51 protein-coding genes (2 of these 51 only partly in view) are annotated in these 57,671 nt (G+C 61.8%); 21 read left to right on the plus strand and 30 right to left on the minus strand.

Features of this window, described 5'->3' with window-relative positions:
- Positions 1 to 2,731: the 3' portion of a hypothetical protein gene (locus AB8B02_RS16840; RefSeq protein WP_439064505.1), read on the plus strand. 2,684 nt of this gene lie to the left of the window's left edge; only the last 2,731 of its 5,415 coding nucleotides appear in the window; the start codon falls outside the window, past its left edge; the stop codon is at positions 2,729 to 2,731.
- Here the strand turns inward: AB8B02_RS16840 and AB8B02_RS16845 are convergent.
- The 5 genes from AB8B02_RS16845 to AB8B02_RS16865 are packed head-to-tail and all read right to left on the minus strand — an operon-like array spanning position 2,728 to position 7,101.
- Positions 2,728 to 3,243, minus strand: a complete 516-nt coding sequence (locus AB8B02_RS16845; RefSeq protein WP_439064506.1) for a GFA family protein — start codon at positions 3,241 to 3,243, stop codon at positions 2,728 to 2,730. The genes AB8B02_RS16840 and AB8B02_RS16845 overlap by 4 nt on opposite strands.
- A gap of 53 nt (positions 3,244 to 3,296) precedes the next feature.
- A complete protein-coding gene (locus AB8B02_RS16850) occupies positions 3,297 to 4,172 on the minus strand; it encodes an aldose 1-epimerase family protein (protein WP_439064507.1) in 876 nt (291 codons plus the stop codon).
- A gap of 31 nt (positions 4,173 to 4,203) precedes the next feature.
- A complete protein-coding gene (locus tag AB8B02_RS16855) occupies positions 4,204 to 5,133 on the minus strand; it encodes an MlaD family protein (RefSeq protein WP_315843093.1) in 930 nt (309 codons plus the stop codon).
- Positions 5,134 to 5,152: 19 nt separating this feature from the next.
- On the minus strand, positions 5,153 to 5,947 hold the full coding sequence (locus AB8B02_RS16860) for an ABC transporter ATP-binding protein (RefSeq protein ID WP_439064667.1): 795 nt from the start codon (positions 5,945 to 5,947) through the stop codon (positions 5,153 to 5,155).
- 23 nt (positions 5,948 to 5,970) lie between these two features.
- Positions 5,971 to 7,101 (minus strand): ABC transporter permease, encoded by a 1,131-nt coding sequence (locus AB8B02_RS16865; RefSeq protein WP_089265213.1) that lies wholly within the window; start codon positions 7,099 to 7,101, stop codon positions 5,971 to 5,973.
- Between the two features lie 253 nt (positions 7,102 to 7,354).
- Here AB8B02_RS16865 and dgcA point away from each other — a divergent pair, with 253 nt between their 5' ends.
- Complete coding sequence (dgcA, locus tag AB8B02_RS16870) at positions 7,355 to 8,326, plus strand: N-acetyl-D-Glu racemase DgcA (protein ID WP_439064668.1); 972 nt, start codon at positions 7,355 to 7,357, stop codon at positions 8,324 to 8,326.
- On the opposite strand, the gene AB8B02_RS16875 is transcribed toward dgcA, so the two are convergent.
- Positions 8,296 to 9,513 carry an MFS transporter gene (locus AB8B02_RS16875; RefSeq protein ID WP_439064508.1) on the minus strand — a complete coding sequence of 406 codons (1,218 nt, stop codon included), beginning with the start codon at positions 9,511 to 9,513 and terminating at the stop codon, positions 8,296 to 8,298. The genes dgcA and AB8B02_RS16875 overlap by 31 nt on opposite strands.
- A gap of 76 nt (positions 9,514 to 9,589) precedes the next feature.
- On the opposite strand from AB8B02_RS16875, the gene AB8B02_RS16880 reads away from it, so the two are divergent.
- Positions 9,590 to 10,843: a hypothetical protein gene (locus tag AB8B02_RS16880; RefSeq protein ID WP_439064509.1), complete on the plus strand. Its 1,254-nt coding sequence runs from the start codon at positions 9,590 to 9,592 to the stop codon at positions 10,841 to 10,843.
- Between the two features lie 10 nt (positions 10,844 to 10,853).
- Here the strand turns inward: AB8B02_RS16880 and AB8B02_RS16885 are convergent, their stop codons facing one another.
- The 4 genes from AB8B02_RS16885 to AB8B02_RS16900 are packed head-to-tail and all read right to left on the minus strand — an operon-like array spanning position 10,854 to position 14,471.
- Positions 10,854 to 11,840 carry a threonine ammonia-lyase gene (locus AB8B02_RS16885; RefSeq protein WP_439064510.1) on the minus strand — a complete coding sequence of 329 codons (987 nt, stop codon included), beginning with the start codon at positions 11,838 to 11,840 and terminating at the stop codon, positions 10,854 to 10,856.
- Between the two features lie 53 nt (positions 11,841 to 11,893).
- Positions 11,894 to 12,943 (minus strand): glycosyltransferase family 4 protein, encoded by a 1,050-nt coding sequence (locus tag AB8B02_RS16890; RefSeq protein WP_439064511.1) that lies wholly within the window; start codon positions 12,941 to 12,943, stop codon positions 11,894 to 11,896.
- Between the two features lie 14 nt (positions 12,944 to 12,957).
- Entirely contained in the window at positions 12,958 to 13,755 is a 798-nt protein-coding gene (locus AB8B02_RS16895) for a UDP-2,3-diacylglucosamine diphosphatase (protein ID WP_374725715.1), read from the minus strand.
- 56 nt (positions 13,756 to 13,811) lie between these two features.
- Positions 13,812 to 14,471 carry a class I SAM-dependent methyltransferase gene (locus tag AB8B02_RS16900; RefSeq protein ID WP_439064512.1) on the minus strand — a complete coding sequence of 220 codons (660 nt, stop codon included), beginning with the start codon at positions 14,469 to 14,471 and terminating at the stop codon, positions 13,812 to 13,814.
- Between the two features lie 303 nt (positions 14,472 to 14,774).
- On the opposite strand from AB8B02_RS16900, the gene AB8B02_RS16905 reads away from it, so the two are divergent.
- The 4 genes from AB8B02_RS16905 (at position 14,775) to AB8B02_RS16920 (ending at position 18,331) form a co-directional block, all read left to right on the plus strand.
- The gene (locus tag AB8B02_RS16905) at positions 14,775 to 15,848 is read left to right on the plus strand and encodes an acyltransferase family protein (protein ID WP_439064513.1); all 1,074 of its coding nucleotides are present in this window, start codon (positions 14,775 to 14,777) and stop codon (positions 15,846 to 15,848) included.
- Between the two features lie 369 nt (positions 15,849 to 16,217).
- On the plus strand, positions 16,218 to 16,442 hold the full coding sequence (locus tag AB8B02_RS16910; protein WP_141137110.1) for a DUF1127 domain-containing protein: 225 nt from the start codon (positions 16,218 to 16,220) through the stop codon (positions 16,440 to 16,442).
- A 335-nt stretch (positions 16,443 to 16,777) separates the two neighbouring features.
- On the plus strand, positions 16,778 to 17,728 hold the full coding sequence (locus AB8B02_RS16915) for a hypothetical protein (RefSeq protein ID WP_439064514.1): 951 nt from the start codon (positions 16,778 to 16,780) through the stop codon (positions 17,726 to 17,728).
- Positions 17,729 to 17,863: 135 nt separating this feature from the next.
- Positions 17,864 to 18,331 (plus strand): MAPEG family protein, encoded by a 468-nt coding sequence (locus AB8B02_RS16920; RefSeq protein ID WP_439064515.1) that lies wholly within the window; start codon positions 17,864 to 17,866, stop codon positions 18,329 to 18,331.
- Positions 18,332 to 18,334: 3 nt separating this feature from the next.
- On the opposite strand, the gene AB8B02_RS16925 is transcribed toward AB8B02_RS16920, so the two are convergent.
- Positions 18,335 to 20,317, minus strand: coding sequence for a BTAD domain-containing putative transcriptional regulator (locus AB8B02_RS16925; protein WP_439064516.1), 1,983 nt, complete (start codon positions 20,315 to 20,317; stop codon positions 18,335 to 18,337).
- A 753-nt stretch (positions 20,318 to 21,070) separates the two neighbouring features.
- On the opposite strand from AB8B02_RS16925, the gene AB8B02_RS16930 reads away from it, so the two are divergent.
- The 3 genes from AB8B02_RS16930 (at position 21,071) to AB8B02_RS16940 (ending at position 22,129) form a co-directional block, all read left to right on the plus strand.
- Positions 21,071 to 21,430, plus strand: a complete 360-nt coding sequence (locus AB8B02_RS16930) for a hypothetical protein (RefSeq protein WP_439064517.1) — start codon at positions 21,071 to 21,073, stop codon at positions 21,428 to 21,430.
- A gap of 58 nt (positions 21,431 to 21,488) precedes the next feature.
- Positions 21,489 to 21,641 (plus strand): hypothetical protein, encoded by a 153-nt coding sequence (locus tag AB8B02_RS16935; protein ID WP_439064518.1) that lies wholly within the window; start codon positions 21,489 to 21,491, stop codon positions 21,639 to 21,641.
- Positions 21,642 to 21,709: 68 nt separating this feature from the next.
- Positions 21,710 to 22,129 (plus strand): DUF6647 family protein, encoded by a 420-nt coding sequence (locus AB8B02_RS16940; protein WP_439064519.1) that lies wholly within the window; start codon positions 21,710 to 21,712, stop codon positions 22,127 to 22,129.
- A 113-nt stretch (positions 22,130 to 22,242) separates the two neighbouring features.
- Here the strand turns inward: AB8B02_RS16940 and thiD are convergent, their stop codons facing one another.
- Positions 22,243 to 23,043 (minus strand): bifunctional hydroxymethylpyrimidine kinase/phosphomethylpyrimidine kinase, encoded by an 801-nt coding sequence (thiD, locus tag AB8B02_RS16945; RefSeq protein ID WP_439064520.1) that lies wholly within the window; start codon positions 23,041 to 23,043, stop codon positions 22,243 to 22,245.
- Between the two features lie 153 nt (positions 23,044 to 23,196).
- Between thiD and AB8B02_RS16950 the strand changes: the two genes are divergently transcribed.
- A complete protein-coding gene (locus AB8B02_RS16950; protein ID WP_068735543.1) occupies positions 23,197 to 23,433 on the plus strand; it encodes an Lrp/AsnC ligand binding domain-containing protein in 237 nt (78 codons plus the stop codon).
- 213 nt (positions 23,434 to 23,646) lie between these two features.
- On the opposite strand, the gene AB8B02_RS16955 is transcribed toward AB8B02_RS16950, so the two are convergent.
- Positions 23,647 to 26,031 (minus strand): transketolase, encoded by a 2,385-nt coding sequence (locus AB8B02_RS16955; RefSeq protein ID WP_439064521.1) that lies wholly within the window; start codon positions 26,029 to 26,031, stop codon positions 23,647 to 23,649.
- A gap of 152 nt (positions 26,032 to 26,183) precedes the next feature.
- On the opposite strand from AB8B02_RS16955, the gene AB8B02_RS16960 reads away from it, so the two are divergent.
- Positions 26,184 to 26,645 carry an Lrp/AsnC family transcriptional regulator gene (locus AB8B02_RS16960; protein WP_175366591.1) on the plus strand — a complete coding sequence of 154 codons (462 nt, stop codon included), beginning with the start codon at positions 26,184 to 26,186 and terminating at the stop codon, positions 26,643 to 26,645.
- Positions 26,646 to 26,655: 10 nt separating this feature from the next.
- Here AB8B02_RS16960 and AB8B02_RS16965 read toward each other — a convergent pair whose 3' ends face one another.
- From AB8B02_RS16965 to urtA, 10 genes are all read right to left on the minus strand, one after another.
- A complete protein-coding gene (locus AB8B02_RS16965; RefSeq protein ID WP_439064522.1) occupies positions 26,656 to 29,073 on the minus strand; it encodes a bifunctional diguanylate cyclase/phosphodiesterase in 2,418 nt (805 codons plus the stop codon).
- A gap of 248 nt (positions 29,074 to 29,321) precedes the next feature.
- Positions 29,322 to 30,275, minus strand: a complete 954-nt coding sequence (locus AB8B02_RS16970; RefSeq protein ID WP_374725716.1) for a DMT family transporter — start codon at positions 30,273 to 30,275, stop codon at positions 29,322 to 29,324.
- A gap of 186 nt (positions 30,276 to 30,461) precedes the next feature.
- Positions 30,462 to 31,301 carry an aldo/keto reductase gene (locus AB8B02_RS16975; protein WP_439064523.1) on the minus strand — a complete coding sequence of 280 codons (840 nt, stop codon included), beginning with the start codon at positions 31,299 to 31,301 and terminating at the stop codon, positions 30,462 to 30,464.
- Between the two features lie 68 nt (positions 31,302 to 31,369).
- Complete coding sequence (locus tag AB8B02_RS16980) at positions 31,370 to 31,711, minus strand: FmdB family zinc ribbon protein (RefSeq protein WP_120291885.1); 342 nt, start codon at positions 31,709 to 31,711, stop codon at positions 31,370 to 31,372.
- Positions 31,712 to 31,789: 78 nt separating this feature from the next.
- The gene (fmdA, locus tag AB8B02_RS16985; RefSeq protein ID WP_439064524.1) at positions 31,790 to 33,019 is read right to left on the minus strand and encodes a formamidase; all 1,230 of its coding nucleotides are present in this window, start codon (positions 33,017 to 33,019) and stop codon (positions 31,790 to 31,792) included.
- 49 nt (positions 33,020 to 33,068) lie between these two features.
- Positions 33,069 to 33,758, minus strand: a complete 690-nt coding sequence (urtE, locus tag AB8B02_RS16990) for an urea ABC transporter ATP-binding subunit UrtE (protein ID WP_439064525.1) — start codon at positions 33,756 to 33,758, stop codon at positions 33,069 to 33,071.
- 10 nt (positions 33,759 to 33,768) lie between these two features.
- Positions 33,769 to 34,524 (minus strand): urea ABC transporter ATP-binding protein UrtD, encoded by a 756-nt coding sequence (gene urtD / locus AB8B02_RS16995; protein ID WP_068735525.1) that lies wholly within the window; start codon positions 34,522 to 34,524, stop codon positions 33,769 to 33,771.
- Positions 34,525 to 34,533: 9 nt separating this feature from the next.
- Complete coding sequence (gene urtC, locus AB8B02_RS17000) at positions 34,534 to 35,679, minus strand: urea ABC transporter permease subunit UrtC (RefSeq protein WP_439064526.1); 1,146 nt, start codon at positions 35,677 to 35,679, stop codon at positions 34,534 to 34,536.
- Between the two features lie 36 nt (positions 35,680 to 35,715).
- Complete coding sequence (gene urtB, locus AB8B02_RS17005) at positions 35,716 to 36,642, minus strand: urea ABC transporter permease subunit UrtB (protein WP_089265233.1); 927 nt, start codon at positions 36,640 to 36,642, stop codon at positions 35,716 to 35,718.
- A 133-nt stretch (positions 36,643 to 36,775) separates the two neighbouring features.
- Positions 36,776 to 38,035 carry an urea ABC transporter substrate-binding protein gene (urtA, locus tag AB8B02_RS17010; protein WP_439064527.1) on the minus strand — a complete coding sequence of 420 codons (1,260 nt, stop codon included), beginning with the start codon at positions 38,033 to 38,035 and terminating at the stop codon, positions 36,776 to 36,778.
- Between the two features lie 161 nt (positions 38,036 to 38,196).
- On the opposite strand from urtA, the gene AB8B02_RS17015 reads away from it, so the two are divergent.
- The 9 genes from AB8B02_RS17015 to AB8B02_RS17055 all read left to right on the plus strand — a co-directional run bounded on the left by AB8B02_RS17015 (position 38,197) and on the right by AB8B02_RS17055 (position 50,466).
- On the plus strand, positions 38,197 to 41,571 hold the full coding sequence (locus tag AB8B02_RS17015) for a hybrid sensor histidine kinase/response regulator (RefSeq protein WP_439064528.1): 3,375 nt from the start codon (positions 38,197 to 38,199) through the stop codon (positions 41,569 to 41,571).
- Positions 41,561 to 42,484, plus strand: a complete 924-nt coding sequence (locus AB8B02_RS17020; protein ID WP_092146310.1) for a response regulator — start codon at positions 41,561 to 41,563, stop codon at positions 42,482 to 42,484. Before AB8B02_RS17015 ends, AB8B02_RS17020 begins: the two co-directional genes overlap by 11 nt.
- A gap of 196 nt (positions 42,485 to 42,680) precedes the next feature.
- Complete coding sequence (locus tag AB8B02_RS17025) at positions 42,681 to 43,886, plus strand: ABC transporter substrate-binding protein (RefSeq protein ID WP_439064529.1); 1,206 nt, start codon at positions 42,681 to 42,683, stop codon at positions 43,884 to 43,886.
- A gap of 6 nt (positions 43,887 to 43,892) precedes the next feature.
- Positions 43,893 to 45,620 carry an FAD-dependent oxidoreductase gene (locus AB8B02_RS17030; protein WP_439064530.1) on the plus strand — a complete coding sequence of 576 codons (1,728 nt, stop codon included), beginning with the start codon at positions 43,893 to 43,895 and terminating at the stop codon, positions 45,618 to 45,620.
- Positions 45,620 to 46,387 carry an SDR family NAD(P)-dependent oxidoreductase gene (locus tag AB8B02_RS17035; RefSeq protein WP_439064531.1) on the plus strand — a complete coding sequence of 256 codons (768 nt, stop codon included), beginning with the start codon at positions 45,620 to 45,622 and terminating at the stop codon, positions 46,385 to 46,387. The genes AB8B02_RS17030 and AB8B02_RS17035 overlap by 1 nt, the downstream gene beginning before the upstream one ends.
- Positions 46,388 to 46,414: 27 nt before the next feature.
- Entirely contained in the window at positions 46,415 to 47,200 is a 786-nt protein-coding gene (locus tag AB8B02_RS17040) for an IclR family transcriptional regulator (RefSeq protein ID WP_120291451.1), read from the plus strand.
- 172 nt (positions 47,201 to 47,372) lie between these two features.
- Complete coding sequence (locus tag AB8B02_RS17045; protein ID WP_439059389.1) at positions 47,373 to 48,695, plus strand: ABC transporter substrate-binding protein; 1,323 nt, start codon at positions 47,373 to 47,375, stop codon at positions 48,693 to 48,695.
- Positions 48,692 to 49,651 (plus strand): carbohydrate ABC transporter permease, encoded by a 960-nt coding sequence (locus tag AB8B02_RS17050; protein ID WP_439059390.1) that lies wholly within the window; start codon positions 48,692 to 48,694, stop codon positions 49,649 to 49,651. The genes AB8B02_RS17045 and AB8B02_RS17050 overlap by 4 nt, the downstream gene beginning before the upstream one ends.
- Positions 49,652 to 49,653: 2 nt before the next feature.
- Complete coding sequence (locus AB8B02_RS17055) at positions 49,654 to 50,466, plus strand: carbohydrate ABC transporter permease (RefSeq protein ID WP_068735498.1); 813 nt, start codon at positions 49,654 to 49,656, stop codon at positions 50,464 to 50,466.
- Positions 50,467 to 50,588: 122 nt separating this feature from the next.
- Here the strand turns inward: AB8B02_RS17055 and AB8B02_RS17060 are convergent, their stop codons facing one another.
- From AB8B02_RS17060 to AB8B02_RS17090, 7 genes are all read right to left on the minus strand, one after another.
- Entirely contained in the window at positions 50,589 to 53,297 is a 2,709-nt protein-coding gene (locus AB8B02_RS17060; RefSeq protein WP_439064532.1) for a molybdopterin-dependent oxidoreductase, read from the minus strand.
- Entirely contained in the window at positions 53,297 to 54,514 is a 1,218-nt protein-coding gene (locus AB8B02_RS17065) for an NAD(P)/FAD-dependent oxidoreductase (RefSeq protein ID WP_439064533.1), read from the minus strand. The genes AB8B02_RS17060 and AB8B02_RS17065 overlap by 1 nt, the downstream gene beginning before the upstream one ends.
- Before the next feature lie 9 nt (positions 54,515 to 54,523).
- On the minus strand, positions 54,524 to 54,949 hold the full coding sequence (locus tag AB8B02_RS17070; RefSeq protein ID WP_439064534.1) for a globin family protein: 426 nt from the start codon (positions 54,947 to 54,949) through the stop codon (positions 54,524 to 54,526).
- An 85-nt stretch (positions 54,950 to 55,034) separates the two neighbouring features.
- Complete coding sequence (locus AB8B02_RS17075) at positions 55,035 to 55,460, minus strand: globin family protein (RefSeq protein WP_089265244.1); 426 nt, start codon at positions 55,458 to 55,460, stop codon at positions 55,035 to 55,037.
- A 74-nt stretch (positions 55,461 to 55,534) separates the two neighbouring features.
- Positions 55,535 to 56,329: an ABC transporter ATP-binding protein gene (locus AB8B02_RS17080; protein ID WP_089265245.1), complete on the minus strand. Its 795-nt coding sequence runs from the start codon at positions 56,327 to 56,329 to the stop codon at positions 55,535 to 55,537.
- A 27-nt stretch (positions 56,330 to 56,356) separates the two neighbouring features.
- On the minus strand, positions 56,357 to 57,250 hold the full coding sequence (gene ntrB / locus AB8B02_RS17085) for a nitrate ABC transporter permease (protein WP_093756668.1): 894 nt from the start codon (positions 57,248 to 57,250) through the stop codon (positions 56,357 to 56,359).
- Between the two features lie 51 nt (positions 57,251 to 57,301).
- Positions 57,302 to 57,671, minus strand: partial view of a CmpA/NrtA family ABC transporter substrate-binding protein gene (locus AB8B02_RS17090; RefSeq protein ID WP_089265247.1) — the final stretch only. 947 nt of this gene lie beyond the right edge of the window; only the last 370 of its 1,317 coding nucleotides appear in the window; the start codon falls outside the window, past its right edge; its stop codon occupies positions 57,302 to 57,304.

The raw sequence follows: 57,671 nt of genomic DNA on the forward strand, positions 1-57,671 counted from the left end.
CGAACGCACCCTCACCGCGGCCGGCTCCGCCACGGCGGCCTCGATGCTCTCAGGTGCCCGCGACGCCCAGTCGACCCTGGTCGCCACCTCTTCGGAAGTCGCCACCCAGATCCAGTCGCTCTCGGCTGATATCGAACGCACGCTCACTGCCGCCGGCACGGCGACGGCCGACTCGGTCCTGTCTGGCGCCCGCGCCGCGCAGAGCACGCTGGTCGCCGCGTCGACCGACGCCTCGCAGCAGGTCCGCACCCTTGCGGCCGATGTGGAGCGCACGCTGATCGCCGCCGGCACCGCCAGCGCGGACTCGATCCTGGCCAGCACGCGCAACGTCCAGTCCTCGCTGATCGACGCCTCGACCGAAGCGTCGAACCACGTCCGCAACCTCGCGGCCGACATGGAGCGCAGCCTGACCACCGCCGGCACCGCAACTGCCGAGTCGATCGTCGCCGGCGCCCGCGAAGCCCAGAGCACGCTGGTCACAGCGTCTTCCGAGGCATCAAGCCACGTGAAGTCGCTCTCGATCGACGTGCAGCGCACACTCACCGCGGTCGGCGCCGACACGGCGGCTGCGATTCTCTCGAGTGCCCGCGAAGTGCAGACCTCGCTGGCAACCTCCTCGGCGGATGCCGCGAACCAGATCAAGGTGATTTCCGCCGACATCGAGCGTTCGCTCTCGAACGTCACCGCCAACACCACCGACAACATCCAGACCAGTGCGCAGAATGCGCACAACTCGCTGGTCGCCGCCTCGAACGAGATCACCACCAAGATCAAGACCACCTCGTCGGAGATCGAGCGGTCGGTGTTCGCCGCTTCGGGCAGCTTCGGCACCACGATGACCGGCAAGACGGACGAAATCGTCACCTATGTGCAGCAGCAGACCGACCGTCTGTCGCAGATGGTCGACGCCAAGCGCGGTTCGCTGGTCGATGCGCTGGGCGCCAAGGCCAATCAGCTCACGGTCGATATCGATCGCGTCACCGCCGACGCGCTCAAGGCGATCGAGAGCCGCGGCCAGACCTTCTCGCAGACCATGGTCACCAACAGCACGGACGTGGCCCGCGCGATCACCACGGCTGGCGAACTCGCCACCGGTGCGGTCAACAAGTCGCTGAAGGATCTCGAGCAGAGCTCGCGCACCGCCATCGAGCAGTCGCGTCAGGTCTCGATCACTGCGGTCACGGAGATGCAGGAAACCAGCAAGATCCTGCGCACCGATACCGTGGCGCTGTTCGAACGCCTGCGTGAAGGCAACATCCTGCTGCAGGAAGTCCTCACCGGCGCCCACGACAATCTCAACTCGCTGGAGCGCGCTCTGGTCACCCGCGTGGCGGACTTCGTGTCCACCATGAACGACGTGACGTCGCGCAACGGCCTGGCTACCCAGACGCTGGAAGAACAGCTCACCGTGTTCACCTCCAAGACCTCCAAGGCCCTGGAAGATCTCGGCTCACTCTCGGGCCAGTTCGAAACCCATGGCCATGCCCTCGTGGATGCCGCGGCTCTGGTCGAACAGAGCAACCGCACCACGATGTCGTCGGTCGGCGAACGCAAGGCGGCGCTGGAATCGCTGGTCACCACCATCGATCTGCGCACCACCGATCTCGATCAGCGCCTCACCCGCTTCACCGGCCTGCTCGATGAATCGCTGGCAGCCGCCGAAGAGCGTGCCCGAGACATCGCCCGCGTCGTCGCGGAGACCGCAGGTCAGGGCTCGGCAGCGATCAGCCGGCAGTTCGAAGCCGTTCGCACCGCCGCGGAAGAAGAACGCCGCGCGACAACGCAAGCCATGAGCGAAATCTACCAGCAGGGCACGCAGGAAGCCGATGCCATGTTCAAGCAGTCGGCCGACAAGTTCTCGTCGATGGTCGCCAGCATGAAGCAGATGGCTGCCGAAATGCACAACGAGCTCGAGAGCACCCGCACCGAACTGCGCCGTGGCGTTCTCGACATGCCGCAGGAAGCCGCCGAGAGCACTGCGCAGATGCGCAAGGTGATCGTCGACCAGATCGAGGCGCTCGCCGAGCTCAACCGCATCGTTGCCCGTCATGGCCGCGGCCTCGACGTGGTCTCGACCAGCCGCACCACCAGCGTGCAGCGTGACGAGGAGCCGGCGATGGCGATCGCCAGCAGCCGTAGTGAAGCGCGCCACGAGGCTCCGCGTACGGCCCCGCGCCGCGAGGAGCCGCCTGCCCGTAGCGCAACGAACTTGCCGATGCCCGATATCGGTGGCCCAGCGCCGCGTCGCACCGAAGCGCCGTCGGTCGCTCCGGCCAACGCCGACCAGGGCCGTGACGGCTGGTTGTCGGATCTGCTCGGCCGCGCCGATCACGTCGAAGAAGATCGCACGCCGCCGCGCCGCGCACCGGCTCCGCAGCAGCCTGTAGCCTCGGCCAATCCGCTGGAGTCGCTGTCGCTCGATATCGGCCGCCTGATGGATCGGACACTGGCTGCCGAAATGTGGGATCGCTATCAGCGCGGCGAGAGCAAGGCCTTCAGCAAGCGGCTCTATACGCCCGCCGGCCAGAAGGCTTTCGATGAAGTCGCCCGCAAGTATCGGTCGGACCGCAACTTCAAGGGCACGGTGGATCGCTACATCACCGAGTTCGAACGCCTGCTTGACGAAGTCGCCCGCGATGAACGCGGTCCGGCAGCGCTGCGCAGCCATCTGACCTCGGAAACGGGCCTGGTCTACACCCTGCTTGCGCATGCAGCAGGTCGGCTGGGCTAAGCAAGATTAAATACGAACGCGAAAAGCGGAGGCAGCGATGCCTCCGCTTTTTTGTTGAGCCTGCTGTTGTGCCGGAGCGCTAGACGCGGGGCCAGGCCGGTGCCGTCATCACGCGGGATCCTTGTCGTGAATGTTGACGCCGAACGGCAAGGACACCCAGGCATGCCGCCGACAATGATAGACGGAGATCTCCGGAGGCGGAAAATCCGGATCAGCAAGCAGCCGACCGCCACAGCTACGGAACGCGCTTCATATCCTTCTTCGGTGTGGAAGAGATTGGTGCCACAGACGGGACAGAACCGGAATCGGAAGCGCGCGCCCTGATCCCCCGTGCGGACATACTCGGTCGCGATGCCGCTCACATTGTAACTTGGCCCGAAGCCCGCGAGCGCGGCAAAGACGCTGCCGGTCCGGCGCTGGCAGGCGAAACAGTGGCATATACCGACGCCCCTCGGCTCGCCTTCGAGCACGATGGACAGCTGACCGCACGAACAGGACGCAGTTCTCGACATGACGGACCTCCTCGATGCAGCGGTCTGCTGGATCACGGGCCGCGACAGTTACCTTATGCGAACCCGATGCGTTGGGTGAAGCTGCGTGTCTCGCCCACCGCGATATGCATCACGCCCGGCTTGTCGGCGAACTCGCCGTCAAAATCCACCGGGCTGGCATAGCCGTACCACGGTTCGATGCAGAGGAATGCAGCGCCGGATGGTTTCGACCAGATACCAAGTTCGCGAAAGCCTTCCCAGGCGAAGGTGATCGTCGGTCCGCCAGGCGCGCTATAGCTCAGCGACCTGCTGGCGAGATGATCGAAGATCATAGCATCCTTGACGAACAGCGATTCCGACAGCGCCAGTGCGCCGCCCTGCACCGGCGACGGTTCCGCCTCCCTCAGCAACAGTCCACCCTCGAGCCGTCTGATCGGCGCCGGTTCAGCATCGGAGAAGATGATCGTATGCGTGCGCTTGTCGGCGCCGTCCGTCAGCGGCCAGTGAAATGCCGGATGCGCGCCGATCGAGGCCGGTAGCATCTCGTCGCCAGTGTTGGTGACGGCATAACCGATCACCAGTTCATCGCCCTCGATCACATAGGTGACGTCAAGCCGAAACGCGAACGGATATTTCGCCCGGCTGGCGTCATTGTCCGCCAGCGACAGCGCACAGGACGCAGGTCCCTGCCCTGTCCAGCTGAAGCGCTGGTCGCGCGCAAAACCGTGTTGGGTCATTGCATACACCTGGCCGCGATGGCGCAGCACATCGTCCTTTAGCTTACCGACAATCGGAAACAGCAGCGGCGCGTGGCGAGGCCATTCCTCGCCGGCCTGCCAGAGCACCTCATGCCCATGCGCATCCTTCAATGAGCAGAGTTCGGCACCAGCGGCCTTGATCGTCGCCGTGACGCGGCCATTGCTGATGGTGAAGCTATCTTGGGTCTCCATCAGCGCTCTCCATGTATATCGGGACTGGTGTCTATTGAGCCTGCTGGCGACGACGCGGCGGAGCAGCGGGTGCCGGCGGCGCGGCCGGAGCAGGTGCAGCCGCGGGTGTGCCGCTGCTGGCGCCAAACAACAGACGCGTCGGGTTGCGGTCAAGATTGTTCACGGCACGGCTGATATCCGCGAGGGTACGACGGCCATCGAGCATCAATGCACCGGAACGCTTGTCGAGGTTCTCGGTCAGTTCATGGAACGACTTCACGGCCGCAGTCAGCTCACCGCCGTCCTTGCCCCCCGCGAGCGCATCCAGGCCGAGCAGGATGTTGTCGGTCCGCGCGACAACGCTGTCAGCCTTGCCCATGACACCGTCGGCCTTGCCCATCACGCTGTCGATCTTCAGCATGATGCCGTCGATCACTTCGGAATTTTTCGCCAGCGTCGCCGTGAAGGTTTCGACATTCTTCATGGCACCCTTGAGAGTATCCTGATTATCGGCGACCAGACGATTGACGTTGTTCAGCGTTGCCCGGATCGATTCAGAGATATCCCGCAGCAGCTCCGGATCGGCCGTCAGCACCGGCACGCCGTCGGTATCCAGCGGGACCGCGGGCGCAGCTTCATCGCCGCCCTTCAGCGCGATCGCAGCTACACCGGTGAGCCCCTGAAATTCCAGGCCGACCTGCGTGTCCTTGCGAATGGGCGCGATATTCTCGACCATCGCCAGCGCAACGACGCGCTTGGGATTGTCGAGCTTCACCGAGACGACTTCACCGACCCGGATACCATTGAAGTTGACGTTGCCGCCGTTGCGCAACCCGGACGCCGCGCCTTCGAAGATGATGCGCAGCGGCGTGCGCTGCGTGGTCGAATGCAGATTCTGGAACCACAACACGAAGCCGAACGCTGCGGCGATCACCGCCAGCGTGAAAATTCCGATCAGGACGAAGTTCGCCCGCGTTTCCATCAAACCAACTCCAGTACAACTAGCCGATAACAGCGCGTGCGCGCTTGCCGTGGAAATATTCCCGAAGCCAGGGATGCTGCGAGGCCAGCATGTCGGCCATCGTTCCCTGCGCGATGATCTTGCCATTACCGAGAACGGCGATCCGGTCGCAGGCTGTATGCAGGCTGTCGAGATCATGAGTTACCATGAAAACGGTCAGCCCCAAAGTTCGCTGCAGCGTGCGCACCAATTCGTCGAAATCGCCAGCGCCGATCGGATCGAGACCCGACGTCGGCTCGTCCAGGAACACGATCTCCGGATCGAGCGCGAGCGCCCGCGCCAGCGCCACGCGCTTGATCATGCCGCCCGAGAGTTCCGACGGATAGCGATCGGCGACCTCCGGCTTGAGACCGACCATGGTAAGCTTGGCCATGGTGATCTCGTCGAGCAGACGTTCCGAGACCTTGAGATATTCGCGCACCGGAAACTGGATGTTCTGTCGCACGTTGAGCGACGAGAACAGCGCCCCGTGTTGAAACAGGATACCCCAACGCCGCTCGACTTCGCGGCGTTCCTTGTCGCCGCTGTCGAGATCGGTGCCGAACACTTCGATCGTGCCGGAGACCTTTGGCACGAGGCCAATGATCGTGCGCATCAGCACGGACTTGCCGGCGCCGGACGCGCCGACGAAACCGAGGATCTCACCGCGGGTGACATTGAGATTGAGGCCGTCGAGCACCCGACGGCTGCCGAATGCCACGGTAAGATCGCGCACGCTGATGATCGCATCGGCAGAGGTGGAGGCGGCAGCCGTCGGCGTCTCAGTAATGGGCATCGCAGTCGTCGAGGTCATGGCCGTCAGATCCCGATCGTTGCGAAGAAGATCGCGAATACGCCATCCATCACGATCACAAAGAAGATCCCCTTCACCACTGACGAGGTGGTGTGCTGCCCCAGCGACTCCGCGCTGCCCTGCACGGCAAGGCCTTCGACGCAGGCCACGATGCCGATCACCATGGCCATCACAGGCGCTTTCACCATGCCGACGATGAAGTGGTTGATCGAAATCGCCTCGCGCAGCCGCGACAGGAATGACGATGGATCGACGCCCCCATAGAGCCAAGCGACCAGACCGCCGCCATAGAGCGCAGCCATAGCGCCGAGAAATGCGAGAATAGGCAGCGCCAGTACCAGCGCCACCATGCGTGGCAAGATCAGAACTTCGATGGCATCGAAGCCCATGGTGCGAAGCGCATCGATCTCCTCGCGCATCTTCATGGAACCAAGCTCGGCGGTATAGGCGCTGCCAGAACGACCGGCGACCATGATCGCCACCAGCAGCACGCCAAGCTCGCGCAGCACCAGCACGCCGAGCATGTCGACCACGAAGACGTCGGCACCGAAGCGGCGAAAATGGAACAGACCCTGCTGGGCAACGATACAGCCGATCAGGAAGGTAATCAGGACCACGATCGGTACTGCGTTCCAGCACACCTGCTCCAGGTGATGCACCACCGAGGTGAGCCGGAATTTCGACGGATGCCGCCAGACGCGGAACCAGGCCGCGATCACGGCACCAATCATATCGACCAGCGCGACGAGGGTTTCCCCGATGCCATAGATATTGCGGCCGATGCCATCGAGCACGGCAGTCAGAGCGCTACCGCTTGCCGGTAACGGGACCGCAGGCTTCACGCGGCGGACCTCGTCGACCAGGGTCGCGTAATTCGCCGACAGGCCCGCGATCTGCGCCTCGTGGCCGCCATTGGTCAGCGCCCGACGCAACCGCTCGATCAGCCAGGCGCCGAATGTATCCAGCTTGGAGACCTGCGACACGTCGATGAAGATGTTGGGGCGGCTACCGGTCAGCTTCTCGGCCTCACCGACAAGTTTTTCGAGCGCGGGGGCAAAACGCGCCGTCCACGACCCAGCCGCGCACAGCGCCAAGCCGTCGCCTTTCGCGATCTGTTCCAAGGTCGGGCCGCTCAAAACAGGCTCCCGCGGGCGTTCAGTCTGTGCATGAACAAAGTATTAACACGCCCAAATACGTTTCTGAGAAGCCAAGTGAAGCCAACACGTTGCTATGGTTAATATAGCCTTAATCCGCCCTGTCAGACACCGGCATTGCGTCGCAAACAAGTTCACGGCGATCACGTAAACTTATAGACACGTCATTACCCGCCGTTGCCGGCACAGCCCGAAAGACGCCGCATTGTCCGCATCCGACGCTGCCCCCGCCCTAATGACCGCCCGGATCGAGCAATGGCCGATCGCTGGCGCCTTCACCATCAGCCGCGGCGCCAAGACCGAGGCCGTCGTCGTGGTAGCCGAAATCCACCGCGGCGGTTTGACCGGCCGTGGCGAGTGCGTCCCCTATGCGCGCTATGGCGAGACCCCGGAGGCCACGCTGGCCGCCATCCTGGCGATGCAGGACCGATTTGCCGCGGGCCTCGACCGAAACGCCTTGCAATCGGCCATGCCCGCCGGTGCCGCCCGCAACGCGGTGGATTGCGCTCTGCTAGACCTCGAAGCCAAGAGCCAGGGCCAGCGCGTCTGGGACATGCTGCAGCGGCCGGCACCGCGCGCCTGCACCACCGCCTATACGATCTCGCTTGGTACACCCGAGGCGATGGCCTCCGCCACCGCAAAGGCCGCCTACCGGCCGCTGCTGAAGATCAAGCTCGGCAGTGACGACGACATCAGCCGCATCAAGGCCGTGCGCCAGGCCGCACCGGAATCCGAGTTGATCGTCGATGCCAATGAGGCGTGGACGCCGGGCAACCTGAAAGCCAATCTCGATGCCTGCCATAACGCCGGCGTCACGCTAATTGAGCAGCCGCTGCCGGCAGGCAAGGATGATGCGCTGATGCATGTGCATCGGCCGATCATGGTCTGCGCCGACGAGAGCGTGCATGGCCTCGCTTCGCTCGAGGCGCTGCGCGGGCGCTATGATGCGATCAATATTAAGCTCGACAAGGCCGGCGGCCTGACCGAAGCGCTGGCGATGGCCGATGCCGCGCGCGCCATGAATCTCGACATCATGGTCGGTTGCATGGTGGCGACGTCGCTGGCGATGGCGCCCGCGATGCTGATTGCGCAATATGCACGCTTCGTCGACCTTGATGGCCCGCTATTGCTCACCGGAGATCGCGACGGCGGTCTGCGCTATGACGAAAGCACGGTCTATCCGCCCGACGCGGCGCTCTGGGGCTGATCGCCCGCAACGTCCGGCGGCTGCCCGGCGCGATGCCGGCCGAACCATATGACGGTCGCGCCGGCAAGGCCAAGCACGGCCATCACGTAGTAAACGCCCTCGCCGTAACGCGCATAGATCGCGCCTGACAGAACCGCCATGCTGCTCATCACAAGGCCTGTGCAGGCGGTGACATAACCCTGCGCGCGCGCCATGACGTGCGGCGGCACGTGATGCAGCAACAGGCCCATTGTGCCGAGTTGCGTCAGACCGTAGGTCGCGCCGTGCAGCAATTGCACAACCACGAGAATCGGGAGCGGAAGCGTTTGCGCGGTCAGCGTCCAGCGCAGCAATGCGCCAAGGCCACCAAGGATGACCATGGTTGCAGGTGACAAAGTCAGGCGTGGCGACACTGCGAACAGGATGATTTCGGCGAGCACGCCGAGCGTCCACAGACCCGCGATAGTGAGGCCGTCGAGGCCGGACGCCTGCCAGGTGATCGACGCGAAGGTGTAGTAGCCGGCATGGCTGCCCTGGATCAGCGCGGCGGAGATCGCTATGGCGAGGAAGCCGGGGTCGCGTAGCAGTGCGCTTGCCTTCGACAGCACCGTGCCTTCGCCTGTCGGCGCGCCAAGTGGCTGCAGACCAAGGCTGACGACAGCCGACAGCACCATCGCTGCAACAATCACCCAGATCAGATGCTCACCGTCGAGCCAGTTGACCACCAGACCGCAGGCAAGCGCGCCAACCACGAAAGCCGCCGAGCCCCACAGCCGCAGCGGACCGTAACTGAAGCCGAAGCGCACCACGCCTTTTAGCGCATAGCCATCGGTCAACGCCGTGAGCGGCGTCCAGACCACTGCCGTCAGCGCGAACACCAGGAGCACGGCGAGCGGTTCGCGTAGCGTGCCTACTGTCGCAAAGCCGATCATGGTGAGAAAGGCACAGACAATCATCGTCTGGCGCAGCGCATGACGGCGCTCTGCGAAAGCGGTGATAAAGGGCAGCGTGGTGAAGCGCGTCATCGACGGCACAGCCAGGATGGCGCCGATCCAGGTCGGGTCGATCCCAATAGCCTTCAGCCAGACGGGGAAGAACGGCAGATAGAAGCCGCTGGAGCCGAACACCGTCCCGTAGAACATCGCCAGCCGCTGCGCGAATTTGCGGCGGATTTGCGGGGCGCTATGGGGGGCAGATTCGGCTATCATGAGGTGAACTGCGATTCGCCACGGGATCGTGGAGATGGTTACATACCGCGCATCCCTGTGCGCGCCACGAGTTATCATGATGGCCGAAGAAGCATTTGCCCTGTCGCCGATCTCCGCCCGGCCCACCCTGCCGGGCGAGGCAGACTATGATGCGATCCGCGAGGCCTTCATGGAGACCGCGCGCGGCCGCTGGTTTCTCGCCGAATATGCCAAGCGCAACCGCACCGCCGATACCAGCCTGGTGCTCGAAGCCGTCACGCGGCTGGAAGCCAATCTCGCCGCCCAGAAGCAGGCGCCGGCGCTCAGCCTGATCGCCGCGCTCGGCGCGATCCGTTCCGCCGTCCGTCAGGCCAAGGCCAGCGCCATAGAGGCGATGCCGCGCGTCGACGCCGACGAGGTTTTGACCGGCGCCCGTAACGGCACCCGCATCATCCGCGAGATCGCCTGGACGCTGCGTGAATGCGGCGCCGACACGCGGATCTGCGATCTGCTCGACACGCAGGTCAAGGCTATCGAGGCCGGCCAGCAGGCGCTGAATGGCAATGGCCGTGAGGATGTGCTGGCGAGCTACGACTTGCTGATGCAGCGCATCGAGCAGATGGTCGATGGCAGCGCGGCGACAACTGCGCAGGCCGAACCGACTCCGGTTGCCGAGAAGGCTGAGCACGTTGTCGCAGAAGCGCGCGAAGCATCCGTGACGCCGCTGTTCAAGTCACAGGCGAGCGAAGTGTTGGCTGAGACGGTCACGATCTCAAGCGTCGAACCGCCGCGCGCCGCTGTACAGCCGGCCCTCGCAGAGACGGTCATCGTAGAGACCGCCTCTGAAACGGCCGCGCCTGTCGCAGAAGCCACCGCGGAGCTTGCCGCCACGATGGCCGAGGCCTCCGCGGCTATCGCTGCGGACGATGTCCCGGAGGCGCCTGAAACGGCAGGGATTGCTGAGGACGAACATGACCTCGCCGTCCTCGATATGGTCGCCGCTGAGATGGGCGCGCTCGATCTGAGCGAGCCCGACGTTATTGAGCCTCAGCTTGCCGAGCCTCAATACGTTGAGCCTGAGGTGATGCAGGTTGAAGCTGTCGCTGTTCAGCCAGCGGAGCCCGAAGTCCTCAATCCCGATCTGATGACGCTGGCGCAGATCGCCGAGGTTGCGCTGGCACCCGAGCCGCCGCAGCCGGATCTCGTGCCTTCGGTGGAAGCTGCCGCGCCGTCGCTTGGCGCAGCGCTGATCGCTGGCGGCGTGATCGCGGATCCGAACGCGCCGGCATCGGACCCGCTGGCGCCGATCCGCAAGATGACGCAGGCCGAAAAGATCGCGTTCTTCTCGTAAGCGCTTCAGCTCAGGCGTTGATGATCCTGGCGTAGAGATCCGCATCGACATTGCCGCCGGACAAAACGATCACCACCGTCTTGCCGCGCGCGTCGAAACGCCCCTGCATCAGCGCGGCCAGCGCCACGGCCCCGCCGGGCTCGACCACCAGCTTCAATTCGCGGAACGCAAAACCCATTGCCTTGCCAACTTCCTCGTCGGTGGCGGTGACGGCACCCGACAGCAGATGCTGATTGACGGCGAAGGTGATTTCGCCGGGCGTCAGGGCCATCAGCGCATCGCAGATCGTGCGGCCCGCATTGCTGTGAGCGACGCGCTTGCCGGCGCGTAATGAAAGTCCGTGATCATCAAACCCCGCAGGCTCGGCGACGATGACTGCCGTCTCGGGGAAACGCGCCTTCACGGCGGTCGCGATGCCACCGATCAAACCGCCGCCGGAGGCCTGTGCAGACACGATGTCCGGCACGATGCCCAGGGCGGCCATGTCCTCGGCGATCTCGCGTCCGACGGTGCCCTGCCCGGCCATCACGAACGGGTCGTCATAGGGCGGCACGACTGTGGCGCCGCTCTTGCCGGCAATATCGCGGGCGATGGCTTCGCGGTCTTCCTTGTCGCGGTCATAGAGCACGACTTCGGCGCCATAGCCCCTGGTTCGCTCGACCTTCGACACCGGCGCATCGGACGGCATCACGATGGTCGCCTTCATGCCGAGGATCTGCGCCGCGGCGGCAACGCCCTGCGCATGATTGCCGGAGGAGAACGCGACGACGCCCCTGCCGCGCGCACCCTCGGGGATCGAGGAAATCTTGTTGAAGGCGCCGCGAAACTTGAACGAGCCGGTTCGCTGCAGCACTTCGGGCTTCAAGAACACTTTCGCGCCGGTCAGCGCATCGAGCGCAGGCGACCGGAGTAACGCCGTACGCGTTGCATAAGAGGCGATGACGCGCGCGGCGGCATCAATATCGGCGGATGTGATCGGCAATGGAATGTTTGTCATGCGCGCATTTTATCGCGCGGCACAACCGGCGGGCAAGCTATACAAAGAGCATGTCAGGCAGCGAAACGCGGATGCTTCGCTGCGGACGGTGCACGGGCAGCGATTTCGGCCCGCACATGGCTGATATTGTTGACGAAAGCGCGTGCCGACGCTTCCCAGGTGTGACCGGCAGCAAACTTGAGACAATCTTGCGGCGAGATCTCGAGCGCCTTGAGACAGGCTTGCCGCAAGTCATCCGACAACACACCGACCGGCGACGCGCCGATCACATCTTTCGGACCCGTCACCGGAAACGCAGCCACCGGCACGCCGCTCGCCAGCGCCTCGAGCAGCACGAGACCATAGGTGTCGGTCTTACTTGGAAACACGAAGACATCGGCCGAGGCATAGGCAACTGCCAGAGCCTCGCCCTGCAGCCCGCCCATGAACAGTGCATCCGGGTATTTCGCTTCGAACGCCGCACGCGCCGGACCATCGCCGACCACGACCTTGGTGCCCGGCAGATCGAGATCGAGAAAGGCTTCGAGATTCTTCTCGACGGCGACGCGGCCGACCGAGAGGAAAATCGGCTTCGGTTTGCCGAGATCGACACGGCGCGGATGAAACAGATTGGCATCGACGCCGCGCGGCCACAGCACGACATTGCGGAAGCCGCGGTCACGTAGCTCGCTCGCTAGCGCCGGCGTAGCCGCCATCACGGCAGAGCTGGCGCCATGGAAGCGGCGCAGGCCGGCCCAGACCCAGGATTCAGGAATCGGAAAACGCGCCGAGATATATTCGGGAAAGCGCGTGTGGAAACTGGTGGTGAAGGGAATGTTGCGACGGCGGCAATAAGCACGCGCAGAAAATCCGATCGGGCCTTCGGTGGCGATATGGATATTGTCGGGCTTCGCCTCGTCGATCAGTTGTGCAATCTTGCGGCGGCTCGGGATCGCAACGCGCAAATCAGCGTAGCTCGGCAGCCCGACCGTACGAAACGATTCCGGCGTGAGAAAACTCACATCGACACCAAAGCCCTTGGCCGCCTCCGCCATCATTGTCAGCGTGCGTACGACACCGTTGACTTGGGGATGCCAGGCGTCGGTAGCGACGAGAATGCGCATCAGGCCGCCATCCTTCACGCCGCCTTGGCCGGTGCGAGCGCCTGCACCGGCATGCCGCGGCGGACCGGATCGGTCCAGGTAATGATCTCGAAGCGGCCATCCTCGTGTTCGACCAGCGCCGTACAGCTTTCGACCCAGTCGCCGCAATTCATGTAGCGGATGCCGTGCTCGTCACGGATCGTCGCGTAGTGGATGTGGCCGCAGATCACGCCATCAGCGCCGTGGCGCCGCGCCTCACCGGCCAGCGTCTCTTCGAACGCGCCGATATAGTTGACGGCGTTCTTCACCTTCATCTTGGCCCATTTCGACAGCGACCAGTAAGGGAAGCCGAACAATTTACGCAGCGCATTGACCAGACGATTCATCTGGATCGCGAAGTCATAGGCCTTGTCGCCGAGATGGGCGAGCCAGCGCGCGTTCTGCACCACAAGGTCGAAAATGTCGCCATGGATGACGAGATATTTCTTGCCGTCAGCGCCTTCATGCGTCGCAGTCTCGACGACCTCGATACCGCCGAAATGCGTACCGTAATAGCTGCGCAGGAATTCGTCGTGATTGCCGGGAATGTAAACGACCTTGGCGCCCTTGCGAACCTTGCGCAGCATCTTCTGGACGAAGTCGTTATGAGACTGCGGCCAGTGCCAGCCGGATTTCAGCGCCCAGCCATCGACGATGTCGCCAACGAGATAGATGGTATCGGCATCATGGGTACGGAGGAAGTCCAGCAACCGGTCAGCCTGCGATCCGCGGGCACCAAGGTGGACGTCGGAGATAAACAAGGTGCGAAAGCGCTTTTCGTTGCCTTCACTCATCACGTCTCTTTCCATGTCGAGCAGCTAACTGATTTGCATGACACGGCGATGACGATTTACGCCGCCAGCGCCGCCGCGATTCGCTCAAAAGTAACCAATGTGTAGATGCCGAACGGCGCCACCTTGCGGCGTTCGATGAGGATCGATTCAGCATTCGCTTGCGACCACGCCTGCAGCCGCGCGAACGGGAATTCCGGGCGCAAACCGAGGGAACGGGTCTTCACGGCGGCCCAGCGCTCGACGGCGGCTGCCAGGCCAGTCTCCGAATACAGATGATTGACGAGAATGATGCGGCCGCCCGGCTTTACCACGCGGTGGCATTCCGACAGCACCTGCTCGGGATTTTCGACCAGCGTAATAACGAACTGCGCCACGACGCAGTCGAAACTGGCGTCGGCAAAGGTCATCGCATGAGCGTCCATCTCCTGGACATCCTTCACCCATGGATAGCGGCCGGTCGCCATCTTGGCGCGCGCCTTGGCGAGCATGGGCGCGCTCAGATCGATACCGGTGATCTCGGTTGTCGCATCATAGTCATCGAATGACAGGCCAGTGCCGACACCAACTTCAAGCACCTTGCCGCCCACAGCACGCGCTGCTTCCGCAGCCGCACGGCGCCCCTTCAGCATCACCGGACCGCACACCGCATCATAGATCGGAGCCCAGCGCGCATAGGCCGTTTCAACAATGGACTTTTCGAGATCCAGCGTCGTCATCGGAGTTTCCGTCCAGCGCGTCCGAAAGAATCGGACAACCCGTTTGCTGTTCGGCTGATATCAAGCCGGGATGACAGATCGACGACAGAGTGTCGCAGGAACAAGTATCTGAGTGCTGCGGACACACCCTGTGTCACCCATCCTGAGAAGCTCGCTCCTGGGAGGCTCGAAGGATGAGGCTATGGGTGCCTCGGCGCATCCAGGGCCCTAAGACGTTGACGGCGATGGCTAAGAAACATTCCACCCGCAGAACCATTCGTATCCATTAACAGCCACTAAAGGTTTTCCACGCAGGATTCGACGATGGGCACGCTCAGAATCATCCTCGCGATTTCCGTTGCATTCGCGCATTTCGGGCTGCCTTTCGGCATTCTCACCAGCGACATCGCCGTACAGAGCTTCTTTGTTATTTCTGGGTTCTATATGGCCCTGGTGCTGAACGAGAAATACGCGCCCGGTTCCTATCGGCTGTTCATCTCCAACCGCCTGCTGCGCCTGTTTCCGGCATACCTGCTCGTGCTGACTCTCTCCCTCGTCGTGACCGGGCACTGGAAGCAACTGATGTCTCTGGACCCGTTTGACGCCGCATATTTCGTCGTCTCCCAATTAGTGATCATTGGTCAGGAGACGTATTTTTTTCTGGTCGTTCGAGATGGTGGGCTGGCGCTCGCCTTGCAGCCGGCCGGTGTACCCGACCTGCTCTACACATTCGCCCCGATTCCGCAGGCATGGACTCTGGCACTGGAGATCTACTTCTATCTACTCGCGCCGTTGCTGGTGAGACGAGGACCGATCGTGATTGCCTCAGTTATCGCTGCAAGCCTTGTCTTCCGGATGGGAGTTCAATGGCTATTCGGCTTCAGTGGAGACCCGTGGTCCTATCGCGTATTTCCTTCCGAGATGGCGTTATTCTGCGCGGGAGCGCTAGGCTACCAAGTATACGCATCCGGAGATGACAGCAGGCGAGCGCGCCTGAATGGATTGCTCGTACTGGCTTCGGCGCTGATATTCGTTTGCCTCACGATCAACAAGTCGAAAGGATTCGAGACGCTGCCGTCGATCTCGTTCCTCGCCATTGTGATCGTCGCAGTTCCCAGACTGTTCGAGCTAAGCAAGAACATAGGATGGGACAGATACCTCGGCGAGCTGTCCTATCCAATCTATATCTGCCATTTTCTATTTGGATGGATATTGCTGCCGGAGACGCTTCTAGCGTCCTATGGCGCGCTATTCCTCACCGTGACGACGTCGATACTGATCTATCATCTTGTCGATCAGCCGATCGATCGCTGGCGACAAAAGCGCTTTGCCCGAATTCAACGCAAGGTGAGCGAGCGCGGCCCATTAAGCAGCCGCGTAACGGTGCGACCGACTTAATAGAACGGGTAGAAACGATGCACCCGGCCGGTCCCGTGGCCGCCCCTGATCAGCACAGCCTTGCAGCCGAGCGCAAGCGTTTCGCGGACATTGTCTCTCTGGCTTCGGCATCAAGCTTCAAGACGGGTCGCTAGATCGCAGAGCCGCTACAGCGCGTGGATCGCGAATCCGGTGCTGACGCGCAGAATGCGCAAGACGAAGCCCTTCCTGACCGCGTTCGACACGCCTGGCGGCCTTTTTGGCAGCGCCTTAAGCGAAAATAACGCTGCTCTGACGCCCGACTGACGTCGGCGACGACGTCGACAGGCTTCAATGGATGTCACGCGGCGATGTGCCGGGATATCCCGGTCACAAAATCGGAGCACCACCATGCGCGCTTACGCACAGTTTGTATCAGGCGACGATCATCTGCGTCTCGGCGCGATCTTCAGCCTGCCTGCCACGTGGCGACAGCGAGCCCGTTTCAGAGCAGAGTTGCGCGCCGATATCAGAGACCGCCCCGATTTTCTCCACGATATCGGCATCGGCCTGTACGAAGCGCATGCCGAAGCGTCACGGTTTTTCTGGGAGCCTTGGCTACTAAAGCGCCGCTAGTCCAAAATCACAATCCGATTGTTGCGGCGGACCTGCGCTCGACCAAGAGCATAACATTCGTCTTTTCCAACAACGACTGATCGGACGATCTAACGCTCATACTGCACGCATTCTTTTAACAGCACCTCTGCAGCGCCCAACTAAGACTTCGACAGGCTTCAACGGGTGCCACGCGAGGCCTGCGGCCGCACATTCGGGTCGCAAGAGTCTCTACCAGATAGCTACCGATTTCGGACCGATGCAATTCCAATGATTGCGATCGCGATTGCTTCGCATTCCGCGGAGCACTTGAGAGGCCCGCCAGGGCAAATACGTAAACGAGGCAAGGGGCGCGCATGCAGATGGTTGGCAGGCTATTGTCCGCACTTGGCGGACAAGGACCAGCGCTTTTGGTGATCTCGCTTTGTGCAGGGCTGTTGATCCAACCTCTCGCTCATTTCGGCTACGATCTTTTGCCGTTCTCGGCATTTCTGCTGACACTAGGCTCGTTTCTCGCAGCCGGTCTCGCACCATCCGAAGCCAGGATTCGTCTGCCTCTGATGGCCCTGGTGATTGCCTGGGTCGGCCTAGCGCTTCCTCTGGCCGCTGCCGCTCTACTGTCCTTCCTTCCGCTTGATCCTGCGCTGCGGGCCGGTGTTCTGCTTTCGCTCCTGGCGCCGCCGGTCGGAAGCGCGGCCGCGATCGCTGGGATGCTTGGTCTGCGGGCCCGTCTCGCTTTACTCGTGTCCATCGCACTAACCCTCCTCGCGCCGATTTCAATTCCATGTTTTGCCACAGTGCTCGGACTTGGAATTGAATTCGACATGGGCGCGCTGGCTATCCGATTGTTCAGCATCATCGGCGCTGCAGGCTTGGTTGCCTTTCTGGCAATACGGTTTCACCGGAATCTGATGCCCGTTCTGCCCGACCAACACGCTGCCACCGGGGTCGCCGTTATCGGACTCATCATCGTCGGACTGGCAACCTCACAGGGCATTCGGACCCACTGGATCAGCAATCCGCTACGTTTCGATGTCATGCTCGCCGCGGCGGTCGTCTCCAACTTTGGACTGTGCGCGCTCGCAATTTTGACATTCGCGAGAATGGGGTTACAGACCGCTGGAACGATAGGCCTCGTGAGCGGAAACCGTAATGTCACTCTCGTGTGGGCAGCGGCCAGCTTTGGTCTGCCATCTCTCGCGGAGGGTTATGTCGCTGCGTGCGTCATCCCTGTCCTCGCGCTCCCTCTCATCGTCAAGCTTTGCCTCAAACTACCTTCCTTCAGCCGTCTCCTCCCGCAAAACTGATGACCAAGAGGCGACAGCCCCCGATCAGCACTCGTACGGGGGGCCAAATCCCGCGTAAACAGACACAGACATTGTATTTCGCTGGGAAACGCGCTGGGCCATAGATACGATCTATGGCCTATGGGGGACGGCACATTGGACAAACTCACTCTGAACGATCCGCTATTCGCCACCTACGTCATTGCTGCGAGCCTGACGATCCTCAAGGCTGTGGCGATGTCGTGGCTGACTGTAGTCCGTATGGTCGACGTCAAGGGCGGCTACCGTTCACCCGAGGATATCAAGAAGACGCCGATGAACCCCGCGCCCGACCCGGCGCAACTCTTGCCCAACGAGCGCGTCGAGCGGATTCGCCGGATCCAAATGAACGACCTCGAGAGCCTGCCCTACTTCCTGTTCGCGGGTTTGCTCTACATTCTCACGCAACCGTCCCTGCTGCTCGCCCAATGGCTGCTATACGGTTACGTCGCCTCACGTCTGCTTCACTTCATCGCCTATCTCACCGGACAGATTCATGAGATACGCGCGACCTTCTGGACTGTGGGCTCGCTCATCCTGATCTTCATGACCGTCCGGACGTTGATATCTGCAGTCGGCGCGTGAAGTTCAAGCCGTAACGCCGGCTTCGCGCTGGGCCGATAGGTAACGTTCAAGATCGTCGTCCCGCTTGAAAAATCGCATGGCACGAAGCTCTGTTATAGTTGTCTTTTGCACGGCATCGCGCTGGCGCGTCACGTCGCGGGCCTCTTCCAATCGCCTGGCGGCTACAAGATTGGCTACCAGCATGCGATGGCCCGTACCGTTGGCCGGATTCTGCTGGATCGAGTTGCGCGCCCACAAGACACCATCCTCAGGGCGTCCGAGCGCAAAGCATGATGCAGCCAGGCCCGTCATCCAAAAGTGGAGCATATTGTCGTAGGGGCTGAGGGCGATCGACCGGTGAAGGCATGTGACAGCATGCTCATAGTCGCCCCCCATGCTGTCGATCATTCCAAGAATGCCCCAGGCGAAGGCGGAGCTGGGATTGAGGCGCACAGCTTCCTTGCAGTGGATGCGCCCCTGATCGTTGTTGCCGACCGGACCAAACAATGTGAAGCCATAGACCGCATGGGCGAAAGCATCTGCGCCATCTTGCTCGACGGCGCGGCGCGCCAAGACGAGGGCTTCGACCAACGTTTCCGGCAACGCTGCGGCCCCCAGAGGCGACGCCATGACAAGTGCCCAGGCAAGGGACGCCAGCGTGGCTGGGCGCAGCTGATCGCGGTTGAGAGACTGTCGCAACAATACGATCGCCCTCGTGATCCCGTCACGGGTTCCGTTCCATAGATGGGGAAGCGCTCGCAGGTAGATGTCGTAAGCCGAAAGATCAGAGAGCGGCTTGCGCCTTGCGCGCTCGACCTCGGCGCTCCGCACGGCCGGATCAATCACTGCTGCGACGCTCGCGCTGATGTCATCCTGCAGATCGAAAACATCGACGATGGCGCGATCGTAGCGATCAGACCAGACCTGAACCTCATCGCGGGCATGGGTCAGTTCGGCCGATACACGAATGCGGTTGCCCGCTTTGCGGATGTTGCCGCTCAGGACGTATTGAACACCGAGTTGTTGCGCGATTTGCCGGCTGGTCAGCCTTCTATCCTTGAAGGCGAAGCTCGATCCGCGTGCGATGACCACGAATTCGCGAAAGCGCGACAAAGCGGTGATGATGTCCTCGGTGACACCGTCAGCGAAGTATTCCTGCTCTGGGTCGTCGCTCATGTTCCGAAACGGCAGAACTACGATGGATGGTTGATCCATGACCATCATCAGAGCAGGCGTAAGCGGAGTCGATATCTCGATCTCGCTGACAGCCACCGATTCGATCAGTATCTGGGCTCTGCGTAGTTCAGCAACGAGCGCTCTGGTTGCCTCGTCCGGCTCTGTATTGAGCTCTCGCTTCAGAAGCCCAACGACCTCTTGATAGTATTTGAGCGCTTCAGCTTTACGCCCAGTTGCAGACAGAGCTTGCATGATCAGCCGGTGCGCATCCTCACGCATGTTGTTCAGTGCGCTGGCACGGTGCCCGGCCTTCAATGCGTGATCGGCGCGACCGGCGACCAGTTCTTTTTCGCCGAGCCCGACCATCGCAGTCAGAGCCAGCTCCTGAAATCGCTGGCGTTCGCCAGCCAGCCAATCGCTCCAGCCTTCTTCGGTAACACCGATGTCATCGACGAAGCGCCCTCGATAGAGATGCGCTGCCTCACCCAGCGCATCACGGCCGCCCTCCCGCACCAAGGCCTCGAACCGGCTGATATCGCACAGGATCACCGTCGTATTCAGCGATACGAACTCGCCATCGCTCTTGAGAGCATCCCGACCCAGAATTTGACGTAGCTTGAACAGTGACTGACGGAGGTTCTGCCTTGCTTGCGCGTCGAAATAAGACCCCCAGAACAGGGTCGACAGTTTTTCGCGCGGCTGAGGCTCCGGTGCCGTGCAAGCCAGATAAGCAAGCAATCCCGAGAGCTTCTTGTTTGGCAAGCCGACCACGCCGTTCGGCCCGGTGAGCACGACGCGTCCCAAAAGCGAAAGATTAAATTTTGGGCACACTGTCGGCTACTTCCAAGTTTTGAACAAATGCGTCCCCTGAATATACATTTAACTCAGATTGGCAACTTTGCGAGCAGTATTAACGCAGCGATGACGGCTGACTAACGCCGGTGAGACGGCGGCGGGTTCAAGTCAAAATGCGACGAGATGCGAATGGCATTCGGCGCAGAGCAACTTCACCCGGAAGCCGTCATGCGCACGCGTCACATCATTGCAGTCGTCGTTACCCTGACCGTGATCCTCGCCGGAGTTGATGTGGCGCTGACTTCCCTGGCCGCTCCGAAAGCTAGGGCGGCTTCGCACACCACGCCTCCCGTCTCACCCCTCCTTTTCGGAGGCGACTGATCTCGGTTCGATTTCGAAGTAGCCATCAAGCAGGAGGTCGCATTGACCAATACCGCGCAACTACGAGCGCGATCGTATGCCTTTCTCTCAACCGAAGACGAACGACGAGTCGTCGCGAGATGGAGAACTGGAGTGATCGCGTTCTATGGCTCGATTTTGTTGATTGCTTTGGCTGCAACGAGCCAAAGGCCCCAAGCCGATCAGCCTGACCTCGCTTCCGATGATTTCGTCACATACCACATGTCGAGCTTGCCGCTACCGTAGGCGAACAAAGCCAACGCCGCGGTAGCATCACTGCCAATGCCAGCAAGCACAGCGAAGTTTCAATGCAAATTTCAAGGGTGTCAGGCGGGCCGAGCGGTCAGCAAGCTCACCTGCATCATCCCGTGAAGTATCAGGAAAAGAGTGATGAAGACCGACTTTCCGGCGCCATCTCCAGCACCTGTGGGGGCTTCGATGATCGTCGGCGCACTTCATGAATCCCGTCGCCGGCAGGCAATCAACATCATTCATCGCTACCAGCATCTCATCTCCGACCGCGTCGAAACCAATCCTGGCAAGCCCATTCCATCGCCAGACGCGAAAATGCGCGTTCGTCAGATACAGAACAGTGAAAGGAAAAGAAACGTGAGACGACTGAGCGAGACGCACCTGATCATCCTGATCCTTATCGGCTTCGGCATTGTGCACGTGATTGGCGGCGTCCTCCTGGCACGGGCGGCGCCCGAGCACAGTCGCCCTGTGAATATAGCAGCCTGGGGCGACTGATCGCGGCAGGCGAAGACGGCATCAATCATCAATCGGCGGCAACGATCGTGAGGCTGACATGACTGAAATCGCGAGCGCGATGTCCCGCGCTCTTCGTTCGATCACCGGATTCGATGTGCTCAAGCATTTTCTGTTTTTCTGCGGAGCCGGAATTCTGGTGTTCGTGCTCTCGCTCACTTACGGCCTGGATTTGAGCTCGGGCCTTTTCTGATCCTCGCCACGATTGCGCAAACCGAAGCGTTCAATTCCCCGCAGGTCATATCCGCATGAGGTCACTACGTGAACGCCCTGATCGCCACTTATATCGCATGGATCATCGCCCAAACCGGCTTCGCCCCTCCGGCTCACCCGCCAATCCATTTCGCGACGTCAGCAGAAATGGCTGTGCTAAGTGGTGCGCCGGAAAATAGCGGGCTCGAATTTCAAGCGCTCTACAGCCGCGAAGAAGGCGCGATCTACCTGCCCCACGAATGGCAACCGGTCAATTTGCGGCAGAAGAGCGCGCTGCTGCACGAACTCGTGCATCACGTGCAACGGGCCAACAACGTCGAAGCTCCGTGTGTGGCAGCCCACGAACGCCAGGCCTATGATCTTCAGATGAAATGGCTACGCGAACAGGGGGTCGAGGATCCCTACAGCCTCATCGGCACGAATGAGCTCACAATCTACATGGTGAGCGTCTGCCGCGACGGTTCGTAAGCGGCACGCGACGTTCCTTCGTCATAGGCCATGAGATGCAACGGGCTCGTGCGCGAGCCGATGCTCAGGCGATTGGAGCGCGCCGAGGTTGGTTTGAGCCGATCTTGATACGCCTAATAGAATGCGTGGAAGTGGTGCACCGGGCCGTGGCCGTGACCGACCGTAAAACGATCCGCCGCAGCGATCGCAGCCGTGACATAGGCTTTCGCCGCACGCACGGCGGCTTCCATGTCCTGCCCCTTGGCGAGGCCCGCCGCGATCGCTGATGACAGCGTGCAGCCGGTACCGTGCGTATTCTTCGTGGACACGCGCTCTGCAGGCAATGCGATGGCGCGGTCTGCGGTGATAAAATAGTCGGTGCTCTCCGGACCGGTCCCATGGCCGCCCTTGATCAGCACAGCCTTGCAGCCGAGCTTGAGCAGACGCTTGCCCTGCGCCTCGATAGCCGCATCGCCCTCTGCCATCGGCTCGTCGAGCAGCGCGGCGGCCTCTGGCAGGTTCGGCGTGATAATCTGCGCCCGCGGGATCAGTGTACTGCGCAGCGCGGCGATGGCCTCCGGCGCCAGCAGACGATCGCCTGAAGTCGCCACCATCACGGGATCGAGCACCACATGTTTCGGCTGCCATGTCGCAAGGCCCGCGGCGATGGCCTCGATCACATCGCGCTGCGCGACCATGCCGATCTTCACCGCGCCGACCGCGAGATCGACGAACACGGCATTGATCTGCTCGCTCACGAACTCCGCAGGCACCTGATGGATGCCGGTGACGCCCTTGGTGTTCTGCGCGGTCAGCGCTGCGATCACCGACGCGCCATAGACGCCCAGCGCCGCGAAGGTCTTGAGGTCGGCCTGGATGCCGGCGCCGCCCGAGGAATCCGAACCGGCAATGGTCAGCGCAACGGGTGTGGGCATCGGAAAAACTCGCACGAGATCAAGGGATAAGCAGCCATACCAGTCCTACCCCGCCAGTCGTGAACCAGCAAGGCGGCGACATGCTGGCGGCTTGCGCCGCACCCTGTTTTGGGCTTGATGATCTCTAAAATCGCCCGTTTCCGGAGAATCCCGATGGTCCCCTTCTTTGTCCAGTTCAAGTGTAAGCTTGGCCAGTCCTACGCCGTCGCCAACGCGCTGGCCGAAGCCGAAATCGCCTCGGAGATCTATTCCACCGCTGGGCATTACGACCTGCTGGTGAAGTTCTACGTCGATAACGCCACCGACATCGGCCATTTCGTGAACGAGAAGGTGCAGACCATCCCGGGCATTCAGGACACCCACACGATCATCACGTTCAAGGCGTTTTGAGGCGGAGCGCTGTAGACGCGCTCCCTCTCCCCGCTCTGCGCGGGGAGAGGGGTGGGGTGAGGGCGAGGCACGCGGTCACATCCATTTGCCATCTCACAAGTCGCACCGAATCCGATCCGAAAATAATGCGTATGTGATGAGGCCGTGCCATGCCCCTCACCCGCCGCGAAGACGCGGCGACCTCTCCCCGCAAGCGGGGAGAGGTTAAGAGACCTACACGGCCATCTTCCGATGCAGCACGGGCACCCCGCTCAGCTCCTCCGCCGCGTCGACGATTGCATTCGCGTCGATGCCGTGGTGGCGATAGAGGTCACCGATCGTGCCGGTCTGGCCGAATTGCTCGACACCCAGCGCTTCCATACGATGACCGCACACGCTGCCAATCCAGCCCAAAGTCGCGGGATGACCATCGAGCACGGTGACGATGCCGCAATCGCGCGGCAGCGGCTGCAGCAGCTTCTCGATGTGGCTCAGATGCTGCGGGTTACGCCGGTCGCGGCGGATTTTCCGCGCTGACGTCCAGCCGGCATGGAGACGGTCGGCTGAGGTGATCGCCAGCAGGCCGATGTCGCGATGGCTGTCGCCAAGCAGTCCCGTTGCCTCGATCGCTTCCGGCGCCAGCGTGCCGGTATAGGCGATCACCAGATCGCAATTGGCGCCGGGCTTGCGCAGCCAGTAGGCGCCGTCAGTGATGCCCTGCTGCAGCTCCGGCGTCATCATGCGCTGCGGCTGCTCGATGGTGCGCGTGGAGAGCCGCAGATAGACCGAGCCGCCGGCACGCTGACCGCTGTCATCAGTGCCCGCGTCGCGCTGCATGTGCTGGAAGCCCCACCCCATGATGACGGCGAGCTCATCGACGAAAGCCGGCTCGAATGATGCGAGCCCGTCTTGCGCCATGCCGATCAGCGGCGTCGCGATCGACTGATGAGCACCGCCTTCTGGCGCAAGCGTGATGCCCGACGGCGTCGCCGCCACCATGAAACGGGCATCCTGATAACAGGCATAGTTGAGCTGATCGAGACCACGCTCGATGAAGGGATCGTACAGCGTCGCGACCGGCAGCAGACGGACGCCGTTGATGCTGCTCGACAGGCCCAGGGCCGACATCAGGATGAACAGGTTCGCCTCGGCGATGCCGAGTTCGAGATGCTGGCCCTTCGGCGAAAAGTCCCAGTTGAAGGTGGACGGAATCTTCTCGCTGCGGAAGTGATCGGCCTTCTCGGCACGCGCGAACAGCCCGCGGCGATTGACCCAGGCGCCGAGATTGGTGGACACGGTGACATCGGGCGACGCGGTGACGATGCGCGACGCCAGTTCGGTATCGCCGCGTGCCAGCTCATGCAGGACGAGGCCGAAACCCTGCTGCGTCGACATTTCCGGCGATGGCTTGAACGACAGATGCGCGGGAACATCGATCACGTCAGCGCCCAGGCGCCGCGTGCCCTGCTGCACGAAAGGCACATCCTTGAGGAACGCATCGAGCATCAAAGCCTCCTGCGTCAGGCCTTCATATCTGTCCCATTCATGGCCGGGCCGAATGTTCTGCGCCGCGCGCCAGGTCTCCATTTGCGTCGGCGTCATCAGGCCCGCATGGTTGTCCTTGTGGCCCTGGAACGGCAGGCCGATGCCCTTGATCGTATAGGCGATGAAGCAGACCGGACGATCGTGATCGATGGCTTCGAAAGCCTCGACCATGCTGGCCATGTCGTGGCCGCCCAAATTGGACATCAGTGCCAGCAGTTCCTCGTCGCTGCGCGCCTCGATCAGGCGCGACACCGGACCCTGATCGCCGATCTCGTCGTTGAGCCGCTTGCGGAACGCTGCGCCACCCTGGAAACACAAAGCCGAATAGATCTGGTTCGGACAGTTGTCGATCCAGGTCTTCAGCGCCGCGCCGCCGGGCTCGGCAAAAGCCGTCTGCATTAGCCGGCCATACTTCACGATCACCACGTCCCAGCCAAAGTTGCGGAACATGGATTCGAACTTCTCCCACAGCCCCTCGCGCACCACGGCGTCGAGGCTCTGGCGGTTGTAGTCGACGATCCACCAGGTGTTGCGCAGCCCGTGCTTCCAGCCTTCAAGCAAAGCTTCGAAGATATTGCCCTCGTCCATCTCGGCATCGCCGACCAGCGCGATCATGCGGCCTTCGCGGCGGTCCTTCATCCAGCCGTGAGCCGAGACGTAGTCCTGCACCAGCGACGAGAACAGCGTCTGCGCGACGCCGAGGCCGACCGAGCCGGTGGAGAAATCGACATCGTCGATATCCTTGGTGCGCGACGGATAGCTTTGCGCCCCCTTGAAGCCGCGGAAGTTCTCGAGCTTCTCGCGCGTCTGGTTGCCGAACAGATACTGGATGGCGTGGAACACCGGACTCGCATGCGGCTTCACCGCGACGCGGTCTTCCGGCTTCAGCACGGCGAAATACAGCGCCGACATGATCGTCGCCAGCGAGGCGGATGACGCCTGATGGCCGCCAACCTTGAGGCCGTCGGTATTGGGGCGGATGTGGTTGGCGTTATGGATGGTCCATGACGAGAGCCAGAGCACCTTGCGCGCCAAGGCGGTCAGGGTCTGCAGGCGATGATGATCGATCGGCATGGTGGGCTCCCGCGTCGGCCAGCTGCGCTGATTCGTGATGAGGTCGCCATTCTAGCAGGCGCCCTTGCGGGATTTTCTCAATTCATCGCGACAACCACGGCAATCTTGGGATAAACGAATTGTTCTGGCTCCAATTTCATGGAATTTTCCCAATGTCAGCCCTCGACGCAATCGACCGCAAGATTCTCGCCGCGCTGCAGATCGACAGCCGCATCACCATGCAGGAGCTCGCCGAGAAGGTCGGGCTCTCGATCTCGCCGTGCCATCGCAGGGTGAAATTGCTGGAAGAGCGCGGCGTCATCACCCGCTACATGGCGCTGGTCGATCAAAAATCGATCGGGCTCCCAGTAAGTGTCTTCATCTCCATCAAGCTTGTCAGGCAGAAGGAGGAAGACCTCAACCGTTTTGCGAAAGCGATCTCGAAATGGGAGGAAGTGCTGGAATGCTATCTGATGACCGGCAACCGCGACTATCTCTTGCGCGTCGTCGCGGCGGATCTGTCGTCCTATGAGGCATTCCTGAAGAACAAGCTGACGCGGCTCGACGGCATCGCCTCGATCGAATCCAGCTTCGCCCTCAGCCAGGTGAAGTATTCGATCGCACTGCCGGTGTGAGGGCCCAGAGCTAGCTGGCCAGCTTCACCGTGGCGGCGGTACCACCCGGGGCGCTGACGACGCTCTGGTAGTGCGCAATCGGCTGCGGGCGGCCGATCAGGAAACCCTGGATTTCCGCACAGCCTTCGCTCGCAAGAAACGACATTTGGGCGACGGTCTCGACGCCCTCGGCGATCACCGGGAGCTTCAACGAGCGGCCGAGCCCGATGATAGCGTGAACAATAGCCGCTGACTGCGGATTGTCCTCGAGATTGGCTACGAAGGTCTGGTCGATCTTGATCTTGTCGAAGGGGAAAGCCTGCAAATAGCTCAAGCTCGAATACCCCGTACCGAAATCATCCATGGCGACGCGAACGCCCAGTTCCTTGACGGCGTGCAGGATTGCGATGGCACCAGCAAAATCGTCAATCAGCACGCCTTCGGTGATCTCGATCTCGACACGCTTCGGGCATAGACCGGTTTCCGCCAGAACGGCGGCGAGCATCCCGGGCACATCGCCGCGCTGAAAATTGACCGGCGACAGGTTAATGGCAATCGACAGCGGATTGACCCAGGTCGCCGCCTCGCGACAGGCCTCGCGCGCCACCCACTCGTCGATGGCGCCTATCAGACCGCTCTCCTCCGCTAGCGGAATGAACACCGTCGGCGAGATGATGCCGCGCTCGGGATGCCGCCAGCGCAGCAGAACCTCGAAGGCGACGACAGCGCCCTCGGTGGTCGCCTGCGGCTGAAAATAGAGTTGGAATTGCTTGTTCTCGACCGCCACCACGAGATCACGTTGCAGCAGTCGCTTCTCGCGGATGTGCTGATCCATCGCAGCCTCGAAGAAGCGGATGGTGCCGCGTTCCTCGGCCTTGGCGCGGTCGAGCGCCAGATCCGCATGCGCAATGAGAGCTTCGATATCCTGGCCGTCCTGCGGATAGACGGAGATGCCGATACTACAGCGAACATTGACGTGCTGGCCGTCGATCTGAAACGTATTATCGAGAATGCCCGACAATCGCGCACAGAGATCTTCCGCTGTTTGCGGCTCCGCGCCGAGATGAGACACGATCGAGAAGATATCGCCACTCGGCCGTGCCAGAAATGCACCGTTGCAGGCTTGCGCCAGCCGCTTCGCCAGCTCGGCCAGTACGGCGTCTCCAGTGGCCTGGCCGTATACGTCATTTGTCTCTCTGAAGCGGTCTATATCGATCCGCGCGATCGCAAACGAGCCGTGTCCCGCCGAGGCCTCTTTGAAGACGCGGGCCAGATGTTCGTTGAAAGCAACACGATTGGGCAGATCGGTGATCGGATCGTGCCGCGCGAGATGCACGATCCGCGCTTCGCTGAGTTTGCGGTCGGTGATGTCGGCATGGGTCGCGACCCAGCCGCCATTCTTCATCGGCCGGTAGCGCACATTGATGGCGCGTCCATCCGGCAGCTCGGCGGTCTGGCTGCTCGGCACGCGATCCGCGAGCGCCGTCCGCATCTTCATCTCATAACTATCCATATCGACGAACAGCGTGCCAGCTGCCGCGCGAATTGCCAGCACCTGATCCTCGGTCGCGCCGGCGAACATTTTCGCCGGCGCGATATTGTACATGCGCATGTAGCTTTCGTTCCACAATTCGAGCAGACCATCGGCGCTATACATGCACAGGCCCTGCTCCATATTGTTGAGCGCCGCATCGAGCTGCAGATTGCGCTTGCTCATGCTGCGGCGGGTGCGCTGATCTGTTACGGCAACGACGAGGCCCGCGATCACCACGGCGGCGGTGAAGGCCGCAATGGCCAGCGACAGTTCGATCGGCGACAGCAGACTTTGGGTCTCAGCGGCTGCGGCATTGTAGGTCAGATCGATCGCGCCCATGGCAACGAAGTGATGTACACAGATCGCGAGCGTCAGAAGCAGTGCGGCAACGAGCAGCTTGCCGGGCCGGTCGGCTGTCTGGGCGATGAGGATCGCCAAGGCGGCAATCACCATGCCGCCGACGACCGACGCCGTCACGAGGTCCGGCATCCACTGGATGATGGCGGGGATGCGCAGCGACGCCATGCCCATATAGTGCATGCAGGCGATGCCGAGGCCGATCACCGCGCCGCCGGCCAGCGCGTTCCGTTTGGTTCGATTAAACAGCGCGATGGCGAATCCGGCCGTGGTCATCACTGCAGAGGCGACGAGCGAACAGGCGGTGATGATAAGATCGTAATGGAGTTCGAAACCAGGCGTGTATGCGAGCATCGCGATGAAATGCGTCGCCCATGTGCCGAATCCGGTGACCGCGCCTGCGGTAATCAACCACGCAAGGCGCGTGTCGGGCAATGCGGTGCGCGCACGCGTGAACAGGTTGACGGCAGCAAGGCTGGAGAGAAAACACACCGCTGCCGCCAGCAGGATCTGCCGCCAGTCATGCTGCAACTCGATGCAATTCCAGACTCGTAGCATAAAGATACCAACATATGACGAGATATCGAAGCATAGCGCGTGCAACGTTCGGAATGTTTAAAACTCACGGAAAAATTGCACAGAAGAGCTGTTATTCTTAAGCCGCGATAAAGCCCGAAATATGCCGGGTATCATCGTCCATGTTTGCGGAAAAATATGCAACACATTCGGATGTACCCACCGCAAGCGCCGTGGCTCAGGGGAAAATCGAGCAATGGGGACGACCTGTCTCTATCAACAGCTCATCATTAGGCGCTCGGATAAGGTTCCGCCGGTGCGGTGACCTGCGCGCGGCGCACGCGTTCGCGATGTGCGGTGTAGACACCGCTGGCGATGATGATTGCAGCACCGGCGAAAGTGACAGCATCGGGCACTTCGCCAAACAGGAAGAAGCCGATCAGCGTCACCCACACCAGCTGCACATAGGAGAACGGCGCCAGTACCGATGCATCCGCATAGCGGAAGGCCAATACGACAATCCAGTGGCCGACAGTAGCGGCGACGCCAATACCAACGCCGAGCGCGATCTGCGTCCAGCTCGGTACGATCCAGTAGAACGGCACGATGACACTGAGCACGAGAAAGCCGGTGATCGCCGAGAACGCCATCGTGGTGATGGCGCGGTCGGCCCCGCTTATTTTGCGCGTCAACACCAATGCGGTCGCCCAGCCCAACGCCGAAATGATCGGAAAGATCGTACCGGGCTGAAACGCCGCGGTGCCTGGCCGCACGATGATCAATACGCCCAGAAGCCCTGCGATGGTGGCAGTCCAGCGGCGCAGACCGACCTTTTCGCCGAGGAAGAGAACCGATAGCCCGGTGACGAATAGCGGCGAGATGAAGCCCGTCGCAGTCGCTTCCGCGATCGGCAGATAACCGAGCGCCATGATGAAGAAGATCGACGAACACAACAGGCCCAGCCCGCGAAATACCTGCAGCAGCGGCCGCGTCGAGCGCATCGGATTGCCCGAGGCCGGCGCCAACACGATCGGCAGCAGGATCACGACGAACACCAGAAAGCGGATCCAGGCGATCTCCACCGATGGCATGCCCGTGCGCGACAGATACTTCGCCATCGCGTCCGATGACGCCAGAAACGCCGTCGAGCAAATGATCATCAGAATGCCGCGCAGCGGCCGGTCGGTATGGCGATGCGCCGATACAGGGGCAGCAGTCTTCGGCGGCGGAACATGGCTTGTCACGAGCGGGGACCAATATGCGGGCTCGTCGGTGCATGCGAGCCGAATCGAATACGGCTCACAAAACGACGATCACGAGGCCGGGACAACTGCCGATATCAGGACACGGATATGCACGCGGCAAAAAAGCCTATGCCGGCCGACGCATCAGCGGCCAGCGTGCAGCGCAGCATCGATTTTACCGCATCCCTACAGCATCGGTAGACTGGAAGGCTCCCGGCCGAGCGGGAACGCCTTTCCAATATCAGCCAGTTCGGCCGCCCTGAGCGTCAATGCACTCGCCGCCGCGTTGTCCGCCGCATGGGCGGCCGAAGACGCTTTCGGAATTGCGAAGACCGTTGGCTGACGGATCAGGAAAGCGAGCGCCACCTGCCGCGGCGTGGCCAGATGGGCGTCGGCGATCTGCTGCAGGATTTTGCCGCCCGGCGAGCGCGTCGACGGGAAATCATTATGCCCGAACGGCGAATAGGCCACGACAGCGACGCCATGGCTCTCGCACCACGGGATCACGCGGTGTTCGATGGCGCGCTCCTGTAAATGATAGAGCACCTGATTGCAGGCGATGGCGCCCTTGCCTGCAAGTTTCGACAGCTCGTTGAGATCGTCGACATCGAAGTTGCTGACGCCCCAGGAGGCAATCTTGCCGGCCGCCTTCAACTCTCCGAAGGCGGCGACAGTCTCGGCAAGCGGCACCTGACCGCGCCAGTGCAGCAGGTAGCAATCGAGCCGGTCGGTACCCAGCCGCTTCAGCGAGCGCTCGCAGGCGGCGATGGTGCCCTTCCGCGATGCGTTGCTCGGCAGCACCTTGGAGACCAGGAACACCTCGTCGCGACGGCGGGCGATGGCCTCTGCAATCACGAGTTCCGCGTCACCATACATTTCGGCCGTGTCGATATGGCTCATGCCGGCATCGAGGCCGGCCTGCAGCGCCCTGACCGCCGCAGCGCGGTCACTGTGGTCGATATACCAGGTGCCCTGCCCGATGACTGAGACGTCGCGCTTGGTTTGGCCGAATGGATTGTGTCGCATGGTGCGCCTCCGCCTCCCGCGGCAATGAGGCACACGGGAGTGGACTTTAGCGCATCAATTCAGAGGAGTCAGTGGCTGATCATCCACGGCCGCGCTGTCGGGAAGCTCTTGGCGCCCGAGCGGGTCTGCTTCACCAGCCGCGACGGCTTCTTGCCGGAACAGCAACCGCAACCGGCCCCGTGCGACGCCTTGTACTCCGCCGATGTCTTCGGCGCATTGCGGCTGCGCTCGTTGGTGGCGTGGGCCTTGCGCTTGTCGGAGGGCATGCAGAAGAACGCCGGCGCAGTCAGGATCACACGCGGGGCCTGTGTCGCGCAATGCGGACAGTTCTGCGGGTCATCGCATTCGGCCATCGGCCGCATGTCGGTGAACGGACCGCAATCGTCGCAGAGATATTCATAGACCGGCATCGCGCTTCACTTTCGTTGGCACATCAGAAAAAAGTGCCGCGGGGCCGTGACTAGAGCCCCGCAGCCGAGTTGACCGCGTTACTTGTCCGGCGAGAGCGGCATCTGGATGTCGCCCTTGATGTGTTTGACGGGCCCTGCCGACGACGGATTGATGTCGAAGTCGAAGATCTGCGTCGGCAGCCACAGCGTGGCGCAGGCATTGGGCACGTCGACGACGCCGGAGATGTGGCCCTGCACCGGCGCGGTGCCGAGGATCGAATAGGCCTGCGCGCCGGAATAGCCGAACTTCTTCAGATATTCGATGGCATTCAGACAGGCCTGACGATAGGCGATATGCACGTCGAGATAATGCTGCTTGCCCTGCTCGTCGACAGAGATGCCTTCGAAGATCAGGAAGTCGTTGTAGTTCGGCGTCATCGGTGACGGCTTGAACACGGGGTTCTTGATACCGTATTTCGACACGCCGTCCTTGATGACATCGACCTTGATGTGCAGCCAGCCGGCCATCTCGATGGCGCCGCAGAAGGTGATTTCGCCGTCGCCCTGCGAGAAGTGCAGGTCGCCCATGGAGAGACCGCCGCCAGGGACATAGACCGGGAAATAGACCTTCGAGCCGCGCGACAGATCCTTGATGTCGCAATTGCCGCCATGCTCGCGCGGCGGAACGGTGCGCGCGCCTTCGGCCGCAGCCTTCTCCTTCGCCTCACCCTTCAGCCGACCCATATGGGCAGTCGGGCCGAACGGCGGATTGGCAAGGCCGGGCACGCGGGTCGGGTTCGTCGCGATCAGTGCGGTCTCGCGCTCGTTCCAGGTGGCAAGCAGTTTCGGATCGGGCAGACAGCCGATCAGGCCGGGATGGATCAGGCCGGCGAAGTTCACGCCCGGGATGTGACGCGACGAGGTGTACATGCCCTTGAAGTCCCAGATCGACTTCTGCGCTTCCGGGAAGTGATCGGTCAGGAAGCCGCCGCCATTCTGCTTGGAGAAGAAGCCGTTGAAGCCCCACAGCGAGTCCTTCATCGGGCCGACATCGAGCAGGTCGACCACGAGCAGATCGCCGGGCTCCGCACCCTTGACGCCGATCGGGCCGGACAGGAAGTGCACGATCGACAGATCAATGTCGCGCACGTCGTCGGCGCTGTCGTTGTTCTTGATGAAGCCACCAGTCCAGTCATAGGTCTCGACGATGAAGTCATCGCCGGGATTGACCCATGCGACCATGGGAATGTCCGAATGCCAGCGGTTGTGAATCATGTCGTTGTCGTAGGCCGATTGCGTAAGGTCGACCTTGATCAGTGTATCTGGCATTCAATGCTCCCCTTCGGTTACTGGTCTTGGTGGTTGGACGCGTGGTGAATTAGACGGACAGGTACTTAGCGATCTGCGCGGCATCGATACCTTCGCGCGCTTCGTCGCGAACGATCTCACCATTCTCGATGACGAGGACACGGTCGGCGACATCGAGCGCAAAGCTCAGCACCTGTTCGGAGACGATGATCGACAGGCCCTTGGTGTCGCGGATGTGCTTCAGCGTGCGGGCCATGTCCTTGATGATCGACGGCTGGATGCCTTCGGTGGGTTCATCCAGCAGCAGTACCTTCGGCTTGGTGGCGAGCGCGCGGGCGATGGCAAGCTGCTGCTGTTGGCCGCCGGAGAGATTGCCGCCGCGGCGGCCTCTCATTTCGAGCAGCACCGGGAACAGCTCATAGAGATCGCCCGGCACTTCCTTCTCGCCAGAAGCGACAAGGCCGGTCTCGATATTCTCCTTCACCGTCATATGCGAGAAGATCATGCGGCCCTGCGGCACGTAAGCGAGGCCGCGCGCGACGCGCTCATAACTCTTCAGCGCACCGAGCTCCTTGCCTTCCATGGTCACCGAGCCCGACTTGGTCGGCACGATGCCCATCAGCGACTTCATCAGCGTGGTCTTGCCCATGCCGTTGCGGCCCATGATGGCCACGATTTCGTTGGGCTGCACCGAGACGTTGAGGCCATGCAGAACTTCGCTCTGGCCGTAAGCGACGTGGAGATCGTTGATCGCGAGCATGATGATCTCCTCAATGACCCAGATAGACTTCGATGACCTTGGGATCGTTCTGAACCTTCTCCATGGTGCCTTCGGACAGGATCTGTCCCTGATGCAGCACGGTCACCTTGTGGGCGATGTCCTCGACGAATTTCATGTCGTGTTCGATCACCAGAACCGAGCGGTTCTTGATGATCGTATTGAGCAGTTCCGCCGTCTTGACGCGCTCGCTCACGCTCATGCCGGCGACGGGCTCGTCGAGCATCAAGAGGTCTGGATCCTGGATCAGCAGCATGCCGATCTCGAGCCACTGCTTCTGGCCATGCGAGAGCACATCGGCATACATGTTGAGACGATCCTTGAGGAAGATCATCTCGGCAACTTCCTCGACGCGCTCGCGCACTGCGGCGTCCCGCTTGAACATCAGCGAGCCGAACACCGAGCGCCCGCGCGGATAGGAAATCTCCAGATTCTCGAACACCGTGAGGTCGTCATAGACCGACGGCGTCTGGAACTTGCGGCCGACGCCGGCCTGCACGATCTGGTTCTCTTTCAATTTGGTGAGTTCGGTGCCGCGAAACTGGACGGAGCCCGAGGTGGCTTTGGTCTTGCCGCAGATCAGATCGAGGACGGTGGTCTTGCCCGCGCCGTTGGGGCCGATAATGACGCGGATCTCGTTCTCCTCGACGTAGAAGGAGAGATCGTTGACCGCCTTGAAGCCGTCGAAGGAAACGGTGAGCCCTTCGACCGCGAGCAAAAATTCCTTGGGCTGATGTCCGATGAGCATGATGTCCCCTTACTCGGCCGGCGCGCCGTCGGCGGCGGATTTGATGGCCCAAGCCTTCTTGGATTTAGACGAGCGCATGGCGATCAGGCGATCGATGTGGCGCGCCACGTGATCGCGCCAGATGCCGGACAGGCCATTGGGGAAGAACAGCACCACGGCGATGAACAAGCCGCCGAGGCCGAACAGCCAGAGCTCGGGGAAGGATTCCGACAGCATCGTCTTGGCGTAGTTCACCAAGAGCGTGCCGTAGACCGCGCCGAAGATGGACATGCGGCCGCCCACGGCCGTGTAGATCACCATTTCGATCGACGGCACGATGCCGACGAAGGAGGGCGACATGAAGCCGATCTGCAGCGTGAACATGGCGCCACCGATCGCCGCAAACATTGCCGCGGCACAGAAGGCGAAGATCTTGAAGTTGGCCACGCTGTAGCCGGAGAAGCGGACGCGGTCCTCCTGTTCGCGCATCGCCACCAGGATGCGGCCGAGCTTGGTCAGGCGGATGAACTGCGCGGTGATGATACAGGCGAACAGCACGAAGACTTCGAAGAAGTAGAGAATGACCTTGGCGTGATCGGTGCGGATGTCCCAGCCGTTCAGCGTGCGCAGGTCGGTCATGCCGTTGATGCCGCCGGTGTAGCCCTGCTGGCCGATGATCAGGATGGTGGCGATCGCCGCGATGGCCTGGGTGATGATGGCGAAATAGACGCCGCCGACACGTCGCTTGAACATCGCGGCGCCGATGATGAAGGCCAGCAGCGTCGGCACCACGAGGATGGCGATGATGGTCAGCGTCAGCGAGTGAAACGGCTTCCAGAACATCGGCAGCGCCGTGATCTGGTTCCAGTCCATGAAATCCGGAATGCCGGGGGTCGACTGGATCTTGGTGTTGGCGACGCTGGAGGCTTCCAGCTTCAGGAACATCGCCATGCAATAGCCGCCAAGGCCGAAGAACACACCCTGCCCGAGGCTGAGGATACCGCCATAGCCCCAGCACATCACCAGACCGATCGCGACGAAGGCGTAGGTCAGATATTTGGCGACGAGGTTGAGACGAAACACATCCAGAAACAGCGGCAGAATGACTGCGAGCAGCAGCAGCAGCGACAGGAAACCGAGAAGCTCCGAGCGGTTGAAGAAGCGTGAATTGATCATGGTGAGAATACCCTGCTCTGTCTGTACTGCACGCGCTTACTTGCGGACCTTGAGGGCGAACAGGCCCTGCGGCCGGATCATCAGGATCGCGACGATGGTGAGCAGCGTCAGCACCTTGGCCATAGAACCGGACATGAAGAATTCCATGGTCGACTGCGCCTGGGAGATGGTGAAGGCCGAGGCGATGGTGCCGAACAGGCTGGCCGCGCCGCCGAACACCACGACAAGGAACGTATCGACGATGTAGAGCTGGCCGGAGGTCGGACCGGTCGAGCCGATCATGGTGAAGGCGGAGCCGGCGATTCCGGCGATGCCGCAGCCGAGGCCGAAGGTGTAGCGGTCGACCTTCTCGGTATTGATGCCGACGGCGCCGGCCATCACACGGTTCTGCACCACGGCGCGAACCTGACGACCCCAGCGCGACTTGTACATGATGTAGGCGACCACCATGGTGATCCCCAGCGTCAGTACCATCACGAAGATGCCGTTGATCGGCACCTCGATCGTATCGGTGACCTGCTTGGAGCCCATCATCCATTGCGGCAGTTCGACGCCGACTTCGCGCGCACCGAACACCGAGCGATAGGCCTGCTGCAGGATCAGGCTGAGGCCCCAGGTCGCCAGCAGCGTGTCGAGCGGACGCTTGTAGAGATGCCGTATCAGCCCCCATTCGACCAGCATCCCCAGCGCACCGGAGGCGATGAAAGCGAGGATCATGGCAACGAAGAAGTAGCCGGAGAACAGTGACGGCAGATGCGACTGGAAGAAGCTCGACGTCAGCCAGGTAACGTAGGCGCCGAGGATCATGAATTCGCCATGCGCCATGTTGATGACGCCCATCTGCCCGAAGATGATTGCGAGGCCGAGTGCCATCAGCACATAGACCGAAAACAGGATCAGGCCGGCAAAGCCCTGCATTGCAAAGATGGCGCCAAGGTCACCAATCGAATAGTCGCCGAACATCGATCCGTCCTCCGTCAGGGAAAGGGTCCCGCGCCGCGCGATGAGACGCGACGCGGGGTTGTCGTGCGCGGATAGGTCGTCCGCGCCAGGGAGAAGCTGCGCGGAGACACGCTCCGCGCTTGAGGAGGAAGGCTTACTGGTAGCCCTTCGGGAACGGATCCGGCTCGATCAGTTCGGGCGTCTCGTAGACCACCTTGAACTGGCCATCGAGCTGGGCCTGGCCGACGCGAGCCTTCGACCACAGATGGTGGTTCGGATGGATCTTGACGTAGCCTTCCGGCGCCTTGGTGAATTCGATACCGGCAGACGCAGGTGCGATCTTGTCGATATCGAAGCTGCCGGCCTTTTCGACCGTCATTTTCCAGAGCCACGGGCCGAGATAGGCAGCCTGCGTCACGTCGCCGATCACGGTCTTCTCGCCCCACATCTTCTTGAAGGCAGCGACGAATTCCTTGTTGTTCGGGTTATCGAGCGACTGGAAGTACTTCATACAGGCATAGGCGCCCGCGATGTTCTCGCCGCCGATACCGTCGATCTCGTCCTCGGTGACCGAGATGGTCAGCATGGTCTGCTTCGACAGGTCGATGCCGGCCGCCTTGAGCTGCTTGTAGAAGGCGACGTTAGAGCCGCCGACCACTGCCGCATAGATCACGTCCGGCTTGGTCAGCTTGATCTTGTTGATCACCGAGTTGAACTGGGTGTGGCCGAGCGGGAAGTATTCTTCGCCCGACACCTTGCCGCCGAGCTTGCCCTCGATGTGCTTGCGCGCGATCTTCATCGACGTGCGCGGCCAGATATAATCCGAGCCGATCAGATAGAAGCTCTTGCCGTTTTTGGTCTTGGAGACCCAATCGAGGCCGGCGAGGATCTGCTGGGTGGCTTCCTGACCCGTATAGATCACGTTCTTCGACTGCTCGAGACCTTCATAGAAGGTCGGGTAGTAGAGCATGCCGTTGTACTGCTCCATGACCGGCAGCACCGCCTTGCGGGAGGCCGAGGTCCAGCAGCCCATGATGGCGGCGACCTTGTCATTGACCAGCAGCTTCTTGGCCTTTTCAGCGAAGGTCGGCCAGTCCGAGGCACCGTCTTCCTGGATGAACTTGATCTTGCGGCCGAGCACGCCGCCCATGGCGTTGATCTGGTCGATGGCGAGCTTTTCAGCCTGAACCGAGCCGGTTTCCGAGATCGCCATCGTACCGGTGACGGAATGCAGAATGCCGACGGTAACTTCCGTATCGGTAACCGCAAGGCCGGTGGTATTGATGGCTGAGGTGGCCGGCGCCTGCGCAAAAGATGTGCGCGGAAGCAGCGACATTGCCGGCAAAGCCGCCATGCCCATCAGCAGTTTACGCCGCAATGGCGAGTGCAAGCCCGGTTTCTTCTCGTCTGACATTTCAACCCCACTGGTTCGAGTACGCCTATTGGTGAGGCAAGCATTGCTGAACTTGTGCGGTGCACGGATACGCGAGATCGCGTATACTGCACCGCAAAATGCCGACGTAGGTTTTTGCATCACGCAAACATGCGTAGTTTGACAGGGTCAGGAGCGGAGTAGTGGCAGGGCGGCAGCGTATCGACCGCGTGAGACGCCAGTACAATCAATGGGTCGCCAACCAGACCCTGGAGGATTACGCACTCCGCTTTACGGCGAAGAGCGCCAGGCGCTGGTCCGCCGCGCGGGTCGCCAACACGGCATTAGGCGCCATTTCGTTTCTCGCCCTCGAGGCCATCGGCGGCACCATCACCATCAATTACGGCATGACCAACGCTACGGCAGCGATCCTGGTGGTCAGCGTCATCATCTTCTGCTGCGGATTGCCGATCGCGTATTATGCCGCAAAATGCGGCATTGATATCGATCTCCTCACCCGCGGTGCCGGTTTCGGCTATATCGGCTCGACTGTTACCTCGCTGATTTATGCGTCTTTCACCTTCATCTTCTTCGCCATCGAGGCAGTCATTCTCGCCTCGGCACTGGAGATGTGTTTCGATATTCCACGCCCCATCGGCTACCTAATATCGGCCGTGGTCATCATCCCCTTGGTGACCCATGGCATCACGCTGATCAGCCGTTTCCAGCTCTGGACCCAGCCGATCTGGCTGGTGCTCAACCTGCTGCCTTTCGCAGCCATCGCCTATGCCAGCCGCGACTCCTTCGTGGCCTGGACCAAATTTCCGGGCGACCACGGCAGCGCCGCCGGCCATCTCGATCTCCTGCTGTTTGGCACGGCCGCTTCGGTCGTATTCTCGCTGGTCGCGCAGATCGGCGAACAGGTCGACTTCCTGCGCTTCCTGCCGCGCGACCGCCGCAGCTCGCGTGCGAGCTGGTGGGTGGCGCTGCTATGCGCGGGTCCGGGCTGGATCATTGTCGGCGCGATCAAGCTGCTGGCCGGTTCGTTCCTCGCCTATTTCGCACTGACCCACGGCGTTTCGGCCGAGCACGCCGCCGAGCCCGCGCATATGTATCTCGAAGCGTTTCGCTATGTGTTGTCGCAGCCTGATCTGGCGCTGGCTTTGACAGGAACCTTCGTGATCCTATCGCAGCTCAAGATCAACGTCACCAATGCCTATGCGGGCTCGATCGCCTGGTCGAACTTCTTCTCGCGCCTCACCCACAGCCATCCCGGCCGCGTCGTCTGGCTGGTGTTCAATGTGCTGGTCGCGCTGCTGCTGATGGAAATCGGCGTCTACAAGGCGCTGGAGCAGACGCTGGCGCTGTACTCCAACGTTGCGATTGCATGGGTCGGCGCGCTGGTCGCCGATCTCGTCATCAACAAGCCGCTCGGGCTGCGCCCCCAGCAGATGGAGTTCAAGCGCGCGCATCTCTACGACATCAACCCGGTCGGCGTCGGCGCCATGCTGGCCGCCACCGTGATGTCGGTCAGCGCCTTCTACGGCCTGTTCGGCCCGACGGCCAAGGCACTGTCGCCGTTCGTAGCCTTGCTTACCGCGCTTGTGACCGCACCGATCATCGCCTTCGCGACAGGCGGGAAATACTATATTGCCCGCAAGCCGAAGCGCGCCTGGCAGAACATGGCAGCGATCCAGTGCTGTATCTGCGAACATTCGTTCGAGCCCGAGGACATGGCCCACTGCCCGGCCTATGCCGGCCCGATCTGCTCACTGTGCTGCTCGCTCGATGCGCGTTGCCACGATCTCTGCAAGCCGCATGCGCGGATCGACGCACAGATGTCGGCGACGTTCGGCAAATTGCTGCCGGAGCCGATCCTGGCCCGGCTCAATTCGCAGCTCGGCCATTACCTTGGCGTGTTCATGATCGCTGCCGGCCTTGTCGGCCTGACGCTGGGACTGATCTATCTGCAGACCTCCGCCGCATCGCCGGGAGACAGTGCGCAGGTCTCGGAAGTGCTGTGGAAAGTGTTCTTCGCGCTGGCGATCATCATCGGCGTGGTGGCATGGCTATTCGTGCTGGCCAAGCAAAGCCGTCGCGCCGCCGAAGCCGAGACCAAGCGGCAGACCACCCTGTTGATGCAGGAAATCGACGCCCACAAGCGCACCGATGCCGAGCTGCAGCGCGCCAAGGAGGTCGCAGAATCCGCCAACCTCGCCAAGAGCCGTTATGTGGTCGGCCTGAGCCACGAGCTGCGATCGCCGCTGAATGCGATCAGCGGTTATGCGCAGCTCCTGGAGCAGGACGACAGTCTGCAGACCCGCCCGCGCGATCAGGTGCGTGTCGTCAAGCGCAGCGCCGATCATCTCTCCGGCCTGATCGACGGCATTCTGGATATTTCCAAGATCGAGGCGGGGCGCCTTTACCTCTCGCGCGACGAAGTGCGCCTCACCGACTTCCTCGATCAGCTCGTCGGCATGTTCCGCCTGCAGGCCGCAGCCAAGGGCATCGACTTCGTGTTCCGGCGGCCGAACATCCTGCCCACCGTCGTCTATGCCGACGAGAAGCGATTGCGGCAGATCTTGATCAACCTGCTCTCGAACGCCATCAAGTTCACGCAGGCCGGCAGCGTCCAGTTCGTGATCCATTATCGCAGCCCGGTCGCCGAATTCGAGATCATCGATACCGGCCCAGGCATCCGCCCCGACGATCTTGAACGAATCTTCGCGCCCTTCGAACGCGGCGCGCTTGGCGCTGCGCAGCCGCACACGGGCACGGGTTTGGGCCTCACGATTTCCAAACTGCTCGCCGGCGTGATGGGCGGCGATATCCGCGTTAGCAGCGAGGTCGGCACCGGCAGCACGTTCCGCGTCAAGATGCTGCTCTCCGAAGTAACGAACCCCACGCGCATCGCGCCGGTGGACGCGCCGATCTACGGCTATCACGGTATCAGAAAGACCATTCTGGTCACCGACGACGATCCGACGCAGCGCGACCTCTTGCGTCAGGTGCTGACGCCGCTGGGCTTCATTCTTCTGAGCGCGCCCGATGGCCAGGCCTGCCTCAGCCTCGCCCAGCATTGCCGCCCGGATCTGTTCCTGCTGGATATTTCCATGGCCGGCATGGACGGTTGGACGGTGGCGGAGAAGCTACGGTCGTCGGGCCACCATCAAGCGCGTATCCTGATGGTCTCGGCCAGCGCGCTGGAAGCCCATGGCGCGCCGCTCGCCCAGCCATTCCATGACGGCTACCTGATGAAGCCGATCGAACTGCCGCGGCTGCTCGAACAGATCGGACAACTCCTGAAGATCGAATGGCAATACGAACGCGACGAAGTGGCACCTCTGCCGCAATGGACGCCGAATAGCGGCACACGGCCGCCCGTGCATCATGTAGAGGAACTCATTAGCCTCGGGCAGATGGGGCACATCCGCGCCATCCAGTTAAAGCTCGACGAAATCGGCAATGAACATCCCGAACATACCGACTTTGTCGCGCAGATGCGTTCGCTGATCGATCGCTTCGACCTCGATCAATACATGGCCACCTTGAAGACGCTGTACACCTATGACCACTGAATCGAAAAAACGCGACGTCGCGCTGGTGGTCGACGACTCACCGGAAACATTGCGGCTACTGACCGACGCGCTCGATGGCGCCGGCATGACCGTGATGGTGGCCATGGACGGCGCTGCAGCGATGCGCATCGTCGAACAGATCACGCCGGACATCATCCTGCTGGATGCCGTCATGCCGGGGATCGACGGCTTCGAGACCTGCCGCCGGCTAAAGCGCGATGCGGGTCTCGGCGACGTGCCCGTGATTTTCATGACCGGGCTGTCCGAGACCGAACATATCGTGCGCGGACTCGAGGCCGGCGGCGTCGATTACGTCACCAAACCGATCATCATCGAGGAAATGCTGGCGCGGATCCGCGTGCATCTCGCCAATGCGCGGCTGACGCAGAGTGCGCGCACCGCGCTCGATGTCTCCGGGCGTTTCCTTCTCGCGGTGAGCGGCAAGGGCAATATCCTGTGGGCGACGCCGCAGGCGCAGAAATTGCTCAGCGATCACCTGATCGCCGCCCCCAATGATGAATTGCTGCTGCCACCAGTCATGATGCAGTGGCTCGAGCAGATGCAGCGGCCGGGCGCCAAGCCGGCACCGTCATCGGGCTTTCCGAGCAACGAGCTGCTGCGTCTGCAATATATGGGGAAAGTCGGCTCCGACGAATTCCTGCTGCGGCTCGCCAAGGAGAACGCACCAACCGCCCCCGCCGAATTCAGCAAGGAGCTTGGCCTCACCGGCCGCGAGGGCGAAGTGCTGTCCTGGCTCAGCAAGGGCAAGAGCAACCGCGATATCGCGCAGATCCTTGGCCTCAGCCCGCGCACCGTCGACAAGCATCTCGAGCAGATCTACGCCAAACTTGGCGTCGAGAACCGTACCGCGGCTGCGGCAATTGCGGTGAATGCGAGCCACAGACGGCAATAGCCGCGACGTGATCGTCGCGTAGTTCGACCGCTGCTCCAATCAGTCTGATACTGCACCGCACGCGCGGCATCGCGGCGCGTGCTCGCACCTTTCCACGCGCGAATTCGCTATTGACAAACCTTTTCGCCAATATCTAATTTGTCGAAAAACAGAGAATGACTGGCCCGACACGAGGCCGCATTGGGGAGAGAAACATATGACACGCCAGTTCCTGGTGTGCGCAGCCGCGCTCACGCTTTGGACATCCACCGCTTCCGCTCAGGTCTCCGACGACGTCGTTCGCATCGGTGTCCTTACCGATCTCTCAAGCTGGGGGCGCGACAACAGCGGCCCTGGATCGGTCGAAGCCGCGAAGATGGCGCTCGAGGAATTCGGCCCGACCGTTCTCGGCAAGCCGATCGAGATCATCAGCGCCGATCATCAGATGAAGTCTGACGTCGGCATCCAGATCGCGCGCAACTGGTTCGACGCCGGCAAGGTCGATGCCGTTGTCGATATCCCGAACTCCGCCATCGCCATCGCGGTTCATAATCTCGCGAAGGACCGCAACAAGATCGCACTGCTGTCCGGCCCCGGCGCAAGCACGCTCACGGATGAGCTGTGCAGCCCCAACACGGTCCACTTCACCTACGACACCTACGCACTTGCGAAGGTGACAGCCTCTGCTGTGGTCGCCGGCGGTGGAAAGTCATGGTTCTTCATCACGGCCGACTACGCCTTCGGCAATCAGCTTGAACAGGACGCGACGCGCTTCATCAAGGCGAGCGGTGGCACCGTGCTGGGCGGCGTTCGCCATCCGACCAACACCGCCGACTTCTCATCCTTTGCGCTGCAGGCGCAGAACTCGAAGGCTGAAGTCGTCGCCTTCGCCAATGCCGGCCAGGACACTGACAATTCGATCAAGCAGTCCGGCGAGTTCGGTCTCGTCAAGGGCGGCCAGAAACTGGTCGGCCTCTTGATGTTCGACACAGATGTGCACGCGATCGGACTGGAGGCGGCCCAAGGCACCTACCTCACCACCGCGTCCTACTGGAACATGGATGACAAGACGCGCGCATGGTCGAAGAAATTCTTCGAACGCACCAAGGTGATGCCGACCATGATCCAGACCGGCGTCTATGGCTCGGTGCTGCACTATCTCCAGGCCATCAAGGCTGCCGGCACCGACGATCCGGCCAAGGTAATGACCAAGATGCGCGAGCTGCCGATCGAGGACACCTTCGTGCATGGCGGCAAGCTGCGCGAAGACGGCCGCGTCATTCGCGACATGTATCTGGCCCGCGTGAAGAAGCCGTCGGAATCCAAAGAGCCTTGGGACTATCTCGACATCATCAAGACCGTGAAGGGCGATGACGCCTTCCGGCCCATCTCTGAATCGAAATGCCCATTGCTGAAGAAGTAAGGTCTCATGGCTATTGATCCCAAAGCGAATATCGAGCTCTACGAATGCGACGTGCTGGTCGCCGGCTCCGGCTGCTCCGGCATGTCGGCGGCGATCACCGCCAAGCATAGCGGGCTCGATGTTCTGATCGTCGAAAAGGAGCCGCGGTTTGGTGGCACGACCGCGCGTTCCGGCGGCTGGCTGTGGATTCCCGGCACGTCACTGGCGCGCGCCTGGGGCATCAATGAAGGTCCTGATGAGGCGCGCACCTATCTGCGTCATGAGGCTGGCAACAGCTATGACGCCGCGCGTGTCGATGCGTTTCTCGCCGCAGGGCCCGAAGCCATCGACTTCTTCACCAGCAAGACGGCGGTGCGCTTCGACATGCCGCTGACCTTTCCCGATTACGATGCGGAGGCGCCCGGCGGCAAGCAGGGTGGCCGCTCCATGGTGGCCCGGCCGTTCGACGGACGCGAACTCGGCGACCACATCAAGGATATCGGTGCGCCGCTGCCCGAACTGACGGTGTTCGGCATCATGCTTGGCTCCGGCAAGGACATCATCCACTTCATGCGCGCGACAAAGTCACTGACCTCGGCGGTCTACGTGGCCAAGCGACTGTCGAAGCATTTCCTGAACGTGCTGCGCTATGGCCGCGGCATGACGCTGACCAACGGCAACGCCCTCGCCGGTCGGCTCGCCAAATCCGCCTTCGATCTCAAGATTCCGCTGTGGCTGTCGTCGCCGGTGCGCGAACTGATCATCGAGAACGGCGCGGTCCGCGGTGCCATCGTCGAGCGCAACGGCAAGCGCGTCCGCATCTTCGCACGCCGCGGCGTGGTGCTCGCCTGCGGCGGCTTCCCGCATGACATCGAACGGCGCAAGGCGATGTTCCCGCATGCGCCGACCGGCCGAGAGCACACTTCGCCCGGTCCAACCGGCAATACCGGCGACGGTCTTCGTCTGGCCGAGTCCGTGGGCGGCCGTGTCGAGGATTCATTGCCGAATGCCGCTGCCTGGGTCCCCGTGTCGGTCACCCACCGCAAGGATGGCAGCAAGGGCGTGATGCCGCACTTCATCGATCGCGCCAAACCCGGCGTAATCGCCGTGATGCGCGATGGCGCCCGTTTCGCCAATGAAGGAAACTCCTACCACGCCTTCGTTCAGCAGATGATGAAGGCAGCGAAGCCCGGCGAGGAGATCGCGGCCTGGCTCGTTTGCGACCACCGCGCATTGCGCCAATACGGGCTCGGCGCCGTACCGCCGTTTCCGATGCCGATCGGCCAGTATCTGAATTCCAGTTATCTCATCAAGGGCAACACGCTCGAGGAACTCGCCAGCAAGGCCGGCATCGACGCCGGCGGCTTTGCCACCACTGTCGCGCAATTCAACAACACCGCCGCCGAAGGCCGCGATCCCGCCTATGGCAAGGGCTCCCGCGCCTATAACCGCTATCAGGGCGACGCCAACCACGGGCCCAACCCCTGCGTCGCGCCGATCGAACAGGGGCCGTTCTATGCCATCAAGATGGTGATCGGCGATCTCGGCACTTATGCCGGCATCAGGACCGATGCGCAGGCACGCGCGCTCGATGCCGGCGGTCAGGTCATCAATGGCCTCTATGCGGCCGGCAATGACATGGCGAGCATCATGGGCGGCAATTATCCCGGCGCCGGTATCACGCTCGGCCCCGCGCTCACCTTCGGCTATATCGCCGGCCGCCACCTCGCCGGCACACCGGTAAAGGCGGCATGATGGCCAGCTTCGCACCCGATCTGCTGAAGGGTCAATTGGCGCTTGTAACGGGTGCTGCCGCCGGCAACGGCCGCGCCATTGCAATGGGTTTGGCCGCGCATGGCGCCGATGTCGTTGTCACCGACATCGACCGCGACGGTGTTGCGCGCACCGCAAACGATATTGCGGCCATAGGGCGGCGATCGTGGCCTCACCATCTCGACGTCACGGACGTCGATGCCTGCCGACAGCTCGCACAGACCGTCAAAGCGAGTGCCGGCGACATTTCGATCCTGATCAATAATGCCGGCATCATCATTCGCGAAGGCATCGATTCCGAACGCGCGGTGGAGAACTGGCGGCGCGTGCTCGACGTCAATCTCAATGGCGTATTCAATGTCACCCACGCGTTTCTACCAGCCTTGCGCGCCCGGCGTGGCAGCGTGATCAATCTCGGCTCCATTGCCTCTTTCGTCGGGGTCGCCGATACGCTCGGCTATTCGCCCTCCAAGGGAGGCGTGAAGCTTCTGACGCAGGCACTGGCGCGCGAACTTGCTAAAGACGACGTGCGTGTCAACGCCATTGCGCCCGGCGTGATCGAGACGGCCATGACCGAAGCGACACGCAACGATCCCGCACGATTGGCGGGCTTCCTCGGCCGCACGCCGCTGGGCCGCGTCGGCCAGCCCGACGAGCTGATCGGCCCCGTCGTCTTCCTCGCTTCATCCATGGCGTCCTATGTCACCGGCACAACCTTACCAGTGGATGGAGGCTTCCTAGCCGTGTAGTGTCCGCGGCACTGGTTTGGGGCAAGCATGGCTAAAGAGAGTCGCGGTATTCAGTCGATCGAGGTCGGGGGTGAATTGCTGCAAGCGCTGGTGCGCAATGGTGAACCGATGATGCTGCGGGATCTGGCCCGCGAGGCCGGAATGTCACCGGCCAAGGCGCATCCCTATCTCGCCAGCTTTTCACGCATCGGCCTGATCGAGCAGGACCCATCCACCGGCCGCTATGAATTCGGTGCGCTCGCCCTCGAACTCGGCATCGTGACGCTGCGACGGCTGTCGGCGGTTCGCGTTGCAACGCCGGCCATCACGGCATTGGCCGGCACCATCGACCACGCCGTCTCGCTGGCGATCTGGGGGACCCATGGACCGACCGTGGTGCGTATGGAGGAGCCCAGCCACCCTGTGCACATCGCCATGCGCGTGGGCTCCACGGTGTCGCTGCTCGAGACTGCGACAGGGCGGATATTCGCGGCATTCATGCCACCTGCGACCATCAATGCCGCGCTCACCGAGGATCTGGATCGGCTCTCGATCGGCTACGATCCGAACCGCAAGATAAAAGGCCCGGCCATCGACAAGATCCTCGCCGACATTCGCACGCGCGGGCTGGCGCGCGCCGTCGGCGAACCCCTGCGCGGCGTCAATGCCTTCTCCGCACCGGTGTTCGATCACAGCGGCGCGGTGGTTCTCGCCGTGACCGCCATGGGCGCGGTGGGCACCTTCGACGTCAACTGGAACAGCCCAATCGCCAGCGCCCTGCTCGATTGCACCAATGCGATCTCGCGTCGGCTCGGCCGCGACGTCAAGGACTGAGCAGCGCAGCAATCTGCGTAAGATGCGTGCAGCGTGCAAAGTTGTCTGACAACCCGACGCGTGGCCTTGTCGCCCCAGTCCATCGTGTTACGATCCCTTAGGCGCATCTCCGGTCCACGGGGAGCGACCATAAAATCACCGCCGGTCAAGGCGGCTCGAGGGAGGATGACACATGGCTCTTTACGGCCCGACACGTCGTGCCTTTGTGCAGGGGGCGCTCGCCACCAGCGCGCTTGGCCTCACCGGCATTCCAGCTTTCGCCGATCCCGCCTGGAAGAAGTACGCAGGCACCACGATTGAAGCCAATCTGATCAAGGGTCCGCGCGGCGAACTGCTGCAGAAATACGCCTCCGAATTCACGGAACTAACCGGCATCAAGGTCGAATCCGAAGTGATCCCGGAGCAACAGCAGCGCCAGAAGGCCGTGATCGAGCTCACCTCGGGCAAGCCCAGCTTCGACGTCGTGCATGTCAGCTACCACGTCCAGAAGCGCCAGTTCGAAAAGGCCGGCTGGCTCGCCGATCTCACCGGCTTCATGAAAGATCCGAACCTCACCGCGCCGGATCTGAAAGTTGAAGACTTCTCCACCGGCGGTCTGCAATTCGCGCAGAACGACAAGGGCCAGATGCATTCACTGCCGTGGTCGGTGGACTATTTCATCCTGTACTACAACAAGGAAATGTTCGCCAAGAAGGGCGTCGCAGTTCCGAAAACCATGGATGAGATGGCAGCCGCCGCCGAGAAACTCAACGATCCCGCCAACGGCATCTATGGTTTCACCGGGCGTGGCCTCCGCAACGCCAACATGACGCTGTGGACCAACTTCTTCCTCAACTATGGCGGCGAATTCCTCGACGCCAAGGGCAACATCCTGACCGATGGGCCCGAGGCGATCGAAGCGACCAAGATGTATCAGCGTCTTCTGACCAAGACGGCACCTCCCGGCGTCGCGGGCTTCAACTGGATGGAGTCGATGGCCTCGCTGACGCAGGGCCGCGCGGCCATGTGGATCGACGGTGTCGGCTGGGCACCGCCGATCGAGGATCCCAATGCGTCGCGCGTGGTCGGCAAGATTGGCTACACCGTCGTGCCCGCCGGACCGAAGGGGCAATTCTCCGCCGCCTATGGCGACGGCATCGGCATCGCCAAGACCAGCACCAAGAAGGAAGCCGCCTATCTCTATTGCCAATGGGCGGTGTCGAAGACCATGGGCGCCCGGCTGTTGCAGAGCGGCGGCGGCGTGCCGTTCCGCAATTCGATCCTCAATGACGAGACGGTGCGCAAGGGCGTGAAGAACCAGGAGTGGCTGGATTCGGTGATCGCCTCGGCCAAGATCAGCAAGCTCGGCCTGCCGGTCATCGTGCCTGTCGCCGAATTCCGCGACCTTGTCGGCGCCGCTGTGACTGCGACTTTGGCAGGCGCGGATCCGGCTACCGAGCTGAAGAAGGCCCACGAACAGTTCCGGCCGATTCTGGAGCGCAGCGAAAAATCGTGAGCGAACTGACAGCGGGAAAGGCAGTCGCCAAAACGACCGCAACGGTCGGGGCCGAAACGGCGACTGCGAAAAAGAACGAGTGGCGGCCAATTTCCTATTGGCCGTTCGTGATTCCAGCGATGATCGTCGTCATGGCGGTCATCATCTTCCCGTGGGTCTATACGATCTGGATGAGCCTGCACGAATGGAAGGTCGGCCAAGCGCCGACTTTCGTCGGCTTCGCCAATTATCTCAGGCTGCCAAGCGATGCGCGTTTTGTGGAATCCGTGGGGCACACCCTGGTCTATACGGCGCTATCGGTCGCGCTGCCGCTGATCCTTGGCACGCTGGCGGCGGTGATCTTCAACAACAAGTTTCCGCTGCGCGGCTTCTTCCGCGGGCTATTCATCCTGCCGATGATGGCAACGCCGGTCGCTATCGCCTTGGTGTGGACGATGATGTTCCACCCGCAGCTCGGCGTGCTGAACTATCTGCTATCGCTGTTCGGCCTACCGCCATCGCTCTGGGTGTTCCATCCCGCCACCGCAATCCCGTCGCTGGTGCTGGTGGAAACGTGGCAATGGACGCCGCTGGTCATGCTGATCGTGCTCGGCGGCCTCAGCGCCATTCCGACCGAGCCCTATGAAAGCGCCCAGATCGACGGCGCGACACCGTGGCAGACCTTCCGCTACATCTCGCTGCCGATGATCACGCCGTTCCTGTTCATCGCGGCGATGATCCGCATGATCGACGCCGTGAAGAGTTTCGACATCATCTTCGCCATCACCCAAGGCGGTCCCGGCAGCGCCTCGGAAACCATCAACCTCTATCTCTACAGCGTCGCCTTCGTCTATTACGACGTCGGCTATGCCTCCGCGATCGTGGTCGTATTCTTCGCGCTCATCGTTGCCCTCGCCGGCGCGCTCTTGCATCTGCGCCAGCGCACCCACTGGAACGAAGCCGGAGGCAGTGCCTGATCATGCGGGACTTTCTCAACAAACTCGGCCTGACCTTCGCCTTCATCGTCATCGTCTCGCCAGCGGTGCTGTTCTTCCTCTGGATGCTGTCGCTGTCGCTGAAATTCGAGATCGACAACGCTTCCTATCCGCCGGTCTTCATCCCCGAGCGCATCAATTGGGGCAATTACGCCGCCGTCATCGAATCCAAGCGATTCATGACTTATTTCTTCAACACGCTGATCGTCACCGGCTCGGCGACCTTGTTCGCTCTCATCATCGGCGTGCCTGCCGGGTACGGCATCGCGCGCATGCGCGCGCGCAAATCCGCCATCGTCATCCTGATCGCGCGCATCACGCCCGGCCTGTCCTACCTGATCCCGCTATTCCTGCTGTTCCAATGGCTCGGCCTGCTCGGCACGTTGTGGCCGCAGATCATCATCCACCTTGTGGTGACAGTGCCGATCGTGATCTGGATCATGATCGGCTATTTCGAGACGACACCGATGGAGCTCGAAGAATCCGCCATCATCGACGGCGCCACCCGCTGGCAGGTGTTCCGCCACGTCGCGCTGCCGATTGCTCGCTCCGGCATCGCCGTTGCCTTCATCCTCTCGGTGATTTTCTCCTGGAATAATTTCGTGTTCGGCATCGTGCTGGCAGGACGGGAAACGCGGACATTGCCGGTCGCGGTCTACAACATGATCTCATTCGATCAATTGAGCTGGGGGCCGCTGGCAGCGGCCGCCCTGATCGTGACGCTGCCGGTGCTGCTGCTGACGATGTTTGCACAAAGGCAGATCGTGGCGGGACTGACCGCGGGCGCGGTGAAGTGACGCAAGGGCCCCTCCACGTCATTGCGAGGAGCCCTTGCGACGAAGCAATCCAGTCTTCGCTTGCGGCCCTCTGGATTGCCGCGTCGCTTCGCTCCTCGCAATGACGGCTGAAAGGCCCACGCTCAATTCGCAGCCGCAACCTTGCGCTGCTCATCCGGCGCAGTTTCGCTCGCCGCGATCAGGCGCTTCAGCTCCGGTATGCACGAGCCGCAATTGGTGCCCGCTTTGAGCCTGGTTCCAATCTCGGCCGCAGTTCCCGCCCCTGCTGCAATTGCGTCGCAGATGGTGTTGCGGCCAACGCCGAAACAGGCACAGACGATGGGCCCTGCACTCGCAGCACCATCTGCGGACTTTCCAGAGAGCAGCGTACGGCGCTGGTCGTCGCTCACGGTCTCGGCCGCGAATAATTCCTTCACGGCATCCCAGGAGAGCGCCCCCTCCGTCGGGCCGATGAACAGACAGGTCTCGATCCCGTCATCCTTGAACGACACCGCGCGATACACACCTTGGCCGGCGTCTTCGTATTCAGCGGCATCATCGCCCAGCAACGGCTTCAACCAGCTCTGCCAGGTCTCGACGTCGGTATTGTCCGAGAGCAGATAACCGACGCCGCCCGTGACCGCGACGCGCGCCCATTGCACCCCGAACGGCATCTCCAGCGGACTACGCGAGAGCACGAAACCACGCTGTGCAAACACCGCAGATGCGATCGCCACCGGCGTGGCCTTGTTCTCGGGCTGACCGGAGAACGGGTCGGTGATCGGTGCGACAAGTCCACCGACACGCGCGAACCCCGCGGTCTCGTCGTTCCAGTGGATCGGCGCGAACAGCATGCCGCGCTGCTGGCGTTCGCTGACAATGACTTTCAGCACGCATTCGCCATAGTCGGTCGTCAGCCGCGCATGCCCGCCATCGACAATGGCGAACTGCGCAGCATCGTCAGGATGGATCTCGACGAAGGGCTCCGGGATATGCTGGCCGAGCCGCGGGCTGAGACCCGTGCGCGTCATCGTGTGCCACTGATCGCGAACGCGGCCAGTGTTCAAACGTAGCGGGCGCTCGATTGACACCTGCGTGCGCAGCTCCGGCGCCTCCGGCGCGATGAAACGCGCGCGCCGGTCATTGGCGTAGAATTGACCACCGGCGAAGAACCGCGCCTGCGGCTTCGTGGTGCCCTCGCGCACCGGCCATTGCACCGGGGCCATGGTGTCGAAGGCCTCATCCGAGACCTTCATCAATCCGCCGATATCGAAGTCGCGATGGCCGTTGTTCTCGAAGGCCGAAAGGGCCGCGTGCTCGCGAAAAATCTCGGCGGCCGATGTGTAGGCAAATGACGCGCCATAACCCAGGCGCTTGGCGACTTCACTCAGCGCCCACCAGTCCGGTCGCGCCTCGCCAGGCGCGCGGAGGAACGAGCGTTGCCGCGACACGCGGCGTTCGGAATTGGTCACCGTGCCGGACTTCTCGCCCCAGGCCAGTGCTGGCAGCAGCACATGCGCACCGGCATTCACAGTGTCGTTGGAGCGCACATTCTCCGACACCACGAACAGATCGAGCTTGCTCAGCGCCGCGCGCACGGCATCGGCATCCGGGAGCGACACCGCGGGATTGGTGCCCATCACCCACAACGCCTTGATCTCGCCACGGCCGATGGCTTCGAACATCTGCACAGCCTTGAGGCCTTCATGGGTGGCGATATGCGGTGCCTTCCAGAAGCGGCGCACACGGTCGATATCAACAGGCGTGAAGCCCATATGGGCTGCAAGTTGATTGGCGAGGCCGCCGACCTCGCGGCCGCCCATGGCATTCGGCTGGCCGGTCAGCGAGAACGGCGACGCGCCAGGCTTGCCGATGCGGCCGGTGGCCAGATGGCAGTTGAGGATCGCATTGACCTTGTCGGTGCCCTGTGCCGACTGATTGACGCCCTGCGAATACAGCGTGACCACACGCGGCGTCGCCTTGAACATCTGGAAGAAGGTCGCGACATCGATCTCGTCGAGTCCCGTCGCCTTTGCTGTCGCCGCCACACTGCCGGCGATGGTTCTAGCCCGCGCCAGCGCGTCGTCAAAGCCTGACGTATGCTCATCGATATAGCTGCGATCGAGCGCCCCGTTATCGGCGAGATAGGCGAACAGCCCGCTGAACAGTGCGGTATCAGTACCCGGCTTCAGGCCGAGAAACAGATCGTCATCGCCAACCGTGTCGGTGCGGCGTGGATCGATCACGACGATCCGTGCGCCCCGCGTCTGCTTGTTGGCCAGCATGCGCTGATACAGCACCGGATGGCACCAGGCGGCGTTGGAGCCGACCAGCACCAGCAGATCTGCCTGGTCGAGATCCTCGTAGCACCCCGGCACCGTATCGGCGCCAAACGCACGCTTGTGGCCAGCCACGGATGAGGCCATGCAGAGCCGCGAATTGGTATCGACATTGGCGCTGCCGAGAAAACCCTTCATCAGCTTGTTGGCGACGTAGTAATCCTCGGTCAGCAGCTGGCCGGAGAGATAAAAGGCTACGGCACCGGGGCCATGTTCGGCGGCGACCTTCTGAAATCCTTCGGCGACATGATCCAGCGCATCGCTCCAGGCGACCTGCGCCATCTCGCCGTCGTCGCTGCGCATCATCGGATGCAGCAGACGCTCGTCGAGGCTCAGCGTTTCGCCGAGTGCCGATCCCTTCGAGCAGAGCCGCCCGAGATTGGCGGGATGCGCGGGATCGCCCGCAATCGCTGCGCCGCCGTTGCCGTCCGGCGTCGCCAGCACGCCGCAACCGACGCCGCAGTAAGGGCATGTGGTGCGCGTGACATGCAGATGCGGATCGACCGCGTTCATCACGCCGCCTCCGCGCGGACGGCGAGTGCGCGGCCGAACATCATCTCGGCGCGGATATCGGAAATATCAGCACCGCTGCGGATCAGTTCGAGATACCACAGCGCATCCTGCGTATCGCCGACCAGCACGGCGCCAGTGAGCGCGCCATCTGCGATCACCAGCTTCTTGTAGGTGCCGCGGCGGACATCGTTGAGCAGCAGCGTCTCGCTGCCTTCGCCCGCCATGAAGTCTCCAGCGGAGAAAACGCTGACGCCGGAGACCTTGAGATTTGTAGAGAGCACGCTGCCCGTATAGGCAGCGGCCTTGCCCGCGAGATGGCGCGCCAACACCCTGGCCTGTTCGTAGGCGGGCTCGACGAGGCCGTAGCAGGTGCCGCGATGCTCGGCGCATTCGCCGAGTGCGAAAACGTCGTCGGTGCCGGTTGCCATCTGGTCGTTGACGACAATGCCGCGATTGACCGGGATTTCCGCTTCCTTGGCGAGGGACGTGTTGGGCCGAATGCCGGCCGCAAAGATCACCGCATCGGCGTCAAGCGTGCGGCCATCGGCGAGTTCGACGCTCTCGACACAATCGTTGCCATGAATACGCGCGGTATTGGCATTGAGCAGAATCCTGACGCCCTTGCGCTCGACCAGCGTCTTCAGGAGGTTCGCTGCAGGTGCATCCAGCTGACGTTCCATCAGCCGGTCCATCAGATGGATCAGTGTGACGTCAGCACCCGCCTTGGCGAGACCATAGGCCGCTTCGAGACCCAGCAGGCCGCCACCGACCACGACGACGCGCTTCTTCTGCGCGGCGAGTTCGAGCAGCAGGTCCACGTCGCGGCTGTCGCGGAACACATGCACGCCCTTGAGATCACCACCGGGCACCGGCAGCCGCAGTGCGGATGAACCGGTGGCGATGACCAGTTTTGAGAACGGCACATGCTTGCCGGTCGATGTCGTAACCTCGCGCGCGGCCATGTCGATGGCGGTCGCCGTCGCGCCGTATTTCAGCGTGACGCCGCGGTCGCGCCACCAGGCAGCAGGCTTCAGCTCGATTTCCTGGGATGTCGCCTCACCGGCCAGCACAGACGACAGCAAGACGCGATTGTAGGCGAGCCGCGGTTCGTCTCCGATGACGGCGATGGCGTATCGACCGAGCGCGCATTTCGCCAGCTCGTCCACGAGCCGAGCCGCTGCCATTCCGTTACCAATGATGACCAGCGGCTCGCTCACGTCATATCCTTACTCGGCCGCCTGCGCTGTGCCGTAGGCTTCAGAAATCATGTAGCCGGACAGCGTGCCATAGGCTGCGGTCCAGGCTGCGGCGAGTTCGGACGTCCATGCGTCGCCGAGGCCCTTCTCCAGGGTCCACAGCAGCGCACCGCCGACGATCGGATAATGTTCGGCCTTTACGCCGTAGGCCACGTGCTGCTTGGCGAGCGCGCTCGCTGCAGGCAGTACGGTTTCGAGTCGCGTCAGGCCCGTGACGACGACACCAAGCGTCGCCATCAATTTGCGACCCTGCTCCTTCATGTCGCCGCGAAACATCGGCTTCACTTGCGGGGCAACCTCGAAGAGACGGCCGTAGAACAATTCCGCAGCCACATCGGAAATCGGCGCGACTTTCTTGAAACTATCCTGAACCAGAGCAACGTCGGACGCATTCATGCTAACTCTCCTTGCAGTGGAAGGTGAGCTTGTGTGTCGCGCCGCGTGAGCAAATGTTCAGCGCGCGATAAAATGCGATGTGGTTTTAGTGATAGGCCGCAGAAATCATGCGCGCCGCCAGGAAATTGTAGACCTTGTGCCACGAGGCTTCCACCTCGGGCGTCCAGCGCTCGCCAAGCCCCTGCCCCAGACTCCAGAACAGTGCCTCGCCGACAGACTCGTAGTGCGCGGCCTCCACGCCATAATGCACATGGTCTTTCGCGAGCTTGCCGATCACCGACAACAGACCTGTGATATTGTCGAGACTGCCGACGATCACTGCAAGCGTTGCGATGAACTTGTGCTTGAGCTGCGCCATGTCGCCGCGAAACAGCGGGCGCGTTTCCGGCAATGTCTCGAACAGCCGGGCATAAAACAGATCCACCATGACCGAGGAGTTCGGCCACATCTGATCGAATGACGATTGCACGCGCATGATTTCTTCGCGCGTCAGGCCTATCGAACGACTCATGATTTGCAGCTATCCGGAAAGTCTGAGCCGCATTCATTCGGTTTATCCTCGGAAGTCAAGAGGTAACAAGATGCTTACGCGGCTTCGACGAACTTGTGGCGCTCATACAGGAATTCGAGCACGCGCTTGCGGCAGTCGAGATAGACCGGGTTACTCGCCAGTTCGAGACGCTGACGCGGTCGTGCGAGCGGCACATCGAGCACTTCGCCGATGGTCGCTGATGGCCCGTTGGTCATCATCACGATGCGGTCCGACAGCAGCACGGCTTCGTCCACGTCATGGGTGATCATGACGATGGTGTTGCCGAGTTTCTGATGCAGCGCCATCACCGAGTCCTGCAGATGCGCGCGGGTCAGCGCGTCCAGCGCACCGAACGGTTCGTCCAGCAACAGCACCTTGGGCTCCATCGCGAGGGCACGGGCAATGCCAACTCGCTGCTTCATGCCGCCGGAGATTTCCGAAGGGCGCTTGTCCTTGGCATGCGTCATCTGCACGAGATTGAGATTGTGCATTGTCCATTCGTCGCGCTCAGCGCGGGACTTGGTCTTGGCAAACACCTTGTCCACGCCAAGACGGACGTTCTGATAAACCGTCAGCCACGGCAGCAGGCTGTGGTTCTGGAACACGACGGCGCGATCGGGCCCGGGCGAATTGACTTCGCGATCCTCAAGGATCACGCCGCCCATCGTTGCACGTGTCAGGCCGGCGATGATGTTGAGCATCGTCGACTTGCCGCAACCGGAATGGCCGATGATCGAGATATACTCACCCTTGCCGAGGCTGAGGTTGATGTCCTTCAATACTTCGGACGAGACCTTGCCGCGGGTGAACACCTTGTCGACGTGGTCGAGCTTCAGATATGCCTTCATGATATCTCTCCTTAGCTGACCCAAATGTTAGCTGACTGAAGTGCCGTGGGTGACGAGCTTGCCGAGGGCGGCGATCAGGCGATCGAGCACGAAGCCGACGATGCCGACATAGAACAGCGCCAGGATGATCTCGCTCATATGCGAGGAATTCCAGGCATCCCAGATGAAGAAGCCGATGCCCACGCCGCCAATCAGCATTTCAGCCGCGATGATGGCGAGCCATGACAGGCCGATACCGATGCGCAGACCGGTGAAAATATAGGGCGCAGCCGCCGGCAGCATGACCTTCCAGAAAAATTCCACCGGATTGAGCTGCACGACGGCGGCGACGTTGCGATAGTCCTGCGGGATGTTGCGAATGCCGACTGCGGTGTTGATGATGATGGGCCAGATCGAGGTGATGAAGATCACGAAGATCGCCGACGGCTGACCATCCCGGAAGGCCGCGAGCGCCAGCGGCAGCCAGGCCAACGGCGGAATAGTGCGCAACACCTGGAAGATCGGATCGAGACCACGCATGGCCCAGACCGACTGGCCGACCAGCGTGCCAAGCGCGATGCCGACGACGGCAGCGAGCGAGTAGCCATAGGCCACACGCAGGAGACTGGCCGAGATATGCCAGAACAGACCCTTGTCCAGGCCGCCATTGTCGAAGAACGGATCGAAGATCAGTTCCTTGGTGTCCTTGTAGACCTTTGAGGGCGGCGGGAGCGTTGATCCGGTGCGCCGGCACAAGAGCTCCCACATCACACCGAGCAGGAGGACGACGATCAGCGGCGGGATGACCCGCGCCGCTGTCTCTTTCGCCATCTTGGCGTATCTGTCGAAACTTACCGGCTGCTTGGGAGACAGTGCGACGCTCGCCACCGGCGGCTTCGCCAGTGCCGTTGCCGGCTCCGTCTTGATAGCTTGCATGTTCATCGCACTGTCTCCGTCATTTCAGCTAGTCCGCATCGGTCCCAAACGTGTGTCTCAGGCTTCGACGCGCTTGATGGCGAGCGACTTGAGGTAGGCTGCCGGATTTTCGGGATCGAAGACCTTGCCGTCGAAGAAGGTCTCCTTGCCGCGCGAGGTCGAGGTCGGGATCTCGGCGGCAGCGACGCCCATGGTCTTCGCCGCGTCACGCCAGATATCCTCGCGGTTGACCTTGGCGATCAGCGCCTTCGAGTCGAAGCCGGGCTCGTATTTGCCCCAGCGGATGTCTTCGGTCATGAACCAGAGATCGTGGCTCTGGAACGGATAGGACGCGAAGTCCTTCCAGTACTTCATGATGTGCGGCGAGTTCTCGACCACCTTGCCGGTGCCGTAGTCGAACTTGCCACGGGCGCGATCGAGGATGTCC

This window comes from Tardiphaga sp. 862_B3_N4_1, assembly GCF_051811085.1.
In the GTDB taxonomy this organism is placed as follows: domain Bacteria; phylum Pseudomonadota; class Alphaproteobacteria; order Rhizobiales; family Xanthobacteraceae; genus Tardiphaga; species Tardiphaga robiniae.

Bases quoted from the DNA above. Each gene is read 5' to 3' on its own strand.
- AB8B02_RS16845 (WP_439064506.1), bottom strand. From the start codon at position 3,243: ATGTCGAGAACTGCGTCCTGTTCGTGCGGTCAGCTGTCCATCGTGCTC.
- AB8B02_RS16850 (WP_439064507.1), bottom strand. From the start codon at position 4,172: ATGGAGACCCAAGATAGCTTCACCATCAGCAATGGCCGCGTCACGGCG.
- AB8B02_RS16855 (WP_315843093.1), bottom strand. From the start codon at position 5,133: ATGGAAACGCGGGCGAACTTCGTCCTGATCGGAATTTTCACGCTGGCG.
- AB8B02_RS16860 (WP_439064667.1), bottom strand. From the start codon at position 5,947: ATGCCCATTACTGAGACGCCGACGGCTGCCGCCTCCACCTCTGCCGAT.
- dgcA (WP_439064668.1), top strand. From the start codon at position 7,355: ATGACCGCCCGGATCGAGCAATGGCCGATCGCTGGCGCCTTCACCATC.
- AB8B02_RS16875 (WP_439064508.1), bottom strand. From the start codon at position 9,513: ATGATAGCCGAATCTGCCCCCCATAGCGCCCCGCAAATCCGCCGCAAA.
- AB8B02_RS16880 (WP_439064509.1), top strand. From the start codon at position 9,590: ATGATGGCCGAAGAAGCATTTGCCCTGTCGCCGATCTCCGCCCGGCCC.
- AB8B02_RS16885 (WP_439064510.1), bottom strand. From the start codon at position 11,840: ATGACAAACATTCCATTGCCGATCACATCCGCCGATATTGATGCCGCC.
- AB8B02_RS16890 (WP_439064511.1), bottom strand. From the start codon at position 12,943: ATGCGCATTCTCGTCGCTACCGACGCCTGGCATCCCCAAGTCAACGGT.
- AB8B02_RS16895 (WP_374725715.1), bottom strand. From the start codon at position 13,755: ATGAGTGAAGGCAACGAAAAGCGCTTTCGCACCTTGTTTATCTCCGAC.
- AB8B02_RS16900 (WP_439064512.1), bottom strand. From the start codon at position 14,471: ATGACGACGCTGGATCTCGAAAAGTCCATTGTTGAAACGGCCTATGCG.
- AB8B02_RS16905 (WP_439064513.1), top strand. From the start codon at position 14,775: ATGGGCACGCTCAGAATCATCCTCGCGATTTCCGTTGCATTCGCGCAT.
- AB8B02_RS16910 (WP_141137110.1), top strand. From the start codon at position 16,218: ATGCGCGCTTACGCACAGTTTGTATCAGGCGACGATCATCTGCGTCTC.
- AB8B02_RS16915 (WP_439064514.1), top strand. From the start codon at position 16,778: ATGCAGATGGTTGGCAGGCTATTGTCCGCACTTGGCGGACAAGGACCA.
- AB8B02_RS16930 (WP_439064517.1), top strand. From the start codon at position 21,071: ATGAAGACCGACTTTCCGGCGCCATCTCCAGCACCTGTGGGGGCTTCG.
- AB8B02_RS16935 (WP_439064518.1), top strand. From the start codon at position 21,489: ATGACTGAAATCGCGAGCGCGATGTCCCGCGCTCTTCGTTCGATCACC.
- thiD (WP_439064520.1), bottom strand. From the start codon at position 23,043: ATGCCCACACCCGTTGCGCTGACCATTGCCGGTTCGGATTCCTCGGGC.
- AB8B02_RS16950 (WP_068735543.1), top strand. From the start codon at position 23,197: ATGGTCCCCTTCTTTGTCCAGTTCAAGTGTAAGCTTGGCCAGTCCTAC.
- AB8B02_RS16955 (WP_439064521.1), bottom strand. From the start codon at position 26,031: ATGCCGATCGATCATCATCGCCTGCAGACCCTGACCGCCTTGGCGCGC.
- AB8B02_RS16960 (WP_175366591.1), top strand. From the start codon at position 26,184: ATGTCAGCCCTCGACGCAATCGACCGCAAGATTCTCGCCGCGCTGCAG.
- AB8B02_RS16965 (WP_439064522.1), bottom strand. From the start codon at position 29,073: ATGCTACGAGTCTGGAATTGCATCGAGTTGCAGCATGACTGGCGGCAG.
- AB8B02_RS16975 (WP_439064523.1), bottom strand. From the start codon at position 31,301: ATGCGACACAATCCATTCGGCCAAACCAAGCGCGACGTCTCAGTCATC.
- AB8B02_RS16980 (WP_120291885.1), bottom strand. From the start codon at position 31,711: ATGCCGGTCTATGAATATCTCTGCGACGATTGCGGTCCGTTCACCGAC.
- fmdA (WP_439064524.1), bottom strand. From the start codon at position 33,019: ATGCCAGATACACTGATCAAGGTCGACCTTACGCAATCGGCCTACGAC.
- urtE (WP_439064525.1), bottom strand. From the start codon at position 33,758: ATGCTCGCGATCAACGATCTCCACGTCGCTTACGGCCAGAGCGAAGTT.
- urtD (WP_068735525.1), bottom strand. From the start codon at position 34,524: ATGCTCATCGGACATCAGCCCAAGGAATTTTTGCTCGCGGTCGAAGGG.
- urtC (WP_439064526.1), bottom strand. From the start codon at position 35,679: ATGATCAATTCACGCTTCTTCAACCGCTCGGAGCTTCTCGGTTTCCTG.
- urtB (WP_089265233.1), bottom strand. From the start codon at position 36,642: ATGTTCGGCGACTATTCGATTGGTGACCTTGGCGCCATCTTTGCAATG.
- urtA (WP_439064527.1), bottom strand. From the start codon at position 38,035: ATGTCAGACGAGAAGAAACCGGGCTTGCACTCGCCATTGCGGCGTAAA.
- AB8B02_RS17020 (WP_092146310.1), top strand. From the start codon at position 41,561: ATGACCACTGAATCGAAAAAACGCGACGTCGCGCTGGTGGTCGACGAC.
- AB8B02_RS17025 (WP_439064529.1), top strand. From the start codon at position 42,681: ATGACACGCCAGTTCCTGGTGTGCGCAGCCGCGCTCACGCTTTGGACA.
- AB8B02_RS17030 (WP_439064530.1), top strand. From the start codon at position 43,893: ATGGCTATTGATCCCAAAGCGAATATCGAGCTCTACGAATGCGACGTG.
- AB8B02_RS17035 (WP_439064531.1), top strand. From the start codon at position 45,620: ATGGCCAGCTTCGCACCCGATCTGCTGAAGGGTCAATTGGCGCTTGTA.
- AB8B02_RS17040 (WP_120291451.1), top strand. From the start codon at position 46,415: ATGGCTAAAGAGAGTCGCGGTATTCAGTCGATCGAGGTCGGGGGTGAA.
- AB8B02_RS17045 (WP_439059389.1), top strand. From the start codon at position 47,373: ATGGCTCTTTACGGCCCGACACGTCGTGCCTTTGTGCAGGGGGCGCTC.
- AB8B02_RS17055 (WP_068735498.1), top strand. From the start codon at position 49,654: ATGCGGGACTTTCTCAACAAACTCGGCCTGACCTTCGCCTTCATCGTC.
- AB8B02_RS17060 (WP_439064532.1), bottom strand. From the start codon at position 53,297: ATGAACGCGGTCGATCCGCATCTGCATGTCACGCGCACCACATGCCCT.
- AB8B02_RS17070 (WP_439064534.1), bottom strand. From the start codon at position 54,949: ATGAATGCGTCCGACGTTGCTCTGGTTCAGGATAGTTTCAAGAAAGTC.
- AB8B02_RS17075 (WP_089265244.1), bottom strand. From the start codon at position 55,460: ATGAGTCGTTCGATAGGCCTGACGCGCGAAGAAATCATGCGCGTGCAA.
- AB8B02_RS17080 (WP_089265245.1), bottom strand. From the start codon at position 56,329: ATGAAGGCATATCTGAAGCTCGACCACGTCGACAAGGTGTTCACCCGC.
- ntrB (WP_093756668.1), bottom strand. From the start codon at position 57,250: ATGAACATGCAAGCTATCAAGACGGAGCCGGCAACGGCACTGGCGAAG.